The sequence below is a fragment of the Arthrobacter sp. UYNi723 genome (assembly GCF_054057635.1).
Genome location: NZ_JBSRZM010000001.1, coordinates 1 through 56044, shown reverse-complemented (window position 1 = coordinate 56044; position 56044 = coordinate 1). Strand labels below are relative to the sequence as shown.

The following is a 56044-nucleotide window of genomic DNA, read 5'->3' as shown; positions in this document are numbered from 1 at the left end:
AGGAGAGCCGCAGCACGTGCGTCCCGGGACCTGCCGCAGCCGCCAGCCAATCCCACTTCGCGGTTGCATGCGTAAGGGCTTTTGCCTGGATGCCCGGCGTCTGGGGGGCTACCAGGATCCCGGTGCCCCGAGGCCGGCGGTCAAGTTCGGGCAGGTCCACCACCAGGGTGACGAGCCGGACATCCGGCCCGCTTTCGGGGCTCCTGCCGGCGAGGGCGGGCACGGCCGCCTGAAGCAGCCCCACGGCTGCCGGGCCGGGCAGCGCCACCACCAGCAGGCCGCCGTCGTACGTTGTCTCACCGGCGGTGACCCGCCACCCGTCCGGCGTCCGTTCGACGGCGTCCGCGGCTGTTCCGCTAATCAGGGTGACCCCGCGGCTGCGGAGATCGTTGAGCAGGGCCGACACCAGGGTGTGCATGCCGCCGTTGAGGCCGGCGACGGCGGAACCCGCCTTCGCGATGGACGGCTGGGTGGAACCGCGCCGCTGGGCGGCCACGGCGGCTGCGAGGGAACCGTTCTCACGGATTCCTGCCCGGAGGCCGGGGGCCACCATGTCCACGTCCAGGAGACCGGGGTCCGCGGAGTGCACGCCGCCCACCACGGGGGCCACCAGGCGCTCCAACACCCGGCGGCCCATCCGGGCCCGTACCAGCGCCGCGACGCTGGTGACGTCCGCCGACGCGCCGATCGAAGCCGGCAGGTACTTGTCCAGCGACGCCCGGAGCGAACCCACAAATCCGAGGGACCGCCTGACCTCCGGGTCCCAGGGGTTGGCGGGAATGCCCAGGACTCCGGTCTTGGGCAGTTCGCGCGGGCCGTCCGGAAGCTGCACCCAGGCGCCGCCCGGGCGGGGCGCCACAACGTTGCCGCCGAGTCCAAGTTCATCAGCAAGCTCAGCCACGGCTGAGGAGCGTGTGGCGAAGGACTCTGCTCCGCTGTCCAGGGTGAGGCCGGCCACCACGTGGCTGCCCACGCAGCCGCCCCAGGATGCTGTGGCTTCCAGGACGGTCACTGTGTGTCCGGCAGCCGCCAGCTCGCGTGCGGCCAGCAGGCCGGAGATGCCGCCGCCCAGCACAAGGGCGGTCTGGGCCGGTGTCACGGAACTGCCCACGGTCCTACTCCGGGGAAATGGAGTGGATGAGTTCTACAACCCGGGTCAGGACCGTGGGGTCGGTTTCCGGCGGCACCCCGTGGCCAAGGTTGAGCACGTGGCCGGGCGCAGAGGCGCCGGCCGCAATGACCGCCCGCACATGGGCTTCCAGCACGTCCCAGGGCGCGGAGAGCAGCGCGGGGTCGATGTTGCCCTGCAGCGGCACCGTTCCGCCCAGGCGCCGGTTGGCCTCATCCAGCGGAAGGCGGTAATCCACGCCCACCACGTCCACGCCGACGTCGCGCATGGCAACGAGCAGTTCGGAGGTTCCGGTACCAAAGTGGATCAGCGGCGCGCCGAGGTGGCGGACATGGTCCAGCGCCCGGGCCGAGGCCGGTGCCACGAACTTGGTGTAGTCGGCCAGGCCCAGCGATCCGGCCCAGGAATCAAACAGCTGCCCGGCGGAGGCGCCGGCTTCCAGCTGGGCGCGGAGGAACATCCCCGAGGCGTCGGCGGCCCAGTTGGCCAGCGCAGTCCAGGTCTCAGGATCGGCGTGCATCATGGTGCGGGGGCCGAGGTGGTCGCGTGAGGGTTTGCCCTCCACCATGTAGGCGGCGAGGGTGAACGGCGCGCCGGCGAAGCCGATCAGGGGCGTCTTGCCCAGCTCAGCGACCGTCAGGCGCACGGCTTCCCGGATAGGCTCCAGGGCTTCCCACGTCAGCTGTGGCAGGGCCGCAACGTCTTCAGCTGTGCGGACCGGCTTGTCCAGCACCGGGCCCACGCCGGGCACGATGTCCACGCCGACGCCGGCAAGCTTCAGCGGAATCACAATGTCCGAAAAGAAAATCGCTGCGTCAACGTCGTGCCGGCGCACCGGCTGCAGCGTGATTTCGGCCGCGAGCTCGGGCCGCAGGCAGGAATCCAGCATGGCCACGCCTTCGCGCACCTTCAGGTATTCCGGCAGGGAGCGCCCGGCCTGCCGCATGAACCACACCGGCCGCCGCGACGGCTTGCCGCCGCGGTAGGCGGTGATGAGCGGCGAATCTGCGGTGCGGCCGTCCATCAGCGGATGGCCGGCAGCAAGGGCACCGGCAGCAGACACGGCATTGGACACGGCGGAGCTGGAAGTCATGTCTTTGATTGTGCCCAAAATCGGCCCTAAAAGATAACGACAGCCTGTCACCTGCGGCCGTCCCGGCCGCGGCGTGGCAGGAATCACGGCCCTCCACCGCCCGTGACTGTTTGCCGGGTTGTTCTACCGGGCTGCGAAAAAGCTATGATTGATCTGCTGTGGTTCTTTTTTCATTGGTGGCTACACACGCCGACATCGACCTTGAGACCGTTGCTCAACTGAGCAACGGTGCTTCCGGGATCGCCACATCCGCACTCTCCGGATCGCCGGCAGTGACGGGTGCGGTGGTGCTTGCCACCTGCAACCGGTACGAAATCTACGGCGAAGCGCCCCACGCTGACGATGTTGAGGCTGCCCGGGCGGCCCTCGTGTCCGAGATCAGCGGCCTCAGCGGACTCAACGAACAGCTCGTGTCCCGCTCCTTCAGCACACGCACCGGCCCCGAAGTCAGCCAGCACCTTTTCGCCGTCAGCGCCGGACTGGACTCCGCCGTCGTGGGTGAACGTGAAATCGCCGGCCAGGTCCGCCGCGCACTCATCACCGCCCAGCACGAGGGCACGGCCAGCTCCGGCCTGGTCCGCCTCTTCCAGGCCGCCTCCAAGACGGCCAAGGACGTCGGGGCACAGACCGCCCTCGGTTCCCGTGGCCTGTCCATCGTTTCAGTTGCACTGGATCTGGCCACCGATCTTTCCGAGAGCCCCGACTGGTCAGCGAAGAAGGTGGTGGTGTTCGGCACCGGCGCCTATGCCGGCGCCACCATGGCGCTGCTCCGTGAACGGGGCTGCACCGACATCTCCGTGTTCTCCTCGTCGGGACGCGCCGAAGCGTTCGTCGCCACGCGCGGCGGAACGGCGCTGGACAGCGATTCCCTGCCGCTGGCCGTGGCGGCGGCCGACGTCATGATCGGCTGCAGCGGCTCCGACACCCGGGTCGAGGCTGGCGAACTTGCCGAGATCCGCGCGGACTCTCCCCAGCCGCTGATCGCGATCGACCTCGCCCTCACCCATGACTTTGACCCCGAAGTCGGCCAACTCGACGGCGTTGAGCTGCTCACGCTGGAATCCGTGCGTTTGGCGGCACCCCAGGAACAGGCCGAGTCGCTTACCCAGGCCAGCGGCATTGTGTCCGGCGCGGCCCAGGCCTTCGAACAGGAACGGGAAGCCCGCTCGGTGGATTCCGCCATCGTGGCGCTCCGCCGGCACACCATGAACGTCCTGGATGCGGAAATGGAGCGCGTCCGTGCACGGCACGGCTGCACGGCCGCCGCCGAGGAAGTGGAGTTCGCCCTCCGCCGGATGGTCAAGCAGCTGCTGCACGTGCCCACTGTCCGTGCCCGTGAGCTCGCCGCCAACGGCCAGCAGGACGACTACGTGTCCGCGCTCGAAACCCTGTACGGCATCACCGTGGAGCAGCCAGCCGCCGCAGCGCAGGCGGAGTGCCCCGTGGACCACCGGGGCCTCGAAACCGCCTGACCTACCCGTCTACGTGACCCACCCGGTCAGTAGACCGGCTTCTGCGGCTCCACGTCGCGCACCCAGGCCAGGATTCCGCCGTCGAGGTGGCTGACCCGCTGGTAGCCGGCCTTCCGCGCAGCCTCCAGCACGTTGGCTGACCGCGTGCCCGCCTTGCAGTGGAACACAATGTCCTTGTCCTGCGGGAGTTCCGCCCAGGCCTCTCCCGCCAGGATCCTGCCCTGCGGGATCAGCACCGAGCCGTCGATGCTCACGATGTCGTGTTCGCCGGTTTCCCTGACGTCCACCAGCTCGAAGTCCTTCAGGCCTGCCTTCCGGGACGCCAGCATGGTGGCCAGCTGGGTTGCTGTCACGGTGTGCTCCGTGTCTGCGGAGACAGCTGGAGTGATGCCGCAGAACGCTTCGTAGTCCGTCAGCTCCGTAATGGGTTCCGCCGCCGGGTCCTTGGACACGCGGATCTCGCGCCAGCTGCCGCCCAGCGCATCAAACAGTGCCACCCGGCCCAGGAGTGAACGCCCGACGCCGGTGATCAGCTTGACTGCCTCGGTCACCATGAGTGAACCCACAGCAGCGCAGAGCATGCCGAAGACCCCGCCCTCTCCGCAGGAGGGCACAGATCCGGCCGGCGGGGCCTCGGGGTAAAGGTCCCGGTAGGTGGGTCCGTGTTTTTCCCAGAACACGCTGACCTGGCCGTCGAAGCGGAAGATCGATCCCCACACGTACGGCTTGCCGAGGATGGCGGCGGCATCGTTGACCAGGTAGCGGGTGGCGAAGTTGTCCGCCCCGTCCAGGATCAGGTCGTAGTCCGCGAACAGCTCCAGCGCGTTGGTGGCATCCAGCCTGACGTTGTGCAGCCGGACGTCCACCAGCGGGTTCAGGGCCGCGATGGCGTCCAGCGCGGATTCGATCTTGGGCCGTCCTACGTCGGCGACGCCATGGATCACCTGGCGTTGCAGGTTGCTGAGGTCAACGTCGTCGTCGTCGATGATTCCCAGGGTCCCCACGCCCGCTGCCGCCAGGTAGAGCAGGGCGGGCGAGCCCAGTCCCCCGGCACCGATAACAAGTACCCTGGCGTTCTTCAGCCGCCGCTGCCCCACCGCTCCGATTTCGGGAATGATGAGGTGCCGCGAGTAGCGTTCCACCTCGGCCGGCGTCAGTTCACCGGCGGGCTCCACGAGCGGGTTAAGCGAGACAGAGGAATCATTTGCGGTCAAAGTCGAAGCCATACTTCAATGTATGCCCCGAGATGCCGCCCGGTCATATTACCGCGCAGTATTGTGTAGGTAACGGCAAGGGAAAGTAGGGCAACTGTGGTCCATGAAGCACGGGCTGACCGGGCGTCCGGCGGCGAACCGGCCGCACCTCAACGGACCGCGGGCCAGAGGTCCGCCCGGCTTCCCCGGGATGAGCGCCGGGCGCAGCTCCTCGCGGCGGCGCAGGAGGTATTTGTCGCCAACGGCTACCACGGCGCCGCCATGGATGAAATCGCCGAAACGGCCCATGTCAGCAAACCGGTGCTGTACCAGCACTTCCCGTCCAAGCGCGAGCTGTATCTTGCCCTGCTGGACAGCCATCTCGCGTCGCTGACGGACCTGATGCTCGGTGCCCTGAGCTCCACTACCGACAACGACGAACGTGTCCAGGCCGTGATGCGTGCTTACTACCGCTTCATCGCCAGCGACGACCAGGCCCACCGCCTGGTCTTCGAATCGGACCTCATCAACGACCCCGACGTCAGTTCACGTCTCGAGACATTCAACAAGACCTTCGCGGACGCCGTGGCACGCGTGATTGCCGAAGACACCAAACTCCCCCCCCTGGAGGCGCAGCTTCTGGGACGCGGCCTGGCCGGAATGGCCCAGGTCAGCGCGCGTTACTGGCTGGAAACGGACGGCAACCTGGACCTCGATGTGGCCAGCGACCTCATTTACCGTTTAGCTTGGCGCGGAATCTCGCGCTTCCCCAAAGAGTCCTAGACTACAAATAAGAGAACCCAAGAAACTTTGATTGGCTGGGAGGCCCCCTTTTGGAAATTAAGATCGGCATTCAGAACATTGGCCGCGAAATCATCCTGGAATCAGCTCAGGACGCTGACACTGTAGCCACGGTCGTTGAAGAAGCCATCACCAAGGGCACCGAACTGCGCCTCAAGGACGACAAGGGACGCATCATCATCGTTCCCGGCAGCGCCCTGGGCTACGTGGAAATCGGCGCCGAAGAGGCCCGCAAGGTCGGTTTCGGCCAGTTCTAGCACGTCCGCGGCCAACCGCCCTGGCGGTTGGCCGCTGCTTTCCGAGGAGATCCCATGCTTTCACTGACCATCGTTGTCCTGGTCACAGCAGCCGCAGGCTTTATTGTCTGGGCCAATGACAAGCGCCACACCCGATACGGCACAGGGTTGCCCGCAGGGGTTGCCGTTGTGGTGGGTGCGGTCAGCTGGATCATCTTCATCGCGGCAGGCTTTGGCTACCAGCCGGGCCTGACCTGGATTCCGTGGATCCTGCCCATGGCACTCGGCACCGCCGCTGCGGTCGGGACAGTCATCTACCTGGGTCGGACCCGGGCAAGTCACGATACGCAGCGGCTGACTCAGGCGCTCAAGATGTAGCAAGGACGATGCCTTGAGTACCGGTGACCACCACCCAGCAGGGTGGTGGTCACCGTCATTTAACTCACCGGCTGGGCGGTGGCTCCGAGCCGTGCCGCAGCCGCACTCACTGCCGCTGCAGCAGCGGCATCCCGCTCAGTGACCTCGCCGCCGGCGTCGTGGGACGTGTAGCGGAGATGGACCTTGTTGTAGCGCCACTCAAGGTCCGGATGGTGGTTCTGCTGTTCCGCGAGGCGTCCGACGGCGGCAATCAGCTCCAGTGCGGCGGCCGCCGTCGGCGTTTTATAGACAGTGACCAGCCCGCCCAGCCGGTACCTCCAGTCGGGCAGCGCCTCGAGGACGGCGTCGATCCGCTCCCTGGTGAGTTTGTGTTCCTTGCCGGCCACAGCGGCCTCCTTGGCTCGTCCGGTGAGCCGCCCCGGCAGGCCGAGGGCGCCAGGCCTGGAGAAAACGGCCTAGAGAAACTCTGCCCGGCCTTCCATGGCCGATGACGCCAGGGCGTGCTCGCGGCGCGGAATCCTGCCGGCCGCTTTCGCCAGCCTACCGGCGATGACGGCGTGTTTGAAGGCCTCCCCCATAAGTGCCGGGTTCTGCGCACGCGTGACTGCCGTGGCCAGCAGCACAGCATCACAGCCAAGCTCCATGGCCAGGGCGGCGTCGGATGCCGTGCCGATGCCGGCGTCCAGCACCACGGGCACCGAGGCGCGCGAGACGATCAGTTCGATGTTGTGTGGATTCAGGATTCCCAGGCCGGTGCCGATGGGAGCTCCGAGCGGCATGACCGCGGTGGCACCCAGGTTTTCCAGCCGCAGGGCCAGGACCGGGTCATCGTTGGTGTAGGCGAACACTTTGAAGCCCCGGTTTACAAGCTGTTCCGTAGCATCCACGAGCTCCACCGCGTCCGGCAGCAGGGTCTGTTCGTCGGCGATGACTTCCAGCTTGAGCCAGTCGGTTTCCAGCGCTTCGCGGGCCAGTTCCGCCGTCATGACCGCGTCCCGGGCGGTGAAGCAGCCTGCGGTGTTGGGCAGGATCCGGATCCCGTGGTTCACCAGGAGCTGGAAAAGGGAACCAGATTCGGCCGGCGAATAGCGCCGCATGGCCACCGTGGTCAGTTCGGTTCCGGACGCCAGCAGGGCAGCGCCCAGCCCGTCGAGGCTGGGGGCTCCCCCGGTGCCCATGATGAGGCGGGAGCCGAGCTCGACGCCGTCGATGACCAGCCGGTCAGTGTCCTCGGGCCGGTTCTGTGTGCTGATGTTGCTGGTTACTGTCATGGTGTCAGCCTCCCTGGACTGCTGTGACCAGTTCGACGTCGTCACCTTCGGCGAGCGCCGTGACGAACCACTGGCTGCGGGGTACTACTTCGGAGTTATGGGCGACGGCGACGCCGAGTTTCTGCCCGTCTGTCGCCTGGCCGTTGGCCGCGAGGGGACGGCCAGTGATCTGGCTGATGAGGGTGGTGATGGACGCGTCGTCCGCCACGGAATGGCGCGAGCCGTTGAGGGTGATGTTCATGCTGATTCCTTCTGTGTGTCGAGGTCCTTCGTGCTGCTGATGTCCTTACGCGGCGACTGTGTACCGGCTACGTGGTGCTTTCCTGAAAAGCGGGCCGGGCTGAGGGCCCCCCATCGGGGGTCCGACCGGCCGTCCAGCAGGTCCCGGCAGATGGCCGCCGCCGCCGGAGCAAGCAGCACTCCGTGGCGGAAAAATCCGGTGGCAACAATCAAACCGGCAATGTTCGCTGTGATCCCCGTCCTTGGTGCGGAAGCCCGTACGCGGCCGAGGAGAGGGGCGTTGTCCGGGGTCGCCGGCCTTGCCCGTGCCGTGCATTCCAGGAGTTCCAGCTCCGAGACGGCCGGCACCAGGACCTGGGCGTCACGCAGCAACTGGTACACGCCGCCGGCCGAGACAGCAGCGTCGCCCGTCCCGGCGAGCGCATCTTCTCGCTGCGTTGCCCCGATCACCACCGTGCCGTCCTGCCGGGGAACGATGTAGACCGGCACGCCATGGACCATTCCACGGACCGTCGAGGTGAGGAGCGGACGCAGGTGCCCCGGAACAGCAAGGCGCAGGATGTCACCGTAGACGGGCCGCAGGGGCAGGTGCAGTCCAACCGGGAGGCCATCCAGCGACCCCGCCTGCAATCCGTTGGCCACGATGGTCTCCCCGGCCCGGACACTTCCGCCGTGGGCGAGCCTCACCCCAGTGACGCGGCCGTCCTCCCAAAGAAGGGAAGCAGCCCGTTGGTCAACGGCGAATCCCCCGCGGGCACCTGCCACGGCCGTTCCTGCTCCCGGTTCGTGGACGGCCAGGACTTCCTGGAGGCACGCCACCAGTTTCCGTGGATCCACCTGGTGGTCGGCGGGGATGTCCAGGGCGCAGGATATGGCCGGGCTAAGCAGGGATTCCCTCGTCCTGGCCTCACGGACAGTCAGGGGTTCCACCACCAGGCCGCTGGCCTGCTGCACGGCCCGGAGGTCCATCAGCGCGCGGCGGTCCGCAGCGTCCGCACCGATGGCGAGCGTCGGCGTCGTCAGATATCCGGTATCGCCAGCCCCGGCCAGGGCGAGGTCCGCCGCAAAGGCAGGCCACAGGCCGGAGGATGCCAGCATCAGCTCAAGGAGGTCTTCCTCCTGGTAGTGCAGTTCGCTCACAGGGGCCAGCATGCCGGCGGCTGCCCAGCTGGCGCCGTTCCCGGGCGCGTCATCGATCAGCACGACGGAACGGCCGGATCGCCGGGCCTCCCAGGCTATGGCGTGGCCGATGACTCCGCCGCCGATGACGGCCACGTCGGCGTGCAGGACGGCCGGGCTGGCTGATGCGGTCTCGGGTGGGCTGCTTATTGCGGGGGGCATATGTTCCTTCCCTACGCCGGTACTAGCCGGATCAGGTCAAGCGGTCGGCTCTGACGCCCTCTCAGCCCGGCCGCTTTGTGACGGCTGCAACGGGCTCCCGCAGTACCCGCCCAGTTTAGGGGACTTAGGCTGGTTTCCATGAACGCGCAATCCTTCGCCGCTGCAGGCACGCCCTCCGCCCCCTCCGCCGCTCCCGAATCCTTGACCGGAACAGACCCCGCCGGCGGCATAAACACCGGCCTCCCGCACAGCGCCAGGCTGTACCTGTGCACCGACGCGCGCCGGGACCGCGGGGACTTTGGCGAGTTTGTGGACGCGGCGTTTGCCGGCGGCGTGGACATCATCCAGCTCCGGGACAAGGCGATCGAGGCGGCGGAGGAGCTGGAGCTGCTGGCCGTGCTTCAGGCCGCGGCCGAACGCCACGGAAAGCTGTGGTCCGTCAACGACCGTGCCGATATCGCGCTACTGTCCGGCGCCCCCGTCTTCCACATCGGGCAGAAAGACCTGCCGGTCGCTTCCGCCCGCACGCTCCTCGGCCCACCCGCAGCGATCGGCCTTTCCACGCACACCGCCGAGCAGATCGAAGGCGCCATCCGGCTGTCCGGTGGGCTGCCTGCCGAACACGGCCTGGACTACTTCTGCGTAGGACCGGTCTGGGCCACGCCCACCAAACCCGGCCGGGCCGCCGTCGGCCTTGACCTGGTGCGGTACGCGGCCGAAGCAGTCCGCGCTGCCGGTGGCACCCAGGCCACGCTGCCCTGGTTTGCCATCGGAGGCATCGACCTCGGCAACGTGGAGCAGGTGGTGGAGGCCGGCGCCGGCAGGATTGTTGTGGTGCGTGCCATCACCGAAGCCGCGGACCCTTCAGCGGCGGCCGCGGCACTCCTGGCGGCCCTGGACGCGGGCGCGTCCTGACAATCCCCCGCGTGGCGAACGGCCGGCGTGCACGATCCGTGGAAATCGGGCTAACCTGACTTTCGTGTCACATCATAGGTTGGCCCCCAAAGTCCACGAGCAGACCAACGACCTCGCGGCGGCGCTGAGCGCCCTGCGCACCGAGCTGGAACTGCCGGGGCCCTACCCGGCGGAGGCGGTCCGGGACGCGGAAGCGGCAGTGGCCGCACACGAGTTGCCGGGCGCTGACCTGACGGACGTGGACTTCCTCACCATCGATCCGGCGTCGTCCACTGACCTGGACCAGGCGCTGTTCATCGAGCGCGCGGGTACTGGCTACCGGGTGCTCTACGCCATCGCTGACGTGCCGTCCTTTGTCCGCCCCGGCGGCGGACTGGACGCGGAGACCCGGCGCCGCGGCCAGACGTTCTACGCCCCTGACGGCCGTATCCCGCTGCACCCGGAAGTCATCAGCGAAGGTGCCGGCAGCCTCCTGGCCGGACAGCTGTGTTCCGCCTACGTGTGGGAGTTCGGGCTGGACGACGCCGCGCAGGTCTCCACTGTGAGCGTCCAGAGGGCCACCATCCGCAGCCGTGCCAAGCTGAGCTACAAGGGGGTCCAGGCCGAATTCGACGCCGGGACGGCCGGTCCTGTCCTGCAGCTCCTGAAGGAAGTGGGGCTCAAGCGCGTTGAACTGGAGCGACAGCGCGGCGGCGCCAGCCTGAACATGCCGGAGCAGGAAATCGTGCAACTGCCCGACGGCGGCTACCGGATTGCCGCTGCACCGCAGCTGCCGGTGGAGGACTGGAACGCCCAGATCTCCCTGATGACGGGGATGGCGGCGGCAAACCTGATGTTGGCGGGAAAAGTGGGCATCCTGCGGACCATGCCCGCGCCGGATGAGCGCTCCCTGCGTCACTTCCGCCTCCAGACCGAGGCCTTGGGCAAGCCGTGGGACGGCAAGATCAGCTACGGCGAATACCTCCGCAGCCTTGATCCGACAGAGCCCCGGCAACTGGCCATCCTGCACTCCGCCGGTATGCTGTTCCGCGGCGCCAGCTACACGGCGTTCGACGGCACAGTCCCGGAAGACGCCATCCAGTCCGCCATCGGCGCCGCCTATGCCCACACCACAGCACCACTCCGACGCCTTATCGACCGCTTTGTCCTGGTGATCTGCGAAGCCCTGAGCAACGGCAAGCCAGTACCGGACTGGGCGCGGGAAGCCCTGCCGTCCCTGCCGGAGATCATGGCCGGATCCGACCAGCTGGCATCGCGGATGGAACGCATGGCGCTGGACACTGTGGAGGCCGCGCTCCTGGTCAACCATGTGGGCCAGGAATTCGATGCGATCGTGATCTCCGGCTCCAAGCCGCAGAAGGACAACGGCAACGGCAACGGGAAAAACGGCAACGGCACCAAGAACGGTGCCGCAAAAAACGGGAATGGCCCCTCGGGGATCATCCAGATCGCCAAACCCGCCGTGACGGCCCGGTGCGGCGGCGACCTGGAATCCGGCACCAAGGTGCGGGTCCGCCTGATCTCCTCCGATATCGCCGCCCGCGAGGTCCACTTTGAGTTGCTGGCCTGAATGATTTCCGCGCTGCCTGATCGGCCCAAAGCCGGGATTCAGGGTCCGTGCGGCTAGACTGAAGAAGTAGATATGGATGCCCGGTCGTTGATTTCCTTGATTTGAATTCAACAAGCCCGCCCCTACGCGATCTTGAGATGCACCCGTTGGTCACCAGTGCCAGCATTTTGATAGCCCGCGATCGGCTTCCACTGGATTTGCTTGCGCGCCAGAGCGTGCTCCGGAACGGCCACGTTGGCCGGCCCGTTGAGCAGGCAGCGCCAATGCCCAAATGAATAAGGAAACTCCCCTGTGAGTGAATTGCATACCCACCAGATCCTGACTGACGACTCCGGCATCGAGACGATCGAACCCGAAGAAACCATCATCTCGGACGAGAAGCCGCACGAGATCGAGGAGAAATCCTTCGCTGACTACAACGTCCGCGCCGACATCGTAGAGTCCCTCGCCGACGCCGGGATCACCCACCCCTTCCCCATCCAGGCCATGACCCTGCCGGTGGCGCTTTCGGGCCACGACATCATCGGGCAGGCCAAGACCGGCACCGGCAAAACCCTCGGCTTCGGCATTCCCGCGCTGCAGCGCGTGGTGGGTCCGGACGACGCCGGCTACGACAAGCTCGCCGTTCCGGGTGCACCTCAAGCCCTGGTCATCGTGCCGACGCGCGAGCTGGCCGTCCAGGTGGCCAATGATCTCCAGAACGCATCCCGCAAGCGGAACGCCCGCATCACCACCATCTACGGCGGCCGTGCCTACGAGCCCCAGGTGGAAGCCCTGCAGAACGGCGTCGAGGTGGTCGTCGGAACCCCCGGCCGCCTCATCGACCTCTACAAGCAGAAGCACCTCGTCCTCAAGAACGTCAAGATGGTCATCCTTGACGAGGCCGACGAAATGCTGGACCTCGGCTTCCTGCCGGACGTGGAAACCCTCATCGCCGGTACCCCTGCAGTCCGCCAGACCCTGCTGTTCTCCGCCACGATGCCGGGCCCTGTCATCGCCATGGCCCGCCGCTACATGACGCAGCCCACCCACATCCGGGCCGCTGATCCGGACGACGAGGGCCTCACCAAGCGCGACATCCGCCAGCTCATCTACCGTGCCCACAGCATGGACAAGATCGAAGTTGTGGCCCGCATCCTGCAGGCACGCGGACGCGGCCGGACCATCATCTTCACCAAAACCAAGCGCACCGCCGCGAAGGTTGCCGAGGAGCTTGTGGACCGTGGCTTCGCCGCCGCCGCCATCCACGGTGACCTTGGCCAGGGCGCCCGCGAGCAGGCGCTCCGTGCCTTCCGCAACAACAAGGTGGACGTCCTGGTGGCCACTGACGTCGCAGCCCGCGGCATCGACGTCGACGACGTCACGCACGTCATCAACTACCAGTGCGTTGAAGACGAAAAGATCTACCTGCACCGTGTGGGCCGCACCGGCCGCGCGGGCAACAAGGGCACAGCAGTGACCTTCGTTGACTGGGACGACATGCCGCGCTGGGGCCTGATCAACAAGGCCCTGGGGCTCAGCGTCCCGGAGCCCGTGGAAACGTACTCCTCCTCCCCGCACCTTTACGAAGAGCTGGATATTCCGGAAGGCACCAAGGGCCGCCTGCCCCGCAACAAGCGTGTGCTGGCCGGTGTCGACGCCGAGGTCCTCGAGGACCTGGGCGAGACCGGCAAAAAGAACACCCGCCCCAGCGGTGGCCGTGACAGCGGGCGAGACAGCAACCGCGACGCCGGCCGCTCCGGTGCTCGCGACAGCAGCAGCCGCCGCACCAGCGAGCCCGGCGGACGCTCCGGTGACCGCCGTCGTCGTACCTCTGATGCGGCGACCGCCGGCACCAGCCCCGCCCCCGAACCGGCTGCTGCGGCTCCGGCCGAAGGCGAAGTGGACCCCCGTGCCCGCCGCAGCCGGACCCGCACCCGCCGCCGCAACGGCGAAGTGGTGGCCGGTGCCGACAACGGCCCGCAGCAGCGCAGCACCGAGGCATAACAGCCTCGATGACTGACACCGTCTGGGCGCCGGACGGCAGCAACCTGGTGGTTCACGCGGACAACGCGGAGTTCCTCCCCTCGCTGCCGGACGGCGCCTTCACCTTGATATACGTTGACCCGCCGTTCAACACCGGCAGGGTCCAGAAGCGCCAGGAAACGCGGATGGTGCTGAACACAGACGGTGACGGCGACCGCGTGGGCTTCAAGGGGCGTTCCTACGACACCATCAAGGGCGCCCTGCACCGGTACGATGACGCCTTCAGTGACTACTGGTCATTCCTGGAACCCCGGCTCGTGGAGGCCTGGCGGCTGCTGGCTGACGACGGCACGCTGTACCTCCACCTGGATTACCGGGAGGTCCATTACGCCAAAGTGATGCTTGACGCGATCTTCGGCCGGGAATGCTTCCTCAACGAGATCATCTGGGCCTACGACTACGGTGCCCGCGCCAAGTACCGCTGGCCCACCAAGCACGACAATATCCTCGTGTACGTCAAGAACCCGGCGAAATACCACTTCGACAACGCCGAGGTGGACCGTGAGCCGTACATGGCGCCTGGCCTGGTGACACCGGCGAAGCGGGAACTCGGGAAGCTGCCCACCGACGTCTGGTGGCACACCATCGTCTCCCCCACAGGCAAGGAAAAGACCGGCTACCCCACGCAGAAGCCCGAGGGCCTCATCCGCCGTGTGGTGACGGCGTCAAGCCGGCCCGGTGACTGGTGCCTGGACTTTTTCGCCGGTTCCGGAACCCTGGGCGCCGTGGCGGCCAAACTGGACCGGAAGTTCGTGTGTGTGGACCAGAACCAGCCGGCCATCGACGTGATGGCCAAGCGGTTGGGTGCCAAGGCAACGTTTACGTCCTTCCCGCCCGTCTAAGTACCGGCACAGCGGAAAGTCCCGGCACCATCAGGCGCCGGGACTTTCCTCATGACCGTCAACGGCATTAGCAACCGTGCATCAACTGGATGCCGTGGCCAGCCTGCCGATTGTCCAGGACGACACCATTGGAGTCACAGTGCGCGTTGACCAGCAGGGCATAACCGCCGCCATTCTGGAAGTTCCCTTTCTGGCCGATGGGCGCGGTTGGCTCGAGCTCTTTGAGCGATCCCGGCGGTACGAAGACCCAGGCGTTTTCCGCCACGATGAAGGCCCAATTGCCCTTGATATACAACTGGAAGCCCGGGAACGGCTCGTAGAAGGTGGCGCCGGTGAGATTGGCCGGGCGGCTGACGTTACTACAGTCCAGCGCATTGGCGGCCACAGGGACGAACAATAGTGCTACGGTCAGACCTGCCGCGGCCAGGGACTTTTTGAACATGGATTTCCTCCGTCACTCGTTGGGCACTGCTTACGACGAGACACTCATTGGGCCTTCGCCGCTCCCCGGTAAGCGCTAGAGTACTCAGCGTTGACCGATAGTCAATGCGCTGTAGTAAGCTACTGATCCGCGCGCACAACGCGGGTGCCCGTGCCCAATTCCTCGATCCTGGCGAGTACCTCCGGAGTGGTGAGATGCTCCCCGAAAAGATTGGGTTTTCCGGTCCCGTGGTAATCCGAGGAACCCGTGATCAGCAGTCCATGCTTGGCTGCAAGACCCCTGAGGAATTCCCGCCCCTCCTCCGGATTGTCGCGGTGCTCGATCTCCAAACCCAAGAGGCCGGCGTCGATCATGTCGCGGTAGGTGCGTTCGCCCACGACCCGGCCGCGGCCAGACGCCACGGGATGGGCAAATACGGGGACGCCTCCGGCGGCACGGACCAGTTCGACGGCGGTGGCGGGGTCGGGTGCGTAGTGCTGGACAAAGTAGCGCGAACGGGACGTCAGGATGGACGTGAACGCCTCCGAGCGGTCTGCCACCACACCGGCCGCCACCAAGGCATCAGCGATGTGCGGCCGGCCCAGGGTAGCCCCGGGAGCTACATGGTGGATGACGTCGTCCCACGTCAGCGGGTAGTCTTCGGCGAGCAGGGTCACCATGCGTTCGGCCCGCGTGAGGCGCGCGTCCTTGGCCTTGGTGATCTCTTCAAGCAGCCCAGGGTGGGCAGGATCGTGCAGGTAACTCAGCAGATGCACACTGATGCCTTGCGCGGTCCGGCAGGAGACCTCCATGCCGGGGACCAGGGCCACGCCGTTTTCCAGCGCCGCGAGGGATGCTTCGGCCCAGCCGTCCGTGGAGTCGTGATCGGTTAGTGCCACCACGTCCAGGCCCGCCCGGGCAGCCGAAGCCATCACGTCGGCGGGGGTTTCGGTGCCGTCCGAAACGTTTGAGTGGGCATGCAGGTCAATCCTCACTTGCCCAGCCTAGTTGACCGCGTCCGCGCCGGTATTGGCCCCCGGCTCGGTGCCGGTGAGACGATGGTGCCGTGAACGATGCCGAAAACACCCCGACCTCTGTCTCCCAGCCCCTCGACGAGCGCGTCAACAACCGCTCTCAGCGTCCCAGTTCCGCTGCTTTCAAGGCCTTTATGGCCAGTAACTGGGCGCCGTCCGGGCAGCACGTGCCGGCGCTCGACGCCGTGGCCAACTACGCCGCGGCCCGGCGCAAGGCCATCTCAGAGAAGTTCCAAGGCGAACGCCTGGTCATCCCCGCCGGTCCGCTGAAGGTCCGCTCCAACGACTGCGACTACCGGTTCCGTCCGCATTCCGGCTTCGCGCATCTCACCGGACTGGGCCTGGATCACGAGCCGGACGCCGTGCTCATTCTGGAACCGGCCGGTGAAGGAAAGGGCGACGGCGGCAGTCACCACCGTGCCACGCTGTACTTCCGTCCGCTGGCCGGCCGGGATACAGAACAGTTCTACGCTGACTCCCGTTCCGGCGAGTTCTGGATCGGTGCACGGCCCACCCTGGCCGAGTTCGAAGCGCGCCTGGGCCTGGCCACCGCCCACATCGATGGACTTGAATCGGCGATCACCAAGAACGTGGGTGCCCCGGAGATCGGCGGTATCTCCATCCGGCTGGTGCGCAAGGTGGACGAGAACATCGACGCCCTGGTGGATACGGCCCGGTACAACACTGCCAAGGACCCGGACAACCTGGACCTGGCTGTCCTGGATGCACTGGATGAAAAGCTTTCCGAAGCGCTGTCTGAACTCCGCCTCCTGAAGGATGAGTGGGAAATCGAACAGATGATGACTGCAGTAGCTGCGACTGTCGAGGGCTTCGTGGAGGTAGTCAAGGCCCTGCCCCGCGCCCTGACCCATGCCCGCGGCGAGCGCGTGGTGGAAGGCGCGTTCTTTGCCCGCGCCCGCGAGGTAGGCAACGAACTGGGCTACGACACCATCGCCGCCGCCGGCAACAACGCCACAATCCTGCACTGGACGCGGAACACCGGCAGGATCAACGCCGGCGAACTACTGCTGCTGGACGCCGGCGTTGAAGCGGACTCGCTCTACACCGCCGACGTCACCCGGACCCTGCCAGTCAACGGCACGTTCACCGCAGTCCAGCGCAAGGTCTACGAGGCAGTCCTGGATGCTGCCGACGCCGGATTCGCCGCTGCCCAGCCAGGTGCCCGGTTCCGAGACATCCACACCGCCGCCACCACCGTGTTGGCGGAACGTCTCGCCGAGTGGGAGCTGCTCCCTGTGAGTGTCGAGGAAGCGGTCAGTCCGGAAGGCCAACAGCACCGCCGTTGGATGCCGCACGGCACCAGTCACCACCTTGGCCTGGATGTCCATGACTGCGCCCAGGCAAAGCGCGAACTGTACCTCGACGGCATCCTCACGGAGGGCATGGTCTTCACCATCGAACCCGGCCTGTATTTCAAGAACGAGGACCTGGCCATACCGGCGGAGTACCGCGGCATCGGAGTGCGGATCGAGGACGACATCCTGATGACGTCCGATGGTCCGGTGAACCTCAGCGCCGCGCTGCCCCGCAAGGCCGACGACGTCCAGTCCTGGATGGCAGGCATCTACCAGGAGCTGGACGGTGGTTTGGCAAGCCCAGACAACCGCTAGAGGTCTTTGCGTCCAGCGCATCTCGGCAGCGATGCGCTGGACGACCATACTCGTTGGTGAAACTCTCATAACAGTTTTTGGCAATCGCTTGCCAAAAGTTGGCGTTGGTGAATACGCTAGCCGCAGAGAAAGAAAATCGTAGACTGAGTCCTAGTCTCGGGTCTCTGCCGCAATGTATGTCTTCAAAGGAGAAGCCTCATGGGTATGTCCAAACCGCGTCGCCTCGGCACTATCGCCGCAGCGGCCATTTCCGTTCTTATGCTTGCCGCGTGCGGAGGGTCGGGCGGCTCAGGCGGTGCCACGTCCGGCGCCTCGGGCGGCAAGGTGGACGGCACCGGAAAAACACTTAACGTCCTGATGAACGTCAGCGCGCAGTATCCCCAGGAACAGCAGGCGTGGTTCAAGGAAATGAGCGCCAAGTTCAAGGCGGAAACCGGCGCCGACATCCAGTGGGAGACGTTCGCTACCGCCAATGACGAGATGACCCGGATCCAGACGTCAGTCGTCTCGGGCCAGGGCCCTGACGTCTACGGGCTCGGCACCACGTTCACCCCCACGGCTTACTCCACCGGGGCGTTCGTAAAGCTGGGCGACAACGAATGGAACCAGCTCGGCGGTAAGGATAGGTTCGTTCCCGCAGCCTTGGGCATCTCCGGGCCGGATGAAGGCAACCAGATCGGGATCCCCTTCGTGAGCCGGCCGTTCGTGATGGCCTACAACACCGAGCTCCTGGCTGCCGCCGGCATCGAAAAGCCTGCCACCACCTGGGATGAATTCACCGAGCAGGCAAAGAAGCTCACCACGGGCGACCAGTACGGTGTTGCCGTGGCCTACAAGGACAACTTCGACCCCTGGAAGTACATCTGGGGCATGTCCATCCAGGCCGGCAACCCCATCATTGACGGAAGCAAGGTCCGTCTTGATGACCCCATCACCAAGAAGGCCTACGAGACCTACTTCGGCTGGGTGACCAAGGACAAGGTGGTCGACCCGTCCTCCGTTGGTTGGGCCAACCCGCAGGCCCTGGCCGCCTTCGCAGCCGGCAAGGCAGCTTACTTCCCCATGACCTCGCCGCTGTCCATCCCCGCACTGGATGCCTCGGCCGTCAAGGGCAAGTACAAGTACGCCCTGATGCCCACAGTTCCCCCGGGCGAGACCTCCAACCCTTCGGACGGCAAGCCTGCCGCCAGCATCCTCTCCGGTGACAACCTCGTGGTAGCTGACTACTCGAAGCAGAAAGACCTCGCCTTCGCGTTCGTCAAGATGATCACCGACAAGGATGTCCAGCTCAACTACTTCAAGGTCTTCGGCCAGCTTCCCGCCAACCAGGAAGCCGCGAAGGAACTTGCAACCAACGAAGTGATTGCGCCGGCCCTTGAGTCGGGAGCCAAGTCCGTAGCGACGCCGTTCAGCGGTGCGTGGGGCGATGTCCAGCTGTCACTGACCAACGTGGTTGTCCAGTCCATTCCGGATCTTTCCTCCGGTGCAGTCAGCGACTCCAACCTGTCCCAGCGGCTCAAGGACGAACAGGCCAAATCACAGACCGCACTGGACCGGGCCAAGAAGTAAGCCCGACCCACCAACTGCGGAAGGTTACGGAAAATGGCTAGCAGCGTTACCGAGCCCCGGCCATCGGACAGCAGTCCGGTGGCCGGGGCGGCCGCCGGACCCGGCGAAACCACACCCCCTGGGAAGCGACGAAAGGGGCTCAGCGAGAGGAACCGGCCTCTTTGGCTCCTGATTCCCGGCGGGCTGCTGATGACGATTGTCATCCTCGTCCCGTTGGCCATGGGCATCTGGATGTCCCTGATCGATCTGGATCAGTACACCCTTCGCCAGTGGGTCAGTGCCGAATTCATTGGCATCCAGAACTACATTGAAGCGGCACTCAGCAGCGAGTTGCTCCGCTCCATCTGGCTCTCTGTTTCCTTCGCGGTGATTTCCACGGTGGTGACCGTCCCGCTGGGCGTGGCCGCCGCCGTCGTCACCCAGAACGCCTACCGCGGCCGTGCCGTGGTGCGCTCCATCTTCCTGATTCCCTACGTCCTGCCGTCGTTTGTGGTGGCCAGCGTGTGGCGGACCATGCTCCAGCCGGATGGCATCGTGAATGTGACGCTGACCAACATGGGAATGGACGGCGGATTGTGGCTTAACGGCCCGAACGCGTACTGGACACTGGTGTGGGTGGAAATCTGGGCGGCCTGGCCGTTCATCTACCTGCTGGCACTGTCCGGCCTGCAGGCGGTGGACCACGAGGTCCACGAGGCGTCGGCCCTGGATGGGGCACTGTGGTGGAACAAGCTGCGGTACGTGATTTTCCCTTACCTGAAGGGACCGGTTTCGCTCGCCTTCCTGCTTGCCACGTTGAACCACATCAACAACTTCACCCTCCCCTATGTCCTGTTTGGGGCGCCTGCACCGTCGGATGTGAACGTGCTGCCGATCCTGGTTTACGTCACCAGTTTCCAGAGCTTCCGGTTTGGCCTTAGCGCCGCCATGGCGGTCGTTTCGCTGATCCTGATCGCGATTCCGCTCTTCATCTACCTGCGCGCAGTCCGGCTTGATGTGCACGAAGGAGGAAAGAAATGACCATCGACGCGGCAAACCCGATCGAGCAGCAGAAGAAGCAGCCCATCCGGCGTGACGCAGCCCTTGAGGTTACGCGCCTCATGCCAAGGCCGCTGCTGGCCATCGTCACGGTCCTGCTCTGCGCCCTGGTCCTCATCCCGATCGTGTATATCTTCCTGGCCTCGCTGAACACGGATGTGGGCGTCGCCAGCGGCGAGTTCTGGCCAAGCAGCTTCTCGTTGGACAGCTACACCAAGATTTGGGATTCCGTGGGGCTGGCGAAAGCCATCGGCAACAGCCTGATCGTTTCCGGGGCCACGGCAGTCGTCTCGGCCATTATGGCCATCGGCACGGCCTACGTACTGGTCCGGTTTGAGTTCCGCGGGCGCCTGACGGTGCTGCGCGGGCTGCTGGGTCTCCAGTCCGTCCCGGGCACGCTGATGCTCCTGCCGGTCTTTGTGCTCTTCTCCTCCGCGGGCACCTATTTGGGTGTGACCGTCATCGGCACGCTCTGGGGCCTGTTTATCGCCTACCTGACGTTCGCCTTGCCGTTCTCAACGTGGGTGATGGTCACCTACCTCCGCGGTCTGCCGCGGGAATTGGAGGAAGCCGCGCGCATTGACGGTGCCTCAAACGTCGGGATCCTGTTCCGGATCATCATTCCGCTCAGCTGGCCCGGCATCATCGTTTCCGCGATTTTCGCCTTCCTGTTGGGCTGGAATGACGTGCTGTTCGCGTCGGTGTTCACCCGCCCGGACACGCACACAGCCGCAGTTGCGCTACAGGTGTTCGCGTCCGCGGTTGAGGGCGGAGCAATCCCTGTGTACTCGCAATTGATGGCGGCTTCGCTGGTTTGTGCCGTCCCTGTGGTGGTGCTGTACTTCATGTTCCAGAAGTACCTCGTTGGCGGCCTGACAGCCGGCAGCGTCAAGTAAGACAGCTTCGAACCACAAACAACTCCGCCCGGTGCAGCGGCTGCTGTACCGGGCGGAGTTGGTTGTTTACTGCGTGCTTTGCTCCTCGGGCCATGGATAAACAGGCCTCCGGCGGCGTCGCCTAAGGCGTGGATTCGCCGGAGTCCTTGGAGGAGTCAGGCTCGGAGTTCGCCCGGGACCGATCTGAGCCGGGCTGTTCTGTGCTGGGCTGTCCTGTGCTGGCCTCGCCTGCGGTGGCCTGATCTGAGACGCGGACGCCGTACTGCGGCCGACCGTCAGGGAGGTCCGGGTAGCGGACGGCGGCAGCGGGAGCCTTCGCCGGCTGGGCCGCTGCCTCCGGCTGCGTGCCCTGGTCCGGGCCGGTGGCCTGGCCCACGCCTTGGGCTGTCCCTTGGCCCGAAGTTCCGGCACCCTGCTGTCCGTAGGGGTCATTCCAACTGGCAGGGCGTGCGGGTGCCGGACCAGGCTGATTGCCCGTCTGGCCCGGCTCGCCGCGGTGCTGACCCTGCTGGCCCGTCTGGCCGTACTGCTGGTTCTGGTAGCCCTGGGGATTGTATGGGGCGGCTGCTGCGTCCGAGCGGGTCATGGGCAGTTGCTGGAGCAGCCGGCGCGCATCATGGGCAGCTTCCACCGACACCACAACATCGTAGCTGGTGGCCACCACCTGGCTGGTGGACGTGAAATCCCGCTTTCCACGCTGCATGGCATACGTGACGATGCCGAACAGCATAAAGAAGGCAGCCCCCATCAGCACAGACGCCAGGATGGAGAAGTAGCCGGGCGATGGTGCGAAGAAGGAAAGCATGACGCCAACGAAGAGGCCGAACCACATACCGCTGAGCGCCCCGGAGAGAGCCACCCGAGGGTAGCTGAGGCGGCCGGTCACCCGCTCAACCATCTTGAGTTCGTTGCCCACGATGGAAACCATCTGGACCGGGAACTGCTGGTCGGCGAGGTAGTCCACCGCCTTCTGGGCATCCAAGTAAGAGGTGTACGAGCCTACGGTGTCACCGGTGGGCACCGTGCGGGCGTCGTCGGGCCCGCTGGGGCCACCGGCCTTGGGAGCACCAAAAATGTTTGACATACATCCATTCTTGCCCATCAGCATGTATGCCGCCTGTAAATTCAGCTAAAAGAGAGCAGACTCGGTAGCCTGTAGACGTGAGTACAAATCTTTCGCGCGTCTTCGTGGCCCGCCTACTGGGTCTTGACGTCTTCGACCCCTTGGGCGACCGCCTGGGCAGGTTGCGCGATGTGGTGGTGCTCTCGCGTGGCAGCCGCGGTGCCCCGCACGTGGTGGGCATCGTCGTCGAAGTTCCCGGTAAAAAGCGCGTCTTTGTGCCGATGACACGCATTACCTCCATCGACCAGACACAGATCATCTGCACGGGTCTGGTCAACCTCCGGCGCTTTGAGCAGCGCGGCGCGGAGACGCTGGTGGTCGCGGAAATGTTCGACCGCCGCGTGACGCTCCGTGACGGCAGCGGCGACGCCACCATCGAGGACATCGCCATGGACCAGCACCGGTCCCGCGACTGGTTCGTGAGCAAGCTGTTCGTCCGCCGGGGCCACTCCCTGTCCCCGCTCAGCCGGCTGCGCCGGAACGAGACCATGATCATCGACTGGGCCGACGCCCTCCAAGGTGCCCGCACCGAACCCCAGGCAGCCACCCAGTTCGTGGCCAACCACGAGGACCTCAAACCCGCTGACTTCGCCGAGGCGCTGCAGGAAATGAGCGACAAACGCCGCTTCGAAGTGGCCAGCGAACTCCAGGATGAACGCCTGGCCGACGTGCTGCAGGAAATGCCCGAAGACGACCAGGTGGAGATCCTCTCCGCCCTCGACGTCGAACGCGCGGCGGACGTCCTGGAGGAAATGGACCCCGACGACGCCGCCGACCTCCTCGCCGAGCTTCCTTCTGCACAGGCGGAGGAGCTTCTCCGCCTCATGGAACCCGAAGGCGCCGAGGACGTCAGGCGGCTCCTCGAATACGACGAGGACACGGCCGGTGGCCTGATGACGCCTGTTCCGGTGATCCTCCCCCCGGAGGCAACTGTCGCCGAGGCACTGGCCCACGTCCGCCGTGAGGAACTCTCCCCCGCCCTCGCCTCATCCATCTTCATCACCCGGCCCCCGTTGGAAACCCCCACGGGACGGTTTCTGGGCGTTGTGCACATCCAGCAACTGCTCCGGTATCCACCGCCGGAACCCCTGGGCAACCTCGTGGACAAGAACCTTGAGCCGGTCTCCGACCAGGCCCACATCAGCGAGGTGGCGCGCACGCTCGCCACCTACAACCTGAACTGTCTTCCCGTGGTCAATGACGCAGGCCGGCTCGTGGGGGCGGTGACTGTTGATGACGTTTTGGATCATCTGTTGCCGGATGACTGGCGCGCCTATGATGGCGAAGCCCCGGTAAGAAAACTGGGAGGCCGCATTGGCTGACACCGGCGCCCCCAAGAATCCCAACAAGAAGGCGGCGGCCAAGGGCGGACTCGACACACCCCTGAGCGGCCGCCAGCGCATCCTGCCGAAGTTCTCACCCGACCCGGATGCATTCGGCCATGCGACGGAAGGCTTCGCCCGGTTTATGGGCACGCCGCAGTTCCTGGTCTACATGACGGTCTTCGTCGTCATCTGGCTGGTCTGGAACACGTGGGCACCGGCGGAGTGGCAGTTCGATTCGCGCCTCCTGGGCTACACCCTCCTGACACTAATGCTTTCCCTGCAGGCCTCCTACGCGGCCCCGCTGCTGCTGCTTGCCCAGAACCGGCAGGACGACCGCGACCGGGTCTCCCTCCAGCAGGATCGCCAACAGGCGGCACGCAACCTGGCCGACACCGAGTACCTCACCCGGGAGCTGGCGTCGCTGAGGATCGCGCTGCGCGAGGTTGCCACCCGCGACTACGTCCGGGCCGAGCTACGGACACTCCTCGAGGACATGCTGGAAGCGCAGGAGGAACTGCGGACCCACGATCCCGCCGGATCCGGCAGCCACGAGTCCCCGCGTGAGAAGGTCAAGGAAAAGCTGAAGGAAAAGCGCGACAAACAGCGGAACCCCCGCACGCAGCAGATTCCCAAGGTCAAACCCAGCCATGTCGCCAACGACACCGTCGCCAACGACACCGTCGCCAAGGACACGGCCGCTACCGACCCCGCAATCCAGGACCCGGCCGTCCCCAAGCACATCCCCACCACCGAAAGCTGAGCCCCGCCCGCATGAGCGCCTCCCTGGAGCAGGCAGTCCACGCTGCGCTGGCCACCGTGATCGATCCTGAGCTCCGCCGTCCCATCACGGAACTGGGCATGGTGGAGTCCGTGGATGTCGCTGCGGACGGCCGGGTCAGGCTGGCTGTCCTGCTGACCATCGCGGGCTGCCCCCTGCGCGGGACCATTACCGCAGACTCTGAGAAGGCGCTGTCCGCAGTTCCGGGCGTGACCGCCGTCGAGGTTGAACTGAAAGTGATGAACCAGGCCCAGCGGGACGCCCTGAAGGAACAGCTCCGCGGCGCCTCCGGGCAGCGCGGGATTCCGTTCAACGAGCCGGGGTCCCTGACCAAGGTGTTCGCGGTGGCAAGCGGAAAGGGTGGTGTGGGCAAGTCATCGCTGACCGTAAACCTTGCCTGCGCCCTGGCCGCCCAAGGCCTCCATGTGGGCATTGTGGACGCCGACGTCCATGGCTTCTCGGTTCCGGCCCTGATGGGCATCACGCAGGCGCCCACCCGGGTGGACGACATGATCCTGCCGCCGGTGGCCTACGGCGTAAAAGTGATTTCCATCGGCATGTTCGTCGCCGGAAACCAGCCGGTTGCCTGGCGTGGGCCGATGCTCCACCGGGCCCTGGAACAGTTCCTGACGGACGTCTACTTCGGCGACCTCGACGCCCTGTTCCTCGACCTGCCGCCCGGCACCGGTGACATCGCGATTTCGGTGGCCCAGTTGCTGCCGAAGGCTGAGATCCTGGTGGTCACCACACCCCAGGCCGCAGCTGCCGACGTCGCCGAGCGCGCCGGTGCCATCGCCACCCAGACAGGTCAGACGGTGGCCGGCGTCATCGAGAACATGTCATACCTGGAAATGCCCGACGGCGGGAGGATGGAGCTGTTCGGAAGCGGCGGTGGGGCGGTCCTCGCCGAACGGCTCACGACGACGGTGGGCACCGATGTGCCGCTCCTGGGACAGATTCCGCTGGACATCCTGCTGCGGGAAGGCGGCGACGCCGGCACACCCATCGTGCTTGGCCGGCCAGAAACTCCGGCGGCCATTGCTTTGACCGAAATCGCCGGAAAACTTGCTGCCAGGCCCAGGGGCCTGACAGGGATGAAACTGGGCCTGCAGCCGCGTTAACGCAGCGCTGCCCACCAGAGGCATCGTGGCCTAGGTTGCTTCGGTATCAAACGGCGCGGGTTCGCCCGGAGGCAGCGATTGGACTACACGTTCCGGACGGGAGGGAGCCGTCCCGCCCGTGGCAACCGCCCCTGCACCGGCGACGGCAGCCACCGCTGCCGGCGCTCCGGCACTGACGGACTTGGTGTCGTCGTCCAGGAGGGCTTCCTTGATGATGCGCCGCGGATCGTACTGGCGGGGATCGTATTTCTTCCAGTCGACATCGTCGATGTCGATGCCGACTTCTTCCTTGATCTGCTCCCGGGCACCGGAGGCCATCCGGCGGACTTCCTTCACGAGATTCGCAAGTTTCTGGGTGTATTCGGGCAGGCGCTGGGGACCGATCACCAGGATGCCGATGATCAGCAGGAGGAAGAACTCCGGGCCGTTGATTCCAAACACTTTAGGAAGATTACCCTCTCCGGAGCCCCGCTGACGATTCCTGCCCGCCAGCGTCGCAAAGTGCCTGCATCACGGCGCCAGCATCTCCCCGAGTTTGCGGATTCCCCGCTCCAACCGGGCCCCGGGAGAGTCGTCCGCCGCGGTCACCGGGGAGGCGGCACGCGCTGTGCTGGCACCCGCGTTAATTCCTTCAACGGCGAGGACGCTGAGCCGCTGCAGCACTGGAACGGCGTCATCAGCCTGCTCCGCCGGGAGGTCGGACTCCACCGTGAAAATGCCTGCCGAGGTCTCAACGGTGGCCGTCCAAGGCGCCAAGCTACTGACCAGCAGCTTCCCCTCGTTCTCACCGGAGTTCTGTTCGGAGTTCTGCTCGGCGTCCTGACCCGACTGCTGCTGGGCGTCCATGGGATGCTGTTCCACGATGGTGGCATAGTGTTGCCCATCAGTCAGGTGCATTTCCACCGCCGGCCGCCCATTCAGCGTTATGGCATTGGCGCTCCGGACGTGGAAGCCGAGTGATGCCAGGTCCGGACAGACCCAGCCTTCCGAGCGTAGGGCCAACAACTGCGGAGCACTGATCTCCCTGCCGTCGGCCGGTAGATGGGCCGTATGCTGCACCAGGCTCCCGTTGATGGCCGTTTGGGCGACGGGCAGGCTGTCCCCCGCCAGCGCAAACGCGCTGACGGCAAGAATTCCAGCGGCTGCTGCTGTCCCGCCGGCGGCAAGTGCCACGGCTCGCGCGGCCCGGTAGGGGCTCGGGGCTGGCTCGGCCGCGGCCGCGAGCAGCTGCGTCCTGACCAGCAGCCGGGCCGTCAGATCCTCGCTGGCAGGCGGCACGGCCGCGTCACGGAGCCGCTCGATGTACCGGCGTTCACGCTTCAGCGCCGCTGCACATTCTGCGCAGGTCTGCACGTGGTCGGCGCCACGGTGATGCCGGCGGCCGAAGGGGTTCTGGGGCGTCATGGTGCCGATCAGAGGATGCTGGCGATGCGCGGCAGCGAAAGCTTCGGCGTGCGTCCTTGCTGTGGCCTGGGATCGCGGTGGGCCAGCTTTTCGCGCAGCATCGTCCGGCCCCGGTGGATACGGGAACGGACGGTACCCAGTTTGACGCCGAGTGCAGCGGCCACTTCGTCGTAGGACAGGCCTTCCAGGTCGCAAAGCACGACGGCGGCGCGGAAGTCCGGGGGCAGCTCCTCCAAGGCAGCCTGCACATCGAGGTCCAGGTTGTTGTGTTCGAAGCTCTGTTCCGGTCCGGGTTCACGCCCCGGGATCCGGGACTCGGCGTCTTCGGCCAGAGCGTCAAACCGGATGCGCGTTTTCCGGCGCGCCTGATCGAGGAACAGGTTGGTGGTGATGCGGTGCAGCCAGCCATCGAGTGTCCCTGGCTTGAAATTCTCCAGTGACCGGAAGACGCGGACGAACACCTCCTGGGTGAGGTCCTCGGCGTCGAACTTGTTCCCCGTCAGGCGGTACGCCAGCCGGTAGACCTTGGCGGAGTGGTTGGCCACCACTTCCTCCCAAGTGGGCCTGACCCATGCCGCGGCGGAATCTTGCGTCGCAGGGACAGGTGCCATACCTGATGCTGACATCGTCCACTCCCATCGTGGATTGCTATCGCCCGGATACTGTTGACATCTCTGGTTCGGCGCCGATCACCTCATGGATGACCGGATATCCATCATTTCAAAGTTGGCTGGGAATTTCCTGACCGGGGCGGTTCTTCAGCCAGAGGCACAACGATTCCCTTCCGCGGCTGGCACCCCCGCACACAGTAGGCTGTACTAAACACTCCCCTGCCGCCCAGAAAGCGAATCACATGAGCGCCGACAAATCCACGAGCTGGTCCTATGCAGAAGATCTGCCCGCAGAGGATGAGGTTATGCTTCGTGCCAGGGAGCGCTCTTTCGAACTGGGCGTGACGCCCATCGGCGCAGGTGTTGGTGCGGTGCTGACGGTGTTGGCTGCGGGCTCGAAGGCCCAGACCGCCGTCGAAATCGGCACAGGCGCGGGTGTCTCGGGGGTATGCATCCTGCGGGGGCTCGGACCGCAGGCCGTGCTGACCACCATCGACGTGGACGTTGAACATCTGAAGGCGGCACGTGAAGCTTTTTCGGAGGCCGGCAGTCCGGCCAACCGCACCCGTACCATTTCCGGCCGCGCCGGTGATGTCCTCCCGCGCCTGACCGACTCCGCCTATGACCTGGTGTTTGTTGATGCCGACAAGCCCGGCTTGCCCGGCTACGTGGAACAGGCCGTCCGGCTCCTGAAAGCCGGCGGGCTGCTCATCATCAATGACGCATTGGACAAGGACCGCGTGGCCAACCCGGCTGTCCGGGAGTCCAACACGGTGGTGCTCCGCCAGGTGGGCAAGGCAATCCGCGACGACGACCGCCTGGCGTCCGCGATGCTTCCCACGGGCGACGGCCTGCTGGTCGCGGTTAAGAAGTAGATCCACAGCAAATAAGCCAAGGTCCGCAGCGGGTTGGCTGCGGACCTTGGCCCTGCGGGATTATTCGGCAACGCCGACCTGGATTATGCCGACCTGGATGATTCAGTCACGCCGACGAGGCATTCCTTAAGGTTGGCCGCCTCCGCAGCGTTCAGTTCCACCACAAGCCGTCCGCCGCCTTCGAGCGGTACGCGCATGATCAGGCTGCGGCCCTCTTTGGTGACTTCCATAGGGCCGTCGCCGGTGCGTGGTTTCATAGCCGCCATGAGGAATTTCCCCTCCATTTAGTCCCAGGACTTATCAGCCCGGATGGGCTGTGTCCGCATGGTCAAATCAAGCCGCTATGGCGGCCCGTACTGATGCCGCCATGGCTGAACATTTCTGAATGCTTTTTGTCCCTGCTTACTTACTATTATCCCGTAATGACCCGCGCGTAGCTAATCGATGGACATTTTCGGCCGCGTCGGATTCCCTAATCCGCTGGCCGGGCGCCGCCCGCGATCACGGCGGATAATCGCCGCCGCCCGGAAGCTGCGCCCATGCCCACAGCCAGACGATCCACACGATCTGGAGCAGGATAAACATAGTCAGGACCGTGCCGCGATAGGCCTTGGACCGGGACAGCAGCGCGGCAGCCAGGGCCAACGGAAACAGCGGAAGCAGCATCCGGAAAGTACTGGTCTGGGGGTGGAGGAACAGCAGGAGGTAACCCATGTAGCAGGCGCACCACAGGCGCATTTCCACGCCGAGCCGGACCACCGGCGGGGAGAACAGCAGGAGCGCAAAGAGGCCCGCAAAGACGAATGGCGCCACGATCCCCAGTACGGGACCAAAGAGGTCGACGCCGGTGTCGAACCAGGGCTTGAAGGGCACCAGGTCACGGCCGCGCCACACTGTTTCGGTTTTGGTATACGCCTCAATATCTCCGGTGGCGGCCCAGGCCGCTGCCGGCCACAGCAGTGCCGAGGCCCCGCACACCACGGTTAGGCCCGCCAGGGAGGCCAGCTCCCCGAGGCTGTGGGTGCCCGGCCGCTCCTCGCGCCCCCGTTCGACCAGTCGCCAGAGGAAAAGAAGCCCCACCATGGCGGCAAAGGGAACGCCCACGGGTCGGGAGAGGCACAGCAGAAGGACCACCGGCATGGCAACGAAATAATGACGCCTGATGACGAGCAGCAGGGCGGTGGCCAGCAGGAAAACGGTCAGCGGCTCCGCGTACGGGACCTGGAGAATGGCGGACACCGGAAAGGTCGCGAAGAATGCCACGCCCCAAAGCGCCGCAGTGTGCGAAGCCTTGTGCCTGAACAGGCAGTACAAAACCAGCGCCGCGCCCAAGCCCGCCAGCATGGCGACGACCGTCAGCGCCGCGGCAGGGCTGATTCCGGTCAGGCCTGCGAGCGCACGGCCCAGGGCCGGGAAGAGCGGATAGAAGGCCCACGCATTTTCCTGCACGTTGCCGGCGGCATCCGTTGGAAGCGGTGAGGGATAACCGTCGGTGATGATCCGGCCGTACCATCGCGCATCCCAGATATTGATGAAGTTCCAGTAGTCAGGGACGGCCGGAAACCACGGGTTGGGCCCTTGATGCAGGGCTGCTGCCATAAAGATGCAGGCGCTGACCAGCCGGGCAGTGGCGTAGAGGGCGGCAACCTGCAGCCACCAGGGCCAGCGTTGGACCGCCCACATGGCGCGGGCGCCGAATGCGGTGATCAACGCCGTCGGGCCCGTCCGGTCCCCCGTGTCAGTGCTCAACCTCCGGCCTCCGGGTGCGCCGCCCGTTCCGATTCCAGCAGCCGTGCCCGGAGCCTGCCCACTTCTTCGTCTTTGGCCGCGATCTGGTCCCGCAGTTCGTCGAGGACCTGGTCCACCTGGTCCATCCGGTACCCACGCAGGCCGAGGGAGAAGCGGACCCGGTCGACGTCGGCAGGTGCAGCGTCCGCGGGCAGCAGCACCGGCGGAAGGTTGGCGGGCGGCTGCCCGAACCCCGGGTAGAGAATCGGATTCTCCGGGACCTCGGCGCCGGTGGCCGGTTCACTGCCCCGGCGGAGGCTGCGCAGAATGCCGCGGCGGCCACCGGCGCCTGCCCACAGGGTGGCGGCGATCAGCACGATGGCGAGGTAGACCAGGAAAAAACTCACAGCACCCATCGTGCCAGATATGGGCCGACGGCCTATTCGGGCCGTTGCTCGCCGTTGGTGGGAACCGGGGGCGTCCCCTGCAGCACCAGTTGCACCGCTTCGGCGGGATCGTCCACCACCTGGATGAGGTCCAGGTCCTTTGCGGAGACCATTCCCTCGGCCACGAGGGTGCCCTTGATCCATTCGATCATCGGCCCCCAGAAATCGACGCCGAGGAGCACGATCGGGAAGGAGGTCACCTTCCGGGTCTGGACCAGGACCATGGCTTCAAAGAGTTCATCCAATGTCCCGAGGCCGCCGGGAAGAACGATGAATCCCTGGGCATATTTGACGAACATGGTCTTCCGGGCGAAGAAGTAGCGGAAGTTGATGCCGAGGTCCACCCACTGGTTCAGGCCCTGTTCGAAGGGCAATTCAATGCCCAGGCCGACGGAGACGCCGTTGCCTTCCACGGTGCCGCGGTTGGCGGCCTCCATGGAGCCCGGACCGCCGCCGGTGATGACGGCCACGCCCGCGGCTGCCAGCTTCCGGCCTACTTCCATACCCATTTCGTAGTACGGGCTGCCAGGTTTCGTGCGCGCGGAGCCGAAAACACTGACGGCAGGCCCCAGATCGGCAAGCGCGCCGAACCCCTCGACGAACTCGCTCTGGATCCGGAGGACACGCCAGGGGTCTGAATGGACGAACTGTCCTGCGCCTTTGGTATCAAGCAGATGCTGGTCGGACATTTCCACAGCCGCCTGCTTGCGGCGGAGTTCAAGGGGCCCCTTACGGCGCGGCTGGGAAGTTTTGGCCGGATCTGCGTTGATGCTCATCCCCCAAGGCTAATGCCAAGGCCAGCGTGCCTGTGGCAGGTATCTCTTGAATCACGATCCGCGCGAACTTGGCGTGATTGACCTCATAACCAGCCAATGTTCGCTAGATTCTTCTATATGACTACTCATGTGCCCGGCGATGCGCTCGTCTCCCTGAATGGTGTAAATAAGCATTACGGTCAGTTGCACGTTTTGAAGGACATCAATCTCCACGTCCGCAAGGGCGAAGTGGTGGTGGTCATTGGCCCGTCAGGCTCAGGAAAGTCCACGTTGTGCCGTGCCATCAACCGTCTGGAAACCATCGAAGGCGGCACCATCAGCATTGATGGAAAGGTGTTGCCGGAGGAAGGGAAAGAGCTGGCCCAGCTCCGCGCCGACGTCGGCATGGTCTTTCAGTCGTTCAACCTCTTCGCGCACAAGACCATCCTTGAGAACGTGACGCTTGGTCCCATCAAAGTCAAAGGCGTTGCCAAGGCCCAGGCCGACAAGGAAGCCATGGCATTGCTGGAGCGCGTGGGCGTGGGTCACCAAGCCCCCAAACTCCCGGCGCAACTCTCAGGCGGCCAGCAGCAGCGCGTGGCCATCGCCCGCGCCCTGGCGATGAAACCAAAGGTCATGCTCTTTGATGAGCCCACCTCTGCGCTGGACCCCGAGATGATCAACGAGGTCCTCGACGTCATGATCCAGCTGGCCAAGGAAGGCATGACCATGGTTGTGGTCACCCACGAAATGGGCTTCGCCCGGAAAGCCGCCGACCGTGTGGTTTTCATGGCGGATGGCCAGATCGTGGAGGATACCAAGCCGGAAGAATTCTTCACCAATCCGAAGAGTGACCGCGCGAAGGACTTCCTGTCCAAGCTGCTTACCCACTGATTTTCCATCAACGAACACACACTCCAGTTCGCACCCAGGCCGTGACCCACGGCCGATCAATGAAAGGAATGTCATGAAGGCATTTATGACCCGCCGGAAGTCGTTCTTCGTGGCGGCTACTGCTGCCCTGGCGTTGTCCCTGAGCGCATGTGGCGGCACCACGCCCGGCACCACCAGCGATCCCACTGTTGCCGACAAGCCGACGTTTGCCGCCGGCACCACCATGGCCAAGCTGTCCGCCGCAGGCACCATCAAGATCGGCACCAAGTACGACCAGCCGCTCTTCGGCCAGGTGGGCCTGGACGGCAAGCCGGTGGGCTTCGACGTCGAGATGGGCAAGCTGATCGCAGCCAAGCTGGGCATCGCTGCGGACAAGATCGAATGGTCAGAGACTGTCTCAGCCAACCGCGAACCCTTCATCGAGCAGGGCAAGGTGGATCTTGTTATTGCCACGTACACCATCAATGACAAGCGCAAGCAGGTTGTCAGCTTCGCGGGCCCGTACTACGAGGCCGGCCAGGCGCTGATGGTGAACAAGGACAACACGTCCATCACCAAGCCTGAGGACGTCGCGGGCAAGAAGGTTTGCTCCGTGACCGGTTCCACCCCGGCCGCGACAATCGTGGACAAGTACAAGGCCGAGCTCGTGCCGGCAGCCACTTACTCCGCTTGCCTTGAGCCGCTGCGCAACAAGCAGGTCGAAGCGATCACCACGGACAACGTGATCCTGGCCGGCTTTGTGGACAAGGAACCGGATGCCTTCAAGCTGGCGTCGGATCAAACCTTCACCAAAGAGCCGTACGGCATTGGCCTGAAGAAGGACGACACCGAGTTCCGCAACTGGATCAATGACCAGCTCGAGGCGTTTGGCAAGGACGGGTCCTACAAGAAGGCCTGGGAAGCAACTGCAGGTTCGGTCATCAAGACCGCCCCTGAACTTCCCGCCATCAAGCGCTACTAGGTAGCCACGGCGGCTTCCGGGGAATTCGTTGACCGCGTTCCCCGGAAGCCGCCGGCCTGCTTTTTGACCCCCTACGCCCAGAGCCGAAGGATCCTATGGAAGTCATCATTGAAAACCTGCCCCTTTATTGGGAAGGCCTTCTCCGCACCCTTTTCCTGTCCGTCGTCTCCGGGATCATCGCCCTTATCCTCGGAACACTCCTGGCGGCAGCCCGCGTTTCCCCCGTTGCGGCCCTCCGGGGATTCAGCACCGTCTACGTGGAAATTCTCCGGAACACTCCACTGACCATTGCTTTCTTCTTCGCGGCGATCGTCCTGCCCCGCCTCGGCGTGACCTTCCAGCAGTTCGAGGTCGCAGCGATCATCGCCCTCAGCGCCTACACAGCGGCTTTCATCGCTGAAGCCGTCCGCTCAGGCGTTAACAGCGTCCCGCTCGGCCAGGCTGAGGCCGCGCGCAGCATCGGCATGAACTTCGGCCAGGTCCTGAATCTCATCATCCTGCCGCAGGCGCTTCGGACCGTGATCCCGCCGCTGATCAACATCCTGATTGCCCTCGTCAAGAACTCCTCCGTCGCCGGCGCGTTCTTTGTCCTGGAACTGTTCGGCTACGGCCGCCAGATGGCCAACGCCAACGGTGACCAGGTCATGGCAGTACTGCTCGGCGTAGCGTTCTTCTATCTGCTCCTCACCATTCCGCTGGGCATCCTTGCCAGCACGGTGGAACGAAAGGTGGCGATTGCCCGATGACTTCAGTCCTCTACGACGTTCCCGGCCCCAAAGCGCGCCGGGTATCGCTGATTGGTTCCGTGGTTGGAACCGTGCTGATCCTGGGACTTCTGGCATGGATTGGCATGACCCTCGCCCAGCAGGGCATTTTTGAAGGTCGCCGCTGGGCGATCTTCACCCGGGGCGATGTCTGGACGCTGCTCGGCAATGGCCTCGGCGCCACGCTCAGCGCCGCCGCCCTCGCGGCAGTGATCGCGTTCCCGCTTGGCCTGATGTTCTGCCTGCTGCGCATCTCCCTGGTCGCCTGGATCCGGATTCCCGCCCGCGTGGTCCTGGAATTCCTCCGCGGCATGCCGGTTGTCCTGATGATGCTCTTCGTTCTGCTGGTGTTCGGGACGAGTTCCTTCGTCGCAGTAGTGGCCGGGCTCGTCCTCTACAACACCGCTATCTTCGCGGAGATCATCCGGGCCGGCATCCAATCACTGCCGAAGGGACAGCGGGAGGCGGGCCTGACCATCGGCCTGACCAGCTTCCAGTCCCGGATGCTCATCGAGCTGCCGCAGGCTGTCCGCCGCATGATGCCGTCGCTGGTTGCCCAACTCGTGGTACTCCTGAAGGACACCTCCCTGGGCTACATCGTGGCGTACGGCGAACTTCTGCGCGCAGTGCAGGTCATGGCGGACTTCCTGGGCAATGCGTTCCTGTTCCCCATCTTCTTTGTAGCTGCCGCCATCTACATTGTGATCAACATCTGCGTTTCCCGGCTCGCAATCTGGATCGAGCGCCGGGGTTCCACGAAGACGGCAGGCGGTGTTGCGCCGGCGCCAACCGCAGTGGTCGCACCGGAACTACCGGACGTAACGGAACGCAAATAGCAGCACGCGCGCACACGCAAAAGGTCCGGAACCCTTCAGGGGTTCCGGACCTTTTGTGTGGAGCCTGTTGTTGGTGCTTTTGCCTTTCGGGGGAGCTACGCCGCGAGCCAACTCCTGAGTGCCCGCAGGCATTCACGGATGGCGTCGGCGTCGACGTGCTCGTTGTCCTTGTGGGCCAGCAGCGGATCGCCGGGGCCGAAGTTCACTGCCGGGATCCCCAGTTCGCTGAAACGCGCCACGTCGGTCCAGCCGTATTTCGGTTTCGGCTCGGCTCCGACGGCGGCCACGAAAGACGCGGCGGCAGGGTGGTTCAATCCGGGCCGGGCGCCGGCGGCGGCGTCCGTGCGGACCACGGCGAAGCCCGCCAAAAGATCGCGCACATGCGCCTCCGCCTGGTCCGGGGTCTTGTCCGGGGCGAAGCGGTAGTTGATTTCCACGATGCAGCGGTCCGGGATGACGTTGCCGGCCGTGCCGCCGTTGATCTTCACGGCGTTGAGGCTCTCGCGGTAGTCCAGGCCGTCCACGTTGATGGTCCGCGGCTCGTAGGCGGCCAGCCGGGCCAGGATGGGTGCCGCTGCGTGGATGGCATTGCTGCCCATCCACGCACGGGCAGAGTGTGCTGCCTCGCCCACCGTGGTGGCCTCAAAACGGCTGGTGCCGTTGCAGCCACCCTCGACGGTGCCATGGGTCGGCTCCAGGAGGATGGCAAAATCGCCGCCCAGGAGGCTGCCGTAGTTGCGGACCAGGCGGCCCAGTCCGCTCTTGACCGCTTCCACTTCCTCGTGGTCGTAGAACACGAACGTGACGTCCCGCTTGGGCGCCGCGCCGCCGTCGAACATTGTGGCCGCCAGCGCGAGCTGCACGGCGACGCCGCCCTTCATGTCCGTGGCTCCTCGTCCGTAGAGCACGCCCTCCCCCGGGATGCCCGAATCCCACGTGGACGGCACGGTACCGCGCACGCCTTCAGTAACCGGCAACGGCACGGTATCCAGATGTCCGGCGAGGATGACGCGTTCCGCCCTGCCCAGTTCCGTGCGCGCGATGATGGCGTCACCGTCGCGGACCACCAGGAGTTCCGGGATGGCCCGCAGCGCCACTTCGACAGCGTCAGCCAGTTCCGTCTCATTCCCGGACACACTGTTAATGTCCATCAGGGCGGCCGTCAGCACGGAGACGTCCTGGCGGAGGTCCAAAGGCACGGTGGTCGATTCAGGGGCGGTTTCGGCAGTCACGTTGCCAGTCTAGTTCGAACCCGGCGCCCTCCTCTCGGTACACTGGGGCCATGACTGAGACCGCTACCTCCGCCGCGCCCAAAGACCAGAACGCAACTTCCGAAGCCCGCTCCGCCTACGGCTTCGGGTTGGCAACCATCGCAAGTGCCACGGGCGAGGATAATGCCGAAGCCACCGTCCTGGACGTCTGGTTCCCGGCGCCCGCGCTGGGCATCGCGGCCGATAACCTGCGTGCCGTGGAGAATGCGGACGAAACCCTGGTCCAGCTCGCCGAGAGCGGCACCGACGCTGACCGCGGGACCGAGCAGAAGGTGGTATTCGTCCAGATCAACCTTGACGAAGCTCCGGCTGACACCGCCGACGCGTACCTCCGGCTGCACCTGCTCTCCCACCGGCTGGTCCGGCCCAACACGATCAACCTGGACGGCATCTTCGGCAAGCTCCCCAACGTGGTGTGGACCAACTTCGGCCCCGCCGCGGTGGAAGGCTTCGAACTGACCCGCGCCAAGCTTCGCCGCCGTGGTGCCGTCACCGTCTACGGGGTGGATAAGTTCCCCCGCATGGTGGACTACGTGGTGCCCGCCGGCGTCCGGATCGCCGACGCCGACCGTGTCCGCCTCGGTGCCCACCTCGCCGAAGGGACCACTGTGATGCACGAAGGCTTTGTGAACTTCAACGCCGGCACTCTGGGCGCCTCCATGGTGGAAGGCCGCATCTCGGCCGGCGTAGTCGCCGGCGACGGCAGCGACGTGGGAGGCGGCGCGTCGATTATGGGCACCCTCTCCGGAGGCGGCAAGGAAAGGATCGTCATCGGTGAGCGCGTCCTGCTGGGCGCCAACTCCGGCGTCGGCATCAGCATCGGCGATGACTCCGTGGTGGAGGCAGGCCTTTACGTCACGGCTGGAACCCGCGTGCTCGTTCCGGGGCCCAAGGACGAGAATGGCGAGGACACCGCCAGGATCGTGAAGGCTGCAGAGCTGTCCGGCGTCCCCAACCTCCTGTTCCGGCGCAACTCCACCACCGGCGCCGTCGAGGCGCTGCCGCGCAAGGGCCAGACGGTGGAACTCAACGACGCCCTCCACGCCAACTGACCCGTCCGTGGCACGTGGACGCAGTTTCGTTCGCCCCACCGTGCTGTTGCTTACCCTGGCGCTGGCGGGCGCCGCCATCTACACCGCGGTCTCCTTCCTGCAGCGCTCCGAAACCCTGGTCTCGGAGCGCTGCAGGGCCGACGTCGGGACCCAGAGCGCTGAGCTGGCAACGGATCAGGCGGTTAATGCCTCACTAATTACAGCGGTTGCCGTGCAGCGCGGGCTGCCTCCCCGGGCAGCCAGCATCGCCCTTGCCACCGCCATGCAGGAATCCAAGCTGCGCAACATCGCACACGGCGACCAGGCCGGCCCGGACTCCCGCGGACTCTTCCAGCAACGTCCCTCGCAGGGGTGGGGAACCGAGGCCGAGGTCATGGACCCGTATTATGCTGCCAATGCCTTTTACGATGCCCTGGTCAAGATTCCCGGCTATGAGTCCCTGGAAATCACCGACGCCGCCCAGCGCGTCCAGCGTTCGGCCTACCCCCTCGCCTATGCCCAACACGAAGATATGGGCCGCTCCTTCGCCTCCGGCCTGACCGGCCAGACGCCCGCCTCCGTGCTGTGCACTTTGCGCGCCCCGCAGGAACCGGGCATCCCCGCCGCCGTCGAGACCGAACTCGCCCAGGCGTACGGGCCGCTCGCCATCACCACGGAAACTGAATCCCTCGTGGTGGTAGCTGACGGCAGCCAGGCATGGTCCGTGGCGCAGTGGGCAGTTGCCAACGCCAAGGGCCTGGCCGTGACGCGCGTGGATATTGCCGGCCGGAGCTGGGACCGTGAGGCTCAGGGCGGCTGGCAGGAATCCGACGCGCCCGCCGGCCAGGTCCGCATCACTGTGGCACCGCCCAGCACCGGCAGCTGACGGCCCTGGTACTGATGCCGCCTGCTGATGGCCCGGGTGCTGACCGCCCCGCCTCAGACCAGGATGTCCACCACGGGCTGGACGTAGCTGCGGAAGAGCTCCGGCGCGGACATGAGGTTATGGCTCATGATGATCTTGTCCGGCTCCACATACCACGCCCGCTGTTCGTTCAGAGGCAGTTCGATGATGGTCAGGGTGAAGTCCCGTGACCCCCGGCCGACCTCCAGCAGGCGGTCATCCACCATGTCGCCCAACAGCTGGTCCGAAGCGCTGGCCACCCGTTCGGCTTCCAGTCTGACGTACTCACTGCGGCGCTCCCGTGCCCAGGTCAGGGCTGACCCGAAATGCGCCTGCAGGACACGCTGGAGGGCCGGGGAGTTCCCGAATTCCCCAAAATCCGGCGGGGACAGCTCCGGTGACGTCTGGGGGTGTGCCTTCAGCAGCTGCTCCCACCAGGCTTCCCATTCGGTCTTGAGCGCGCTCAGCCCGCCGACGTCGGAAGTGAGATGCGAGTGGTCGGCATGTCGGATCTTCGGCGCGGCATGCGACAACGCAGGGTGGCCGGCGCCGTCGAGTCCTGCCGCATCACGGACGAAGAGCGCGATCATCAGAGGCCCAGACGTATCCGTGGTGATCTGCCAGCCGGAACCACCTGTGTGATGCATCCCTACTCCTCCTGTGGCCTGCCTGTACCGGCCTGACCAGCCGGTTCCGCTCCCCCGGCTCCCAGTCTATTCCCGTTGCCACCGGACGGTAATGTCAGGCGGCCAGGCTCTTCAGGTGCCGGTCCAGGACGTCGTGGCACATCTGTGCCGTCATCCAGGCGGGCTGCAGGAGGGCGTGCATGCACAGCCCGTCCAGCGTAGCCAACAGCCTCTCCGCCTCGACGGCCAGCGACTGCTGCCCATCGCCGTCGTCCGGTACCAGGGCGGTGATGACCTGCCCGACGACGGCGGCCACCTCCCGGTGGCTCCGATCGGCCTCGGCCGCGAGGAAGGGACGGATCCTGGCCGCGTTCTTGAAGGCCATCCACACACAGGCGTCCACGGCCCGTTCCTCGTCGAGCGGCAGAAATTCACTCAACAGGGTTAAGACCGCGTCACGATGCGGGCCGGTCCCGGGTTTAGTGGCGGCCATAGCCGGCAATGCCGCGGTGAGCCGGCCCGTGATCCGGTCCACAACGGCAGCAAAGGAATGGCTGAGCAGTTCTTCACTGCCGGCGAAGTAGTGCCGGACGGAGCCCACGGCGAGGCCTGCTTCGTCCGCCACCTCCCGCAGTGACGCCCGCTCGAGGCCGTCGACGGCGATGATCCTGAAGACCGCTTCAACGATCTCTGCGCGCCGGGCTTCGGCATCAACAATTTTAGGCACCTCTATTATTTAGCACACCCGTGCTTAAATCCACGCATCCGCGGAATTGGGATAGCGTGGGGGCATGAAAATTCTGGTCACAGGTGGCACCGGGTACATCGGTTCGCACACAGTCTTGTCCCTGCAGGAAGCCGGCCACGATGTGGTGGTGATCGATAACCTGGTGAACTCCAGCGAGGAGTCACTGCGCCGGGTAGCCGAACTCAGCGGCAAGACCGCCGAATTCCACAACGTAGACCTGGTGGACGAAGCCGCAGTGGAAGGCGTCTTTGCCGCCCACACGATCGACGCAGTGATCCACTTTGCCGGGCTAAAGGCGGTTGGTGAGTCGGTCCGCGAACCGCTCAAGTACTACTACAACAACCTCGTGGGCACGCTGAACCTGATCCGGGTGATGGACCGCCACGACGTCCGCTCCATCGTCTTCAGCTCCTCCGCCACCGTGTACGGCGAGCACAATCCCATCCCCTATGTGGAAAAGATGGAGATTGGCGCCAACAACCCCTACGGCCGCACCAAGGAACAGATCGAGGACATCCTCGCCGATCTGGGCGCCGCTGACACGCGTTGGCACATTGCCCTGCTGCGCTACTTCAACCCGGTGGGCGCACACCCGTCCGGCCGCATCGGCGAGGACCCGCAGGGCATCCCCAATAACCTGGTGCCCTTCATCGCCCAAGTGGCCGTGGGACGCCGCGACAAGCTCATGGTGTTCGGCGGGGACTACGACACCCCTGACGGCACCTGCCTGCGGGACTACATCCACGTCGTCGACCTCGCCGAAGGCCACGTGGCAGCCCTCAACCACGTGGCGGACCGCTCAGGCGTCTACCGCTGGAACCTTGGCTCCGGGAAGGGCTCCTCCGTGCTGGAGGTCCTGCGGTCCTTCGAGAAGGCCGTGGGCCAGCCCATCCCCTACGAGATCACCGGACGCCGCGCGGGAGACCTCCCGGCCTTCTGGGCCGACGCCACCTCCGCCCTGGCCGACCTGAGCTGGTCCACCACGAAGACCGTGGACCAGATGTGCGAGGACCACTGGCGCTGGCAGAAGAACAACCCCCTGGGTTACAGCTCCTAGAATCGATTGCTCCGTAACTGCCCTTTAGGACGCTCAAAACGGCCGTTACGGAGCAATCGATGAAACCACAACGGCCGCCCACCTTTGGAAGGTGGGCGGCCGCCGTCGTTAATTAGTCAGTTCCGGCGTCAGCGGACCGGGTAATCGCGCTCGGGTTCGCCGATGTACAGCTGGCGCGGGCGGCCGATCTTGGTGTTGGGGTCGCTGATCATTTCACGCCACTGGGCGATCCAGCCCGGCAGGCGGCCGATCGCGAACAGCACGGTGAACATCTTCTCCGGGAAGCCCATGGCCTTGTAGATCAGGCCGGTGTAGAAGTCCACGTTCGGGTAGAGCTTGCGCTGGATGAAGTAGTCATCGTTCAGCGCCTTCTCTTCCAGGCGCATGGCGATCTCGAGCAGCTCGTCGTTGCCGCCGAGCTTGCTCAGGATCTCGTGGGCCGTGGCCTTGACGATCTTGGCGCGCGGATCGTAGTTCTTGTAGACGCGGTGTCCGAAGCCCATGAGGCGGACGCCGTCTTCCTTGTTCTTGACCTTCTCCATGTAGTCCTCGGGCTTGGTGCCGTCGGCCTGGATCTGGCGGAGCATCTTCAGCACTGCCTCGTTGGCGCCGCCGTGGGCGGGACCGAAGAGGGCGTTGATGCCGGCTGACACCGAGGCGAAGAGGTTGGCGTTAGAGGAGCCCACCAGGCGCACGGTGGACGTGGAACAGTTCTGCTCGTGGTCCGCGTGCAGGATCAGGAGGAGATCCAGTGCCTTGGCGATGACCGGGTCAACCTCATACTGTTCGGCGGGGAGGCCGAAGCTCAGGCGCATGAAGTTCTCCACGAGGTTGTGGGAGTTGTCCGGGTACAGCATCGGCTGGCCAATGGACTTCTTGTGCGCGTAGGCGGCGATGACCGGCATCTTGGCCATCAGGCGGATGGTGGAGACCTCCACCTGCTCGGCGTTGAATGGGTCCAGGGAGTCCTGGTAGAAGGTGGACAGCGCCGAGACAGCCGAGGACAGCACGGGCATCGGGTGCGCGTCGCGCGGGAAGCCGCTGAAGAAGCCCTTGAGCTCTTCGTGCAGGAGGGTGTGGCGGCGGATCTTCTGGTCGAACTCTTCCAGTTCCGTCGGGCTGGGCAGGTTGCCGTAGATCAGCAGGTAGGACACCTCAAGGAAGCTGGAGTGCTGTGCCAGCTGCTCGATGGGGTACCCGCGGTAACGCAGGATGCCCGCATCACCGTCGATGTAGGTGATAGCGGACGTGGTTGCTGCGGTGTTCATGAAGCCGGGGTCAAAGGTGACTGCGCCCGTCTGCTTGAGCAGCTTGGAAACGTCGTAGCCTTCGTTTCCTTCAACAACCTGGATGCGCGGGAGCTTGAGCTCGCCTCCTGCATGGTGCAGGGTTGCGCTGTTGGTCTCAGTCATGGAGTCCCCTTCATGAGGCGCGTGGGCCTCTGTCGAAAGCTTGATCCAACATCCGGTGAGCCGTGGCAGTGACCCTGTTCATCCAGGAATCCAACACCCGGGCTGCCTTCTTGTAGAAAGCCACCATTGATAGTCACTTAAAAAGTACCGCCCGATTGCGGGTGTCACTAATCGGAGGCGTGCGAAACCCCCGTAAAATGCCGCCTTTGTGGTGCGAGTCACATGATTGTTACGGCGTCGTGGCCAGTCTGGCCACTGCGGCGTCAACCCGTTCATCAGTGCCCGTCAATGCGACACGCACAAACCCGTTGCCGGCTTCGCCGTAAAAGACGCCTGGCCCCACCACGATGCCTCGCTCAGCAAGCCGGGCCACGGTGTCCCAGGTGCTCTCGCCGGCGGTGGACCAAAGGTACAGTCCGGCGTCGGAATCCTTAATCTCCAGCCCGAAGCCCTGCAAAGCCGACAACAGTCGCTCCCGGCGTCCGCGGTAGAGGTCCTTCTGGGCCTGGACATGGGTGTCGTCGCCCAACGCAACCCGCATTGCTTCCTGCACCGGGTAGGGGACGATCATGCCGGCATGCTTGCGGCTGTTGACGAGGTTGGCCATGATGGCCGGGTCACCGGCCACAAACGCTGCGCGGTAACCTGCCACGTTGGACTGCTTGCTCAGCGAGTACACGGCCAGAAGGCCCTCGTGGGACCCGCCGGAAACGCGCGGATCCAGGATGCTGGGCACGGGCTCGCCGCCGCGCTGTGCGTCCCACGCGCCCCACCCGAGTTCGGCGTAGCACTCGTCCGAGGCCACCACGGCGCCCAGTTCGCGGGCCTGCGCCACAATCGCTTTGAGGGACTCAACATCCCTGACGCTTCCGGTGGGGTTGCCCGGGGAGTTTACCCAGATCAGCCGCACGCGTGCGCGGGTGGCATCGTCCAACTCGTCGAGGTGGTCGGTAGCGACGGAGGTGGCGCCGGCGAAAGTAGCCCCGATGTCATAGGTGGGGTAGGCAACCTTGGGGCGGACGACGACGTCGCCCGGCTTCAGCCCGAGCAGGAGCGGCAGCCACGCCACCAGTTCCTTGGAGCCGACGGTGGGCATAATGTTCTTAGGGTCCAGGCCGGGGACGCCGCGGCGCCGCTCGAACCACGCCGCAATGGCTTCCCGCAACGGAACGGTGCCGTGGACCGTGGGGTATCCCGGGGCGTCCGCGGCGGCCCTGAGGGCATCCTGGATTAAAGCGGGAGTGGGGTCGACTGGCGTGCCGATCGACAGGTTCACGGCCCCGCCAGGGTGCTCAGAGGCTTTGGCCAGGTACGGTGCCATGGCCTCCCACGGGTAGTCGGGCAGGCTCAGGCCAAAGCTTTTCACGGCAGCGGTCAACGCGATGCCCGGCTCAGTGGTCTTGGTTCTGCAGCGGCAGGGCGGCGATCATCGGGTGATCCTTGCCCGTGTTGCCCACCTTAGCGGCGCCACCGGGCGAGCCCAGGTCATCGAAGAATTCGACGTTGGCCTTGTAGTAGTCGGCCCACTCTTCGGGGGTGTCATCCTCGTAGTAGATGGCTTCCACCGGGCATACCGGCTCGCAGGCACCACAGTCGACACACTCATCGGGGTGGATGTACAAGGAACGCTCACCCTCATAGATGCAGTCAACGGGGCATTCCTCGATACATGCCTTGTCCTTGACATCTACACACGGCTGCGCGATTACGTACGTCACGTCCCTTGCCTCTCCACGATATTTCCCGGCAGTGGCCGGCACTTGAATCCGGCACCGGCCGGACTATTGACTTCTGAGCCTATTATCTCCCAGCCCGTCCACGCGAACCTAGCCGGCCGCCTTAGTATGAACTGGTGAGTCTCGCCCAGCCTACGCCCCGAGAGTTTCTGGCCACCGCCGCGCCCGGAACACGGGTTGTAGTGCGTTACCGGATCGACGGCGGCCTGACGGACGCCGTCGGGCATCTGGTGGCCACTGACGACGGCGGCTGCACGGTCCGCACGCGGAAGGCCGACGTCGTGATCCCGTTGGACCTGGTGGTGGCCGCCAAGGAAGTGCCGCCGGCGCCGGAGCGGCGCCTAGCCCGCGTCCGCAACTGACGCTTTCCTGACACAAAAGAAACTGCCGGCACGACGGCGGGTTCCCGCCCGCCGTACCGGCAGCTTCAGTGACGTGCTATTTGGGACTAGGCCTTGGCGCGTGCCCGGGTGGACTTGGCGCGCTGGTTGACGTCCAGGATGAGCTTCCGGATGCGGATGGACTCCGGGGTGACCTCGACGCACTCGTCTTCGCGGGCGAATTCGAGGGACTCTTCGAGGGTCAGGTCGCGCGGCGGCGTCAGGTTCTCGAAGGTGTCCGAGGAAGCGGCACGCATGTTGGTGAGCTTCTTTTCCTTGGTGATGTTGACATCCATGTCGTCGGCGCGGGAGTTCTCGCCGACGATCTGGCCTTCGTAAACCTCGGAGGTGGGGCGTACGAAGAAGGAGCCACGTTCCTGCAGGTTGATCATGGCGAACGGCGTCACAACTCCGGCGCGGTCGGCCACCATCGAACCGTTGGTGCGGTACTCGATCGGGCCGGCCCAGGGCTCGTAGCCCTCGGAGATGGAGGCTGCGATGCCGGCGCCGCGGGTGTCCGTGAGGAACTTGGTGCGGAACCCGATCAGGCCACGGGCCGGAACGATGAATTCCATGCGGCACCAGCCGGTGCCGTGGTTCGCCATGTTGGTCATGCGTCCCTTGCGGGCGGCCATCAGCTGGGTGACGGCGCCGAGGTACTCTTCCGGCACGTCGATGGTCATGTGTTCCATCGGCTCGTGGATCTTGCCGTCGACGGTCCGGGTAACAACCTGCGGCTTTCCGACAGTCAGTTCGAAGCCTTCACGGCGCATCTGCTCGACCAGAATGGCCAGCGCGAGCTCGCCACGGCCCTGGACTTCCCAGGCGTCGGGACGCTCGGTGGGCAGAACCTTGATGGAGACGTTACCGATCAGTTCCTTGTCCAGGCGGTCCTTAACCTGGCGGGCCGTGACCTTGGCGCCCTTGACCCGGCCGGCCAGCGGCGAGGTGTTGATACCGATGGTCATGGAGATTGCGGGATCGTCGACGGTGATCAGCGGCAGCGGCTGCGGGTTGTCGACATCGGTCAGGGTCTCACCAATGGTGATTTCCTCGATGCCGGCGACGGCGACGATTTCGCCCGGGCCTGCAGACTCGGTGGGAACACGGTCCAGTGCCTTGGTGGCCAGCAGTTCGGTGATCTTGACGTTCTTGAGCTCGCCGTTGGCGCGGGCCCAGGCAACGGTCTGGCCCTTGCGCAGGGTGCCGTTGTAGATGCGCAGCAGGGCAAGACGGCCCAGGAACGGGGAGGCGTCCAGGTTGGTAACGTGTGCCTGGAGCACGCCGTTCGGGTTGTATGTCGGAGCGGGGATGTGCTCGATGATGGTCTTGAACAGCGGCTCAAGGTCCTCGTTGTCCGGAGCGGAGCCGTCGGCGGGCTGGTCCAGGGAGGCGCGGCCTACCTTCGCTGCTGCGTAGACGACCGGTACTTCAAGGATCTTGTCCAGGTCCAGGTCCGGAACTTCGTCGGCGAGGTCCGAGGCGAGGCCCAGGAGGAGGTCCATCGACTCGTGGACAACTTCCTCGATGCGGGCGTCGGGGCGGTCCGTCTTGTTGACGAGGAGGATAACCGGCAGGTGCGCGGCCAGGGCCTTGCGCAGCACGAAGCGGGTCTGGGGCAGCGGACCCTCGGAAGCGTCAACGAGGAGTACAACGCCGTCTACCATGGACAGGCCGCGCTCTACTTCGCCGCCGAAGTCGGCGTGGCCGGGGGTGTCGATGACGTTGATGGTGATGGTTTCACCGTTGGAGGACGGTCCGTTGTAGGCCACGGTGGTGTTCTTGGCCAGGATGGTGATGCCCTTTTCGCGTTCCAGGTCACCGGAGTCCATGACGCGGTCTTCGAGGTGGTTGTGTTCGGCAAAGGAGTTGGTCTGCTTGAGCATGGCGTCGACCAGAGTGGTCTTGCCGTGGTCAACGTGGGCCACGATCGCGACGTTGCGGAGGTCACTGCGCGATGCAGTGGCTACCGCGGTGTTGGTGGTGGTTTCAGACATGCGTGATTGCTCGATTCAGTGGTGAAGTCAGCTGTTGTATCGCGACATTTCCAACCGGAACGCACGACGGATTAGCCCAATAACACAGGGCTCCTTCCCTCATTCTAAACGCTGAGCCTATTGTTGGCCTAAAAATCTTGGACCGGCCCAGTCCGGCCGGCGGGTAATTTCGGCGCGCCGCGGCCCAAAGAGTGACCAAGCTCACTGGATTTTTATGACTTGATGCCCCATCATTGCTGTGATAACCACAGCAAGCCCGGAGAACCCCTGATGCGAAAAGCCTCGGCTCTGACCCGCTTTGTCGCATCTGGAATCGCGGTAGCCGCGCTCTTGGGCGGCTGCGGACAGACCCCAGCAGCCACACCGGGTTCCGGCGTGCCATCCCCGGCACAGGCGGCCGCGGCCGGCGCATACCAGGCCCGCGGCGGCGATCCGATCAGCCTGCCTGCCGGTTCTGTGTACCGCAACCCGGCCAGCGGGCGTGACGAGGTGGTAGTGCCCGACATGCGGCACACTGCCCTCCTCATCGGCGATTCCCAATCCGAACCTACTGACGGCTGGCCGCGTCTTGGCCTTGCGGCCGTTGGTTACAAGGTCCACTTCTGCGGGCTCGGCGGAACGGGATTCGTGGCGTCCAACGGCAATACGGGCAACTACGTCGACGCCTTGCAGCGCGGCGACTGGAAGCTGCCGTACGGGACGCCCGCGCTGATCGTCATCCAGGGCGGGGGCAACGACGCCGCGCGCGGCGCTACCGATGCCCAGATCGTGGCCAACGCCGACCGTCTGATCGGCGCACTCCGGGACCGCTATCCAGGCGCCAGGATGGCCATGATCGGCACCCTGGCCCGCGGCGCCAACTACGGCGGCGGGCGCAGGTCGCAGGTGGACGCGCTGCTGGGTACGGTGGCGGCCCGGCACGGCATACCTTTTGTGGGCGTGGGCGACTGGCTGTCGAAATACAACCTCGCGAAAAACCTGGCAGATGCCGTCCACATGGATGCCGCAGGCCGCAGGTCACTGGGCGGGCTGCTTGAAGCCAGACTTAGGCAGCTGGGGCTCGAAGGCTCACCGCTGGACGGCACAGCCCCGGTGGCAGCTGCCGCAGCCACCCCGGCGGACTGAACAGGCGCTTAGCCGACGAACAGACCCTTAAGAGAAGATGGAGCCGGTGCCCTGAAGGCACCGGCTCCATCCTTAACCCGGGATACTCCGGCCGGATCAGGCCACTTCGGGCGGAAGCATCAGCTTCGCACCGGGAATGGCGTTGAGCAGTGCCTTGGTGTATTCCTGCTGGGGCGACTCGAAGACATCGTCCGTGGAACCGGTCTCCACCAGCTTGCCCTTTTCCATCACGCACACGTGATCGGCAATCTGCCGGACCACCGCGAGGTCGTGAGTAATGAAGAGGTAAGTCAGACCGAGATTCGCCTGCAAGTCCGCGAGCAGGTTCAGCACCTGCGCCTGGACCAGCACATCCAGGGCTGACACTGCTTCGTCACAGATGATCACCTCCGGATCCAGTGCCAGAGCACGGGCAATGGCAACGCGCTGCCGCTGCCCGCCGGAGAGCTCGTTCGGGTACCGCTGCATGCTTGACTGCGGCAGCGCCACCTGGTCGAGAAGCTCGCGGACCTTCTTCTCCCGGCTCGCTTTGTCGCCGATCCTGTGGACGCGCAACGGCTCCTCGATGGTGCGGAAGATGTTGTACATCGGGTCCAAGGAGCCGTAGGGATCCTGGAAAATGGGCTGCACCCGCCGCCTGAACTTGAAGAGTTCCGACGATTTCAGCAGCGAGGAGTCGACGCCGTCGAAAAGGATCTTCCCGTCCGTAGGCTTTTCGAGCTGAAGCACCATTTTTGCCACGGTGGACTTGCCCGAGCCGGACTCCCCCACGATAGCGGTGGTGGTACCCCTTTTGACATCGAAGCTCACCCCGTCAACGGCCGCGAAGTCCGTCGTTTTCCCCAGCCCCTGGCGGAGCTTGTAGACCTTGCGCAGGTCCTGGATCTGCAGGACGTTGTCCGCGGCAGCTGCCTCCGCAGCAGGAGCCAGCAGGTCTGACGCTTCGAGACCCTGCTCCTTGGCGACCTGGATCCTTCGGCTCGCCAATGACGGCGCAGACTCAACCAGCCGCTTGGTATACGGGTGCTGGGGGTTCTGGAGCAACGCCAGCGAAGGACCAGCCTCCACCACCTGCCCCCGGTACATCACCACAACTTTGTCCGCCCGTTCTGCGGCCAGCCCCAGGTCATGGGTGATCAGCAGGACTGCTGTACCCAGGTCGGTGGTCATGGTGTCCAGATGATCCAGGATCTGCCGCTGGACCGTGACGTCCAGTGCCGACGTCGGCTCATCCGCGATCAGCAGGCGCGGCTGGCAGGACAGCCCGATGGCAATGAGGGCGCGCTGGCGCATACCCCCGGAAAACTCATGCGGATACTGCTTGGCGCGCCGGTGGGCATCCGGCAGTCCCGCCTCGGACAGCACTTGGGCGATATCATCCGGTCCACTGGGCCGGCCGTTGGCGCGGAGGGTTTCCTTGACCTGGTAGCCGATTTTCCAGACCGGGTTCAGGTTGGACATCGGGTCCTGCGGGACCATGCCGATCGTATTGCCCCGCAGCTCGATCATCCGCTGCTCCGTGGCGTGGGCAATGTCCTCGCCGTCGAGCAGGATCTGCCCGGCGGAAACGCGGCCGTTGTTGGGCAGCAGGCCGATGGCAGCGAGTGCCGTCGTCGACTTGCCCGAGCCCGACTCCCCCACGATAGCCACTGTTTCGCCCGGCATGATGGTGAGGTGCGCGTTGCGGACGGCCTGGACTTCACCGCTGCCGGTGGTGAACGTGATGGCCAGGTCGCGGATTTCCAGCAGCGGCTTCACTCCCGCATGCCCGGCCTCATCGATGTGGATTTCTGGAGTAGTCATCTCTTTCTCTCTCATCGCTGCCGGCTCTTGGGATCGAGGGCGTCACGTACCGCGTCGCCGAGCATAATGAAGCTCAGAACGGTAATGGACAGCGCCGCCGCCGGATAGAGCATGATTTCCGGCCTGGTTCGAATGGAAGCCTGTGCACCCGCGATGTCGTTGCCCCAGGACATGATGCTCTGCGGCAGGCCGATGCCCAGGAAGGACAGGGTGGCTTCCGCGACGATGAAGACGCCCAGTTCCAGGGTGGCCAGGACGATAATCGGGGCCAGGGCGTTAGGGAGGACGTGGCGGACCAGCGCCCCAAACTTCGAAACGCCCAGTGAGCGGGCGGCCGTCACAAAGTCGGCATTGCGCACTTCAATGACCGCGCCGCGCGTGATGCGTGCCATCTGCGGCCATGCCAGCAGCGAAATGACAAACACGACGCTCCAAACGCTCTTGTTTTCACGGAAAAAGGGCAACTGGGTGATCACCAGTGCACCAAGAATCAGGGGCAGCGCAAAGAAGATGTCGCCAAGGCGGGCAAGCACGGCATCGATCCAGCCGCCGTAGTAGCCCGCAAGGGCTCCAACGGTCACACCGATAACCAGGACGCAGAGCACGGAGAGCAGACCCACTGAAAGCGAAGCCTGGGTTCCGTGGACGACGCGGGAATAGATGTCGCAGCCCTGGAAGGTGAAGCCGAAGGGATGCCCGACCGTGGGCCCGCCTTCCGAGTTGGCCAGTACGCAGCCGTCGTTCGGAGCGACTGAGGAAAAAAGGCCCGGGAACAGCGCCACCACAGCAAGTGCCACGATGAGCAGCGCCGAAATAATGAACAGCGGGCGACGGCGAAGCTTGCGCCAGGCGTCCGACCAAAGACTCAGCGGCGCCTGGTCAGTCTTGACGGTGTCGGTTGCCAGCAACGGAGTTTCGTCGATGGGCGCCACAAAGTGGCTGTTATTACTGGTCATAACGGATCCTCGGGTCAAGCCAGGCATACAGGAGATCAACGAGCAGGTTGGCCACCACGAAGACCAGCACCAGGACGCTGACGATGGAGACGATAGTGGGGCCTTCGCTGCGCAGGACGGCCTGGTAGAGCTTGTTGCCGACTCCGGGGACGTTGAAGATGCCCTCGGTCACGATCGCACCGCCCATCAGGCCGCCAAGGTTTGCGCCCAGGTACGTCACCACCGGAATCAACGAGTTACGCAGGATGTGTGCAATGACCACCCGCGGCCGTGACAGGCCTTTCGCGGTGGCAGTTCGCACGTAGTCGGCATTCATGTTTTCGCTGACCGAGGCGCGGGTCAGGCGGAGAACATAGGCAAACGACACCAGGCCCAGGACCACTGCCGGAAGCAGCAGGCTGCCCCAATCGGCGTTGGCGCCTACGGTGGGTTTCGCCCACCCGAGTTGTACGCCAAAGACGAGCTGAAAAACGAAACCCAGAACGAACGTGGGGACAGCGATGACAACCAGCGAAACTACCAGGACGGTGGAGTCAAACCAGCCGCCACGGCGGAGACCGGCGAAGACGCCGAAGGCTACGCCGAAGATTGCCTGGATGGCCAGTGCTTCAACGGCGAGCATTGCCGTCACTGGGAAGACCCTCGCCAAGCTTGCCGCGATGGGCTGGCCGGTGAAGTCGTTGCCGAGGTTGAAGGTGAAGAGGTTCTGCAGGAAGAGTCCGTACTGGACCCAGAAAGGTTCGTCCAGGTGGTACTGGCTGCGCAGGGTGTCGATGACTGCCTGCGGGGGCTGGCGGTCTCCGAAGAGCGCCGCAATGGGATCGCCGGGAAGGGCGAAGACCATGTAATAAACCAAAAGAGTAGTGCCAATGAAGACGGGGATCACTTGGAGGAGTCGTCGCAGAATAAAGCGGACCACCGGATCACCAGCCTTCCGGATGCGAAGAGAGGTGTTTCATTTGTGCCTTCCTGCCGTGCAGGACAATGGGGGCCCGGCGTTGTGCCGGACCCCCATTCGCCTGGCGGCAAGTTAGATCCTGGAGACTACTTGGCCGTGATGTTGTAGTAGAGGATTCCGCCATTCCAGCCGGTTTCGGCCTTCACAACGTTTTCGCTCCACACGATCGGCTTTGCCTGGTCCCAGAGCGGCAGTCCGGGCAGGTCCTCGAAGAGGATCTCCTGGGCCTGGTTGAACTTGTCGTTCGCCGCATCGGTGGTCTTGGCGGCAAGTCCTTCCTGGAGCAGCTTGTCGAACTCGGGGTTCGAGTACTTCTCGTAGTTGGAGGATGCGCCCGTTGCCCAGACCGGTCCGAGGAAGTTGTAGAGCGACGGGTAGTCGCCCTGCCAGCCGGCGCGGCTCAGGCCCGGGAGGGACTGGGACTTGCGCAGGTTCAGTACTTCAGCGAACTTGGCGAAGGGCTGGATTTCGGCCTGGATGCCGAGGTTGTTCTTGAAGCCGTTGGCCACGGCGTCGATCCATTCCTTGTTGCCACCATCGGTGTTGGAGGCAATCTGCAGCGGCTTGGAGGCGTCGTACGGCTGGATCTTGTCAGCCTGGGCCCACAGGTCCTTGGCCTTGGCAGCATCGAACGTGAGAATTTCGCTGCCCTTAAGGCCTTCCTTGAAGCCATCGATGACCGGCGGGGCGAAGGCCTTGGCCGGGGTGCGGGTGCCGTTGAAGACCACCTTGGCGATCTCTTCGCGGTTGATGGCGTAGGACAGTGCCTGGCGGCGCAGCTTGCCGGCTTCACCCTGGAAGTTCGGGTTGTAACCCGGGATGTTCAGGGTGGAGTTGGTGGCCACGGCCTTGGTGGCGTTGCGGTCCTGGAAGTCCGTGACGTAGGTCTTCAGCGCGTTGGACGGCAGTACGTCGGTGACGTCCAGGTTGTTGCCCTGAAGGTCCGTGTATGCGGGGCCCGGATCGGTGTAGAACTTGAAGGTCACGCCGCCGTTCTTCGATTCGCGGGGACCGCTGTAGTCAGCGTTCTTGACGAGGGAGATCGACTGGTCATGTACCCAGGAACCGGTCTTTTCGAACTTGTACGGACCGTTGCCTACCGGGTTTTCGCCGAAGGTCTTCGGATCCGCCAGCGCTGCGGACGGCAGCGGGAAGAAGGCTGAGTAGCCAAGGCGGAGCGACCAGTCGGCTTCCGGCTGTGCCAGCTTCACCGTGAGGGTCGAATCGTCTGTAGCCGTCAGACCTGACATCGTTTCGGCGGTGGGCGCCGGCGTGGTGGTGGTCTTGCCATCAGCCGCTTTTTCGGTGGTCACGGCCGAGACATCTGCATAGCCCGCGATGGACTCGAAGAAGAATCCGTTGTTCTGCAGGTTCTTGGAGTTCGCGGCGAAGTTCCAGGAATCAACGAACGTCTTGGCGGTGATCGCTTCGCCGTTCGTGAACTTCTGGCCCTGCTTGACCTTGATGGTCCAGTTCTGGGCGTCAGGCGACTCAATGGACTCTGCAAGCGAGTTGACCGGCTTGCCGTCGGCGTCGTAGCTGCGAAGGCCTTCGAAGAGCAGCTCGACAACGCGGCCGCCGTAAACTTCGTTCGTATTTGCCGGTAGCAAGGCGTTCTGTGGTTCGTTGCTGTACGCGGTGATCACCTTGTTGGGATCGCCGGCCGACTGGCTGGCACCATCATTGCTGCCGCCTCCAGCGCCGCAGCCTGTCAGGGCAAGGGCAGCGATCGCCACCATGCCGAGTGCTTTGGAAGTGCGCGTGAAACGCATTCCGCCTCCTATGAGTTGTGGGAGATATTCAGGGGAAATCTTTTGCTCCCCGGCAGGCTCGTCACAGGTTCCCACTGTGACGTGGCCTACATATACGAGTAGCCTAACCGCACAAAGTCCAAATACTGGTACCCCGTTGCTAAACCGTAACCAGTTAACCGCCAATAACTAGCCGGTGCCCGGAAGTTGCGCAAGTCACATGTTACTCGTTGGTAGGAGATGCTGCGAATCGAGGACGGGGGCGGGCTCCCACAACGGCGACAAGCCCCCAGGAGGGCCTATTTAAGGCGCCACTCCCACACATTCCACCAGACGCCCAAGGGGCCGGAACTGGGCTTGATATCCGTCACGCGGCTGCTGAAAGCGACGGTTCCAGTGGTCTGGTACAGCGGCAGCCCGTAGGCGCTTTCCCACACGCGTTTGTCGATGTCAGCCAACAGTTCGTCCTGCTTTGCAAGGTCCGTAGTGCCGGACAGTTGCTCCATGGCTTTGTCCGCGTCGCCGTCGGAAAATCCGTTGAAGTTGCTGCCGCCACCGGTCTTAAAGATCTGCGGGACGCGGCTGACGCCGACCCCGGGTCCGATGGAACCGAGGATGGCGGCGTCGTAGCTGCCGCCGCCGAGCGCTTTCGCCCAGTCCGAACTGCCGAGGCCCACGTCTTCAACTGTGAATCCGGCGAGGCGGGCGGAGTCGCGGATCAGGGAGAAGGCCCGCACGCGGTTGGGGTTGTCCCTGTTGTACAGGATGCGGACCGTCGGGGCAGCATCCCGCAATTGCGACTTCGCGCCTTGGATGTCCACGTCCGAGTATTCGGCCGAACCGTTGTTCTTCACGGCGTCCGGATACTTCGGATGGGGTGGCAGGAAGACGTGCGAGTCCAGCGGTTTCGCGTCGGCGACAAATCCGCCCACCACGTCATCCACGATCTGCTGGCGCGGAACGGTCTTCAGAAACGCCTCCCGGACATCCCTGTCCGCGAACGGTCCCGAAAAGTTGAGATCGAGGTGGTCGTAGCCGGACTGGCTGTAGCGCTGGACGGTATTGCCCTGCTCCACCAGTCCGTCGAAGAGGCTTTCCGTGCCGGCAGAGGGCTGCGGGGCGATGATGTCCGCCTGGCCGTTCCTGAGGGCGGCGATGGCGGTAGCGGCGGCACCGGTGAACCGCACAGTGATGTCATCCAGGTAGGGCTCGGGCCCCCAGACATAGTCCCTGTTCCGGACCAGCCGGATCGAGGCGTCCGGGACGATGTCCCTGACAATGTAGGGGCCGCTTGAAAGGTACAACGCAGGATCGTCAGGAAGCGACTTGGCGTCGAAGCCGGAGTTCCAGAAGTCGCTGACCCGCTTCAGCGGGGCGTTGGCCGAGGGCTGTTCGGTGTCGCCCCGGGGCGAGTCCCTGATCAGATCAACAAGATCGCCTTCGTCATTGAGGCCGCTTTTAGCGGCGACAACATGGGCGGGGAGCCCGACGTCGTACGCTACTTCCCAATCAGCGTACGGCGAGGCGTATTCCAGCGTGATGGAACGCCCGTCACTGCCGATCTCCGGGAGTGCGGTGGCTGCCAGGCCGCTCTTGTCAGCTGCAGCCGAAAAGTACGTAGTCCCGGTCCCCGCCTGGGGTTCCGCGTCGTCGAAGTAGCCCGAGCCGGCGGCCCAGGACAGCAGGAGGTCGCCGGCGTCGATGGCTTCACCGTCGGACCATTTCACACCCTCACTGACGGTGTACTTCACCTTCAGCGGCTTGTCGGAGATTTTCTCGATCCGGCCGAATTTCTCGTTCCGGACCACCTTTTCGGTGTCATCCACGTAGTAGAACCCGGAGTGGGTGATGTGGCCGATCTTGGTGTTGATGTCCGTGTTTCCGTCGGCACTGAAAGGGTTGAAGGACGTGAAGGCGTTCACCTCGGCCACGGTGGCGCTGCCGCCGCGGTTCGTCTCACCGACCACCACCGGCGGCGCACCCCCGGAAGCGGAGCACCCCGAGATAACCAGCGCCGCGGCGACGGCCCCGGTGATGACCTGAATCAGACGCCTCAGGGGCATGCCATCTCCTTTGCCTGTCCGGAATCAGACGTTGAATGTCCGTGGTTTCCTTGAATTCTAGCGGTTCAGGGCGTCGGCCAATATCGGCTTATCATGAGCATCAGGCGCACACCGATCCTTGAAGGAAACCTATGCCCGACTCCTCGCGACCGTTACGCAAGCTTGGATTCCTCACGATTGGCCTGTTCCATCCGGCGGATCCGGCCGCGGGTCACGAATCGACGTTGCAGGTTATCGAACTTGGCGAGCGGCTTGGATTCGACAGCGCCTGGCTGCGCGTCATCCGATCATGTAGACCATGCCGCGTCCCTCGGCAGCGAGGTTCGCCGTAAAGGTTCGCGCCTGCCGAAGGTAGCTCACGACATAGTCGAACTCACCCTCAAAGTCCCGATTGAAGCAATGCGATTCCCGCAGCCGCAACTCCACATCCTCGTCGGAGACATCTACCAGGTCCCTTGCGACAGCCAAAACCTCCAGTGGGGTCAGTGTCCGCACCCAAGGCTCCCAACCCATGTCGTTCATGACCACTGCACCCTCGAACATCCGATAGGCACGACGGGCGCTCAGGTCTGGTTCCGCTGGTGCAGTGAGGCACTGCAAATGCCGCCATGCTTTGTCGAGGTACAGCATGTCCCGCTTAGGCACCGCTTGCTCAAACGTCGGGGTGCTGATCGTGGCGCCATGTTCGAATTCCCATGCATCGGCGAGCGGATCATCGGAGAGAAAGCTGAGAGGATCGGCAAGCGCTTGATCGGTCAGGTTGCCGTCGAATGCATACGCGTAGTATCTGATTCCCATTCGCCAAGCATGGCCGGACTGCGGGCTGCATGTAACCGCCACATTCGCGTATGTGGATAACCATGTAGTTCCTTGGCAGCAAAGGCCAGCTCTCTCCTGGTGGAATGCTTTATGGCCACAAAAACGGCTCTCCTGACTCATCCGTGGGTTAATTCCGGCCCGGGAGCGCCGGTTTGGGGCCGCCGAGGCTGAGCATGGCTAACGCGATGAGTGCGTCCGGGGATTTGAAGCCGAACGCAATCCTGGTGATGAGTCTGATCTTTGTGTTCATGGATTCGATGCGCCCGTTGGAAAGTCCGTGTTCGATGGCGGCCAGGATGCTTGCCCGGTGTTTGACGATGGACTTCTGCAGCTTCACGAACGAGGGGATCCGGCACCGCCGCGCCCAGGCCACCCATTTGTCCAGGGCCTCGGCAGCCTCCTCGAAGGGTAGCTTGAAGACCATCCGGAGTCCTTCCTTGAGGTAGTAGGCCCGGCCGAGCCTGGGGTCGGTCTGCACGATCCAGGCGAGCTTGGCCTGCTGTTTCTCGGTGAGGTTTTCCGGGTTCTTCCACAGCGCGTACCGGGAGTTCCTCACCCCGGCGGCCAGGGCGCTGTCGGGGCGTGCCGGGGCCCCTGCCGGCGGCCGTCCACGGCCGCGTCCGGGCTCGTTGGCCCGGGCTGCCTTGCGGGCCTCGTTCCAGGCGGCCCGGCGGACTTCGTCGAGTGCTTC

General features: G+C 64.7%; 56 protein-coding genes, 1 pseudogene and 1 riboswitch (1 of these 58 cut by a window edge). Of the genes and pseudogenes, 26 read left to right on the top strand and 31 right to left on the bottom strand.

The window, feature by feature from the left end; genetic code table 11:
- Together ACVWY0_RS00285 and hemE are read right to left on the bottom strand one after the other, a co-directional pair.
- Positions 1–1111, bottom strand: the 5' portion of a protein-coding gene (locus ACVWY0_RS00285; protein ID WP_485834958.1) for a protoporphyrinogen/coproporphyrinogen oxidase. The gene continues 332 nt to the left of window position 1, outside the view; the window shows 1111 of its 1443 coding nt (coding positions 1–1111); its start codon is at positions 1109–1111; the stop codon falls past the left edge of the window.
- Between the two features lie 4 nt (positions 1112–1115).
- Positions 1116–2222 carry a uroporphyrinogen decarboxylase gene (hemE, locus tag ACVWY0_RS00280; protein ID WP_252567375.1) on the bottom strand — a complete coding sequence of 369 codons (1107 nt, stop codon included), beginning with the start codon at positions 2220–2222 and terminating at the stop codon, positions 1116–1118.
- A gap of 158 nt (positions 2223–2380) precedes the next feature.
- On the opposite strand from hemE, the gene ACVWY0_RS00275 reads away from it, so the two are divergent.
- Positions 2381–3694 (top strand): glutamyl-tRNA reductase, encoded by a 1314-nt coding sequence (locus ACVWY0_RS00275; RefSeq protein WP_485834957.1) that lies wholly within the window; start codon positions 2381–2383, stop codon positions 3692–3694.
- 26 nt (positions 3695–3720) lie between these two features.
- Here ACVWY0_RS00275 and moeB read toward each other — a convergent pair whose 3' ends face one another.
- Positions 3721–4920: a molybdopterin-synthase adenylyltransferase MoeB gene (moeB, locus tag ACVWY0_RS00270; protein WP_485834956.1), complete on the bottom strand. Its 1200-nt coding sequence runs from the start codon at positions 4918–4920 to the stop codon at positions 3721–3723.
- An 84-nt stretch (positions 4921–5004) separates the two neighbouring features.
- On the opposite strand from moeB, the gene ACVWY0_RS00265 reads away from it, so the two are divergent.
- Genes ACVWY0_RS00265 through ACVWY0_RS00255 form a run of 3 tightly spaced genes read left to right on the top strand, consistent with a single transcriptional unit; the run spans position 5005 to position 6302 of the window.
- Positions 5005–5670, top strand: coding sequence for a TetR/AcrR family transcriptional regulator (locus tag ACVWY0_RS00265; protein WP_252576561.1), 666 nt, complete (start codon positions 5005–5007; stop codon positions 5668–5670).
- 50 nt (positions 5671–5720) lie between these two features.
- Entirely contained in the window at positions 5721–5945 is a 225-nt protein-coding gene (locus tag ACVWY0_RS00260) for a DUF3107 domain-containing protein (protein ID WP_252567380.1), read from the top strand.
- Positions 5946–5999: 54 nt separating this feature from the next.
- Positions 6000–6302 carry a hypothetical protein gene (locus tag ACVWY0_RS00255; protein WP_485834955.1) on the top strand — a complete coding sequence of 101 codons (303 nt, stop codon included), beginning with the start codon at positions 6000–6002 and terminating at the stop codon, positions 6300–6302.
- A gap of 59 nt (positions 6303–6361) precedes the next feature.
- Here the strand turns inward: ACVWY0_RS00255 and ACVWY0_RS00250 are convergent, their stop codons facing one another.
- The 4 genes from ACVWY0_RS00250 to thiO all read right to left on the bottom strand — a co-directional run bounded on the left by ACVWY0_RS00250 (position 6362) and on the right by thiO (position 9154).
- Positions 6362–6688 carry a 4a-hydroxytetrahydrobiopterin dehydratase gene (locus ACVWY0_RS00250; protein ID WP_252567384.1) on the bottom strand — a complete coding sequence of 109 codons (327 nt, stop codon included), beginning with the start codon at positions 6686–6688 and terminating at the stop codon, positions 6362–6364.
- Positions 6689–6757: 69 nt separating this feature from the next.
- Positions 6758–7573: a thiazole synthase gene (locus ACVWY0_RS00245; RefSeq protein WP_485834954.1), complete on the bottom strand. Its 816-nt coding sequence runs from the start codon at positions 7571–7573 to the stop codon at positions 6758–6760.
- Between the two features lie 4 nt (positions 7574–7577).
- A complete protein-coding gene (gene thiS, locus ACVWY0_RS00240; RefSeq protein WP_058931870.1) occupies positions 7578–7814 on the bottom strand; it encodes a sulfur carrier protein ThiS in 237 nt (78 codons plus the stop codon).
- On the bottom strand, positions 7811–9154 hold the full coding sequence (gene thiO / locus ACVWY0_RS00235) for a glycine oxidase ThiO (RefSeq protein WP_485834953.1): 1344 nt from the start codon (positions 9152–9154) through the stop codon (positions 7811–7813). Before thiO ends, thiS begins: the two co-directional genes overlap by 4 nt.
- Positions 9145–9265, bottom strand: a riboswitch (TPP riboswitch). Its footprint overlaps the gene before it by 10 nt.
- 27 nt (positions 9266–9292) lie before the next feature.
- Here thiO and thiE point away from each other — a divergent pair.
- The 4 genes from thiE to ACVWY0_RS00215 all read left to right on the top strand — a co-directional run bounded on the left by thiE (position 9293) and on the right by ACVWY0_RS00215 (position 14506).
- Entirely contained in the window at positions 9293–10069 is a 777-nt protein-coding gene (gene thiE, locus ACVWY0_RS00230; RefSeq protein WP_485834952.1) for a thiamine phosphate synthase, read from the top strand.
- 64 nt (positions 10070–10133) lie between these two features.
- The gene (locus tag ACVWY0_RS00225; RefSeq protein ID WP_485834951.1) at positions 10134–11639 is read left to right on the top strand and encodes an RNB domain-containing ribonuclease; all 1506 of its coding nucleotides are present in this window, start codon (positions 10134–10136) and stop codon (positions 11637–11639) included.
- A 291-nt stretch (positions 11640–11930) separates the two neighbouring features.
- Complete coding sequence (locus tag ACVWY0_RS00220) at positions 11931–13625, top strand: DEAD/DEAH box helicase (RefSeq protein ID WP_485834950.1); 1695 nt, start codon at positions 11931–11933, stop codon at positions 13623–13625.
- Positions 13626–13633: 8 nt separating this feature from the next.
- Complete coding sequence (locus ACVWY0_RS00215; protein WP_058931866.1) at positions 13634–14506, top strand: DNA-methyltransferase; 873 nt, start codon at positions 13634–13636, stop codon at positions 14504–14506.
- Between the two features lie 67 nt (positions 14507–14573).
- Here the strand turns inward: ACVWY0_RS00215 and ACVWY0_RS00210 are convergent, their stop codons facing one another.
- Both ACVWY0_RS00210 and ACVWY0_RS00205 read right to left on the bottom strand, forming a co-directional pair.
- Positions 14574–14948 carry a hypothetical protein gene (locus ACVWY0_RS00210; protein WP_485834949.1) on the bottom strand — a complete coding sequence of 125 codons (375 nt, stop codon included), beginning with the start codon at positions 14946–14948 and terminating at the stop codon, positions 14574–14576.
- 119 nt (positions 14949–15067) lie between these two features.
- Positions 15068–15922 carry a PHP domain-containing protein gene (locus tag ACVWY0_RS00205; RefSeq protein ID WP_485834948.1) on the bottom strand — a complete coding sequence of 285 codons (855 nt, stop codon included), beginning with the start codon at positions 15920–15922 and terminating at the stop codon, positions 15068–15070.
- A 71-nt stretch (positions 15923–15993) separates the two neighbouring features.
- On the opposite strand from ACVWY0_RS00205, the gene ACVWY0_RS00200 reads away from it, so the two are divergent.
- The 4 genes from ACVWY0_RS00200 to ACVWY0_RS00185 all read left to right on the top strand — a co-directional run bounded on the left by ACVWY0_RS00200 (position 15994) and on the right by ACVWY0_RS00185 (position 21095).
- The gene (locus ACVWY0_RS00200) at positions 15994–17592 is read left to right on the top strand and encodes an aminopeptidase P family protein (protein ID WP_485834947.1); all 1599 of its coding nucleotides are present in this window, start codon (positions 15994–15996) and stop codon (positions 17590–17592) included.
- Positions 17593–17796: 204 nt separating this feature from the next.
- Positions 17797–19161, top strand: a complete 1365-nt coding sequence (locus ACVWY0_RS00195) for an ABC transporter substrate-binding protein (protein ID WP_485835186.1) — start codon at positions 17797–17799, stop codon at positions 19159–19161.
- 33 nt (positions 19162–19194) lie between these two features.
- Positions 19195–20181: a carbohydrate ABC transporter permease gene (locus ACVWY0_RS00190; protein WP_485834946.1), complete on the top strand. Its 987-nt coding sequence runs from the start codon at positions 19195–19197 to the stop codon at positions 20179–20181.
- Between the two features lie 80 nt (positions 20182–20261).
- Positions 20262–21095 (top strand): carbohydrate ABC transporter permease, encoded by an 834-nt coding sequence (locus tag ACVWY0_RS00185; RefSeq protein ID WP_485835185.1) that lies wholly within the window; start codon positions 20262–20264, stop codon positions 21093–21095.
- Between the two features lie 121 nt (positions 21096–21216).
- On the opposite strand, the gene ACVWY0_RS00180 is transcribed toward ACVWY0_RS00185, so the two are convergent.
- On the bottom strand, positions 21217–22179 hold the full coding sequence (locus ACVWY0_RS00180; RefSeq protein ID WP_485834945.1) for a YflT domain-containing protein: 963 nt from the start codon (positions 22177–22179) through the stop codon (positions 21217–21219).
- A 77-nt stretch (positions 22180–22256) separates the two neighbouring features.
- Between ACVWY0_RS00180 and ACVWY0_RS00175 the strand changes: the two genes are divergently transcribed.
- Genes ACVWY0_RS00175 through ACVWY0_RS00165 form a run of 3 tightly spaced genes read left to right on the top strand, consistent with a single transcriptional unit; the run spans position 22257 to position 25442 of the window.
- Positions 22257–23540: a magnesium transporter MgtE N-terminal domain-containing protein gene (locus tag ACVWY0_RS00175; RefSeq protein WP_058931861.1), complete on the top strand. Its 1284-nt coding sequence runs from the start codon at positions 22257–22259 to the stop codon at positions 23538–23540.
- The gene (locus tag ACVWY0_RS00170) at positions 23533–24303 is read left to right on the top strand and encodes a DUF1003 domain-containing protein (RefSeq protein ID WP_485834944.1); all 771 of its coding nucleotides are present in this window, start codon (positions 23533–23535) and stop codon (positions 24301–24303) included. The genes ACVWY0_RS00175 and ACVWY0_RS00170 overlap by 8 nt, the downstream gene beginning before the upstream one ends.
- Positions 24304–24314: 11 nt before the next feature.
- Entirely contained in the window at positions 24315–25442 is a 1128-nt protein-coding gene (locus ACVWY0_RS00165) for an Mrp/NBP35 family ATP-binding protein (protein ID WP_485834943.1), read from the top strand.
- A gap of 30 nt (positions 25443–25472) precedes the next feature.
- On the opposite strand, the gene ACVWY0_RS00160 is transcribed toward ACVWY0_RS00165, so the two are convergent.
- The 3 genes from ACVWY0_RS00160 to sigE all read right to left on the bottom strand — a co-directional run bounded on the left by ACVWY0_RS00160 (position 25473) and on the right by sigE (position 27472).
- Positions 25473–25883: a twin-arginine translocase TatA/TatE family subunit gene (locus ACVWY0_RS00160; RefSeq protein WP_252567417.1), complete on the bottom strand. Its 411-nt coding sequence runs from the start codon at positions 25881–25883 to the stop codon at positions 25473–25475.
- A 69-nt stretch (positions 25884–25952) separates the two neighbouring features.
- Entirely contained in the window at positions 25953–26846 is an 894-nt protein-coding gene (locus ACVWY0_RS00155; protein WP_485834942.1) for an anti-sigma factor, read from the bottom strand.
- Positions 26847–26854: 8 nt separating this feature from the next.
- Positions 26855–27472 (bottom strand): RNA polymerase sigma factor SigE, encoded by a 618-nt coding sequence (gene sigE / locus ACVWY0_RS00150; protein WP_485834941.1) that lies wholly within the window; start codon positions 27470–27472, stop codon positions 26855–26857.
- Between the two features lie 227 nt (positions 27473–27699).
- Here sigE and ACVWY0_RS00145 point away from each other — a divergent pair, with 227 nt between their 5' ends.
- Positions 27700–28332, top strand: a complete 633-nt coding sequence (locus ACVWY0_RS00145) for an O-methyltransferase (protein WP_056343985.1) — start codon at positions 27700–27702, stop codon at positions 28330–28332.
- A gap of 83 nt (positions 28333–28415) precedes the next feature.
- Here the strand turns inward: ACVWY0_RS00145 and ACVWY0_RS00140 are convergent, their stop codons facing one another.
- From ACVWY0_RS00140 to ACVWY0_RS00125, 4 genes are all read right to left on the bottom strand, one after another.
- Positions 28416–28598, bottom strand: a complete 183-nt coding sequence (locus ACVWY0_RS00140) for a DUF3117 domain-containing protein (protein WP_248759756.1) — start codon at positions 28596–28598, stop codon at positions 28416–28418.
- 235 nt (positions 28599–28833) lie between these two features.
- Positions 28834–30015 carry a hypothetical protein gene (locus tag ACVWY0_RS00135; RefSeq protein ID WP_485835184.1) on the bottom strand — a complete coding sequence of 394 codons (1182 nt, stop codon included), beginning with the start codon at positions 30013–30015 and terminating at the stop codon, positions 28834–28836.
- 62 nt (positions 30016–30077) lie between these two features.
- On the bottom strand, positions 30078–30476 hold the full coding sequence (locus ACVWY0_RS00130; protein WP_485834940.1) for a DivIVA domain-containing protein: 399 nt from the start codon (positions 30474–30476) through the stop codon (positions 30078–30080).
- A 23-nt stretch (positions 30477–30499) separates the two neighbouring features.
- Entirely contained in the window at positions 30500–31282 is a 783-nt protein-coding gene (locus ACVWY0_RS00125) for an LOG family protein (protein ID WP_485834939.1), read from the bottom strand.
- 117 nt (positions 31283–31399) lie between these two features.
- On the opposite strand from ACVWY0_RS00125, the gene ACVWY0_RS00120 reads away from it, so the two are divergent.
- From ACVWY0_RS00120 to ACVWY0_RS00105, 4 genes are all read left to right on the top strand, one after another.
- Positions 31400–32155: an amino acid ABC transporter ATP-binding protein gene (locus ACVWY0_RS00120; RefSeq protein WP_056343993.1), complete on the top strand. Its 756-nt coding sequence runs from the start codon at positions 31400–31402 to the stop codon at positions 32153–32155.
- Between the two features lie 73 nt (positions 32156–32228).
- The gene (locus ACVWY0_RS00115; RefSeq protein ID WP_485834938.1) at positions 32229–33116 is read left to right on the top strand and encodes a glutamate ABC transporter substrate-binding protein; all 888 of its coding nucleotides are present in this window, start codon (positions 32229–32231) and stop codon (positions 33114–33116) included.
- 95 nt (positions 33117–33211) lie between these two features.
- The gene (locus tag ACVWY0_RS00110) at positions 33212–33862 is read left to right on the top strand and encodes an amino acid ABC transporter permease (RefSeq protein ID WP_056343998.1); all 651 of its coding nucleotides are present in this window, start codon (positions 33212–33214) and stop codon (positions 33860–33862) included.
- Complete coding sequence (locus tag ACVWY0_RS00105; protein WP_485834937.1) at positions 33859–34716, top strand: amino acid ABC transporter permease; 858 nt, start codon at positions 33859–33861, stop codon at positions 34714–34716. Before ACVWY0_RS00110 ends, ACVWY0_RS00105 begins: the two co-directional genes overlap by 4 nt.
- Positions 34717–34811: 95 nt before the next feature.
- Here the strand turns inward: ACVWY0_RS00105 and dapE are convergent, their stop codons facing one another.
- The gene (dapE, locus tag ACVWY0_RS00100; protein ID WP_485834936.1) at positions 34812–35948 is read right to left on the bottom strand and encodes a succinyl-diaminopimelate desuccinylase; all 1137 of its coding nucleotides are present in this window, start codon (positions 35946–35948) and stop codon (positions 34812–34814) included.
- 50 nt (positions 35949–35998) lie between these two features.
- On the opposite strand from dapE, the gene dapD reads away from it, so the two are divergent.
- On the top strand, positions 35999–37039 hold the full coding sequence (gene dapD / locus ACVWY0_RS00095) for a 2,3,4,5-tetrahydropyridine-2,6-dicarboxylate N-succinyltransferase (protein ID WP_485834935.1): 1041 nt from the start codon (positions 35999–36001) through the stop codon (positions 37037–37039).
- A gap of 7 nt (positions 37040–37046) precedes the next feature.
- Positions 37047–37904 (top strand): transglycosylase SLT domain-containing protein, encoded by an 858-nt coding sequence (locus tag ACVWY0_RS00090; protein WP_485834934.1) that lies wholly within the window; start codon positions 37047–37049, stop codon positions 37902–37904.
- A 53-nt stretch (positions 37905–37957) separates the two neighbouring features.
- On the opposite strand, the gene ACVWY0_RS00085 is transcribed toward ACVWY0_RS00090, so the two are convergent.
- Entirely contained in the window at positions 37958–38569 is a 612-nt protein-coding gene (locus ACVWY0_RS00085) for a hypothetical protein (RefSeq protein WP_485834933.1), read from the bottom strand.
- A 94-nt stretch (positions 38570–38663) separates the two neighbouring features.
- A complete protein-coding gene (locus ACVWY0_RS00080) occupies positions 38664–39275 on the bottom strand; it encodes a TetR/AcrR family transcriptional regulator (protein ID WP_485834932.1) in 612 nt (203 codons plus the stop codon).
- A 64-nt stretch (positions 39276–39339) separates the two neighbouring features.
- On the opposite strand from ACVWY0_RS00080, the gene galE reads away from it, so the two are divergent.
- Entirely contained in the window at positions 39340–40353 is a 1014-nt protein-coding gene (gene galE / locus ACVWY0_RS00075) for a UDP-glucose 4-epimerase GalE (RefSeq protein ID WP_485834931.1), read from the top strand.
- Positions 40354–40481: 128 nt separating this feature from the next.
- Here the strand turns inward: galE and ACVWY0_RS00070 are convergent, their stop codons facing one another.
- From ACVWY0_RS00070 to fdxA, 3 genes are all read right to left on the bottom strand, one after another.
- A complete protein-coding gene (locus tag ACVWY0_RS00070) occupies positions 40482–41765 on the bottom strand; it encodes a citrate synthase (RefSeq protein ID WP_485834930.1) in 1284 nt (427 codons plus the stop codon).
- A 229-nt stretch (positions 41766–41994) separates the two neighbouring features.
- Positions 41995–43143: a succinyldiaminopimelate transaminase gene (gene dapC, locus ACVWY0_RS00065; RefSeq protein ID WP_485834929.1), complete on the bottom strand. Its 1149-nt coding sequence runs from the start codon at positions 43141–43143 to the stop codon at positions 41995–41997.
- Between the two features lie 13 nt (positions 43144–43156).
- The gene (gene fdxA, locus ACVWY0_RS00060; RefSeq protein ID WP_056344030.1) at positions 43157–43483 is read right to left on the bottom strand and encodes a ferredoxin; all 327 of its coding nucleotides are present in this window, start codon (positions 43481–43483) and stop codon (positions 43157–43159) included.
- A gap of 134 nt (positions 43484–43617) precedes the next feature.
- On the opposite strand from fdxA, the gene ACVWY0_RS00055 reads away from it, so the two are divergent.
- The gene (locus ACVWY0_RS00055) at positions 43618–43863 is read left to right on the top strand and encodes a putative acetyltransferase (RefSeq protein WP_485834928.1); all 246 of its coding nucleotides are present in this window, start codon (positions 43618–43620) and stop codon (positions 43861–43863) included.
- 86 nt (positions 43864–43949) lie between these two features.
- On the opposite strand, the gene typA is transcribed toward ACVWY0_RS00055, so the two are convergent.
- The gene (gene typA / locus ACVWY0_RS00050; protein WP_058931842.1) at positions 43950–45878 is read right to left on the bottom strand and encodes a translational GTPase TypA; all 1929 of its coding nucleotides are present in this window, start codon (positions 45876–45878) and stop codon (positions 43950–43952) included.
- 270 nt (positions 45879–46148) lie between these two features.
- On the opposite strand from typA, the gene ACVWY0_RS00045 reads away from it, so the two are divergent.
- Positions 46149–47003: an SGNH/GDSL hydrolase family protein gene (locus ACVWY0_RS00045; RefSeq protein WP_485834927.1), complete on the top strand. Its 855-nt coding sequence runs from the start codon at positions 46149–46151 to the stop codon at positions 47001–47003.
- Between the two features lie 96 nt (positions 47004–47099).
- Here the strand turns inward: ACVWY0_RS00045 and ACVWY0_RS00040 are convergent, their stop codons facing one another.
- From ACVWY0_RS00040 to ACVWY0_RS00020, 5 genes are all read right to left on the bottom strand, one after another.
- Positions 47100–48806 carry a dipeptide ABC transporter ATP-binding protein gene (locus ACVWY0_RS00040; RefSeq protein ID WP_485834926.1) on the bottom strand — a complete coding sequence of 569 codons (1707 nt, stop codon included), beginning with the start codon at positions 48804–48806 and terminating at the stop codon, positions 47100–47102.
- Between the two features lie 11 nt (positions 48807–48817).
- Positions 48818–49762 carry an ABC transporter permease gene (locus ACVWY0_RS00035; protein ID WP_485834925.1) on the bottom strand — a complete coding sequence of 315 codons (945 nt, stop codon included), beginning with the start codon at positions 49760–49762 and terminating at the stop codon, positions 48818–48820.
- Positions 49752–50681, bottom strand: coding sequence for an ABC transporter permease (locus ACVWY0_RS00030; protein ID WP_104062121.1), 930 nt, complete (start codon positions 50679–50681; stop codon positions 49752–49754). Before ACVWY0_RS00030 ends, ACVWY0_RS00035 begins: the two co-directional genes overlap by 11 nt.
- A 125-nt stretch (positions 50682–50806) precedes the next feature.
- Complete coding sequence (locus ACVWY0_RS00025; RefSeq protein WP_485834924.1) at positions 50807–52492, bottom strand: peptide ABC transporter substrate-binding protein; 1686 nt, start codon at positions 52490–52492, stop codon at positions 50807–50809.
- 278 nt (positions 52493–52770) lie between these two features.
- The gene (locus ACVWY0_RS00020) at positions 52771–54534 is read right to left on the bottom strand and encodes an ABC transporter family substrate-binding protein (protein WP_485834923.1); all 1764 of its coding nucleotides are present in this window, start codon (positions 54532–54534) and stop codon (positions 52771–52773) included.
- 131 nt (positions 54535–54665) lie between these two features.
- Between ACVWY0_RS00020 and ACVWY0_RS00015 the strand changes: the two are divergent.
- Positions 54666–54812: pseudogene (locus tag ACVWY0_RS00015) on the top strand (LLM class flavin-dependent oxidoreductase); the annotation flags it as partial.
- Position 54813: 1 nt separating this feature from the next.
- On the opposite strand, the gene ACVWY0_RS00010 reads toward ACVWY0_RS00015, so the two are convergent.
- Positions 54814–55332 (bottom strand): DUF1877 family protein, encoded by a 519-nt coding sequence (locus ACVWY0_RS00010; RefSeq protein ID WP_485834922.1) that lies wholly within the window; start codon positions 55330–55332, stop codon positions 54814–54816.
- Between the two features lie 148 nt (positions 55333–55480).
- On the bottom strand, positions 55481–56044 hold a 564-nt coding region (locus ACVWY0_RS00005), incomplete at its 5' end, for an ISL3 family transposase (protein ID WP_485834921.1).

Coding starts and splice junctions, on each gene's coding strand:
- ACVWY0_RS00045 (WP_485834927.1), top strand. CDS start 46,149: ATGCGAAAAGCCTCGGCTCTGACCCGCTTTGTCGCATCTGGAATCGCG.
- ACVWY0_RS00110 (WP_056343998.1), top strand. CDS start 33,212: ATGGAAGTCATCATTGAAAACCTGCCCCTTTATTGGGAAGGCCTTCTC.
- ACVWY0_RS00070 (WP_485834930.1), bottom strand. CDS start 41,765: ATGACTGAGACCAACAGCGCAACCCTGCACCATGCAGGAGGCGAGCTC.
- ACVWY0_RS00155 (WP_485834942.1), bottom strand. CDS start 26,846: ATGACGCCCCAGAACCCCTTCGGCCGCCGGCATCACCGTGGCGCCGAC.
- ACVWY0_RS00145 (WP_056343985.1), top strand. CDS start 27,700: ATGAGCGCCGACAAATCCACGAGCTGGTCCTATGCAGAAGATCTGCCC.
- ACVWY0_RS00215 (WP_058931866.1), top strand. CDS start 13,634: ATGACTGACACCGTCTGGGCGCCGGACGGCAGCAACCTGGTGGTTCAC.
- ACVWY0_RS00185 (WP_485835185.1), top strand. CDS start 20,262: ATGCCAAGGCCGCTGCTGGCCATCGTCACGGTCCTGCTCTGCGCCCTG.
- ACVWY0_RS00190 (WP_485834946.1), top strand. CDS start 19,195: ATGGCTAGCAGCGTTACCGAGCCCCGGCCATCGGACAGCAGTCCGGTG.
- ACVWY0_RS00085 (WP_485834933.1), bottom strand. CDS start 38,569: ATGCATCACACAGGTGGTTCCGGCTGGCAGATCACCACGGATACGTCT.
- sigE (WP_485834941.1), bottom strand. CDS start 27,472: ATGTCAGCATCAGGTATGGCACCTGTCCCTGCGACGCAAGATTCCGCC.
- ACVWY0_RS00115 (WP_485834938.1), top strand. CDS start 32,229: ATGAAGGCATTTATGACCCGCCGGAAGTCGTTCTTCGTGGCGGCTACT.
- ACVWY0_RS00125 (WP_485834939.1), bottom strand. CDS start 31,282: ATGAGCATCAACGCAGATCCGGCCAAAACTTCCCAGCCGCGCCGTAAG.
- ACVWY0_RS00020 (WP_485834923.1), bottom strand. CDS start 54,534: ATGCCCCTGAGGCGTCTGATTCAGGTCATCACCGGGGCCGTCGCCGCG.
- ACVWY0_RS00135 (WP_485835184.1), bottom strand. CDS start 30,015: ATGTGGGCGGTCCAACGCTGGCCCTGGTGGCTGCAGGTTGCCGCCCTC.
- ACVWY0_RS00180 (WP_485834945.1), bottom strand. CDS start 22,179: ATGTCAAACATTTTTGGTGCTCCCAAGGCCGGTGGCCCCAGCGGGCCC.
- ACVWY0_RS00140 (WP_248759756.1), bottom strand. CDS start 28,598: ATGGCGGCTATGAAACCACGCACCGGCGACGGCCCTATGGAAGTCACC.
- thiS (WP_058931870.1), bottom strand. CDS start 7,814: ATGAACATCACCCTCAACGGCTCGCGCCATTCCGTGGCGGACGACGCG.
- thiE (WP_485834952.1), top strand. CDS start 9,293: ATGAACGCGCAATCCTTCGCCGCTGCAGGCACGCCCTCCGCCCCCTCC.
- dapD (WP_485834935.1), top strand. CDS start 35,999: ATGACTGAGACCGCTACCTCCGCCGCGCCCAAAGACCAGAACGCAACT.
- ACVWY0_RS00195 (WP_485835186.1), top strand. CDS start 17,797: ATGTCCAAACCGCGTCGCCTCGGCACTATCGCCGCAGCGGCCATTTCC.
- ACVWY0_RS00040 (WP_485834926.1), bottom strand. CDS start 48,806: ATGACTACTCCAGAAATCCACATCGATGAGGCCGGGCATGCGGGAGTG.
- ACVWY0_RS00255 (WP_485834955.1), top strand. CDS start 6,000: ATGCTTTCACTGACCATCGTTGTCCTGGTCACAGCAGCCGCAGGCTTT.
- hemE (WP_252567375.1), bottom strand. CDS start 2,222: ATGACTTCCAGCTCCGCCGTGTCCAATGCCGTGTCTGCTGCCGGTGCC.
- ACVWY0_RS00105 (WP_485834937.1), top strand. CDS start 33,859: ATGACTTCAGTCCTCTACGACGTTCCCGGCCCCAAAGCGCGCCGGGTA.
- ACVWY0_RS00120 (WP_056343993.1), top strand. CDS start 31,400: ATGACTACTCATGTGCCCGGCGATGCGCTCGTCTCCCTGAATGGTGTA.
- ACVWY0_RS00025 (WP_485834924.1), bottom strand. CDS start 52,492: ATGCGTTTCACGCGCACTTCCAAAGCACTCGGCATGGTGGCGATCGCT.
- thiO (WP_485834953.1), bottom strand. CDS start 9,154: ATGCCCCCCGCAATAAGCAGCCCACCCGAGACCGCATCAGCCAGCCCG.
- galE (WP_485834931.1), top strand. CDS start 39,340: ATGAAAATTCTGGTCACAGGTGGCACCGGGTACATCGGTTCGCACACA.
- ACVWY0_RS00010 (WP_485834922.1), bottom strand. CDS start 55,332: ATGGGAATCAGATACTACGCGTATGCATTCGACGGCAACCTGACCGAT.
- moeB (WP_485834956.1), bottom strand. CDS start 4,920: ATGGCTTCGACTTTGACCGCAAATGATTCCTCTGTCTCGCTTAACCCG.
- ACVWY0_RS00210 (WP_485834949.1), bottom strand. CDS start 14,948: ATGTTCAAAAAGTCCCTGGCCGCGGCAGGTCTGACCGTAGCACTATTG.
- ACVWY0_RS00035 (WP_485834925.1), bottom strand. CDS start 49,762: ATGACCAGTAATAACAGCCACTTTGTGGCGCCCATCGACGAAACTCCG.
- typA (WP_058931842.1), bottom strand. CDS start 45,878: ATGTCTGAAACCACCACCAACACCGCGGTAGCCACTGCATCGCGCAGT.
- ACVWY0_RS00245 (WP_485834954.1), bottom strand. CDS start 7,573: ATGACAGTAACCAGCAACATCAGCACACAGAACCGGCCCGAGGACACT.
- ACVWY0_RS00165 (WP_485834943.1), top strand. CDS start 24,315: ATGAGCGCCTCCCTGGAGCAGGCAGTCCACGCTGCGCTGGCCACCGTG.
- ACVWY0_RS00130 (WP_485834940.1), bottom strand. CDS start 30,476: ATGGGTGCTGTGAGTTTTTTCCTGGTCTACCTCGCCATCGTGCTGATC.